56 protein-coding genes (2 of these 56 running past the window's edge) are annotated in these 55,870 nt (G+C 73.3%); 38 read left to right on the top strand and 18 right to left on the bottom strand.

Features of this window, described 5'->3' with window-relative positions; all coding sequences use genetic code 11:
* The 3 genes in view from ABZU69_RS16815 to ABZU69_RS16805 are tightly spaced (at most 28 nt apart) and all read left to right on the top strand, a layout consistent with a single transcriptional unit that may run on beyond the window.
* Positions 1-754 carry the 3' portion of a xanthine dehydrogenase family protein subunit M gene (locus ABZU69_RS16815; RefSeq protein WP_354965233.1) on the top strand. Its footprint begins 74 nt before the window's first position, so only the last 754 of its 828 coding nucleotides appear in the window; its start codon lies beyond the left edge, outside the window; the stop codon is at positions 752-754.
* The gene (locus ABZU69_RS16810) at positions 751-1,254 is read left to right on the top strand and encodes a (2Fe-2S)-binding protein (RefSeq protein ID WP_354965232.1); all 504 of its coding nucleotides are present in this window, start codon (positions 751-753) and stop codon (positions 1,252-1,254) included. Before ABZU69_RS16815 ends, ABZU69_RS16810 begins: the two co-directional genes overlap by 4 nt.
* Positions 1,255-1,282: 28 nt before the next feature.
* Positions 1,283-2,974: a carbamoyltransferase C-terminal domain-containing protein gene (locus ABZU69_RS16805; RefSeq protein ID WP_354965231.1), complete on the top strand. Its 1,692-nt coding sequence runs from the start codon at positions 1,283-1,285 to the stop codon at positions 2,972-2,974.
* A 163-nt stretch (positions 2,975-3,137) separates the two neighbouring features.
* Here ABZU69_RS16805 and ABZU69_RS16800 read toward each other — a convergent pair whose 3' ends face one another.
* From ABZU69_RS16800 to ABZU69_RS16785, 4 genes are all read right to left on the bottom strand, one after another.
* Complete coding sequence (locus ABZU69_RS16800; protein ID WP_354965230.1) at positions 3,138-3,764, bottom strand: DinB family protein; 627 nt, start codon at positions 3,762-3,764, stop codon at positions 3,138-3,140.
* Entirely contained in the window at positions 3,761-4,051 is a 291-nt protein-coding gene (locus tag ABZU69_RS16795) for a hypothetical protein (RefSeq protein WP_354965229.1), read from the bottom strand. Before ABZU69_RS16795 ends, ABZU69_RS16800 begins: the two co-directional genes overlap by 4 nt.
* Positions 4,052-4,271: 220 nt before the next feature.
* Complete coding sequence (locus ABZU69_RS16790; RefSeq protein WP_354965228.1) at positions 4,272-4,763, bottom strand: VOC family protein; 492 nt, start codon at positions 4,761-4,763, stop codon at positions 4,272-4,274.
* Between the two features lie 11 nt (positions 4,764-4,774).
* Positions 4,775-5,848: a methyltransferase gene (locus ABZU69_RS16785; RefSeq protein ID WP_354965227.1), complete on the bottom strand. Its 1,074-nt coding sequence runs from the start codon at positions 5,846-5,848 to the stop codon at positions 4,775-4,777.
* Positions 5,849-5,907: 59 nt separating this feature from the next.
* Here ABZU69_RS16785 and ABZU69_RS16780 point away from each other — a divergent pair, with 59 nt between their 5' ends.
* Positions 5,908-7,305 (top strand): LLM class flavin-dependent oxidoreductase, encoded by a 1,398-nt coding sequence (locus ABZU69_RS16780; protein ID WP_354965226.1) that lies wholly within the window; start codon positions 5,908-5,910, stop codon positions 7,303-7,305.
* Between the two features lie 73 nt (positions 7,306-7,378).
* Here the strand turns inward: ABZU69_RS16780 and ABZU69_RS16775 are convergent, their stop codons facing one another.
* Positions 7,379-8,530 carry an acyl-CoA dehydrogenase family protein gene (locus tag ABZU69_RS16775; protein ID WP_354965225.1) on the bottom strand — a complete coding sequence of 384 codons (1,152 nt, stop codon included), beginning with the start codon at positions 8,528-8,530 and terminating at the stop codon, positions 7,379-7,381.
* Between the two features lie 91 nt (positions 8,531-8,621).
* On the opposite strand from ABZU69_RS16775, the gene ABZU69_RS16770 reads away from it, so the two are divergent.
* Genes ABZU69_RS16770 through ABZU69_RS16760 form a run of 3 tightly spaced genes read left to right on the top strand, consistent with a single transcriptional unit; the run spans position 8,622 to position 11,812 of the window.
* Positions 8,622-10,322: an AMP-binding protein gene (locus tag ABZU69_RS16770; protein WP_354965224.1), complete on the top strand. Its 1,701-nt coding sequence runs from the start codon at positions 8,622-8,624 to the stop codon at positions 10,320-10,322.
* Positions 10,323-10,373: 51 nt separating this feature from the next.
* Positions 10,374-10,679: a phosphopantetheine-binding protein gene (locus ABZU69_RS16765; RefSeq protein ID WP_354965223.1), complete on the top strand. Its 306-nt coding sequence runs from the start codon at positions 10,374-10,376 to the stop codon at positions 10,677-10,679.
* Positions 10,676-11,812, top strand: a complete 1,137-nt coding sequence (locus ABZU69_RS16760) for a class I SAM-dependent methyltransferase (protein WP_354965222.1) — start codon at positions 10,676-10,678, stop codon at positions 11,810-11,812. The genes ABZU69_RS16765 and ABZU69_RS16760 overlap by 4 nt, the downstream gene beginning before the upstream one ends.
* Before the next feature lie 62 nt (positions 11,813-11,874).
* Here the strand turns inward: ABZU69_RS16760 and ABZU69_RS16755 are convergent, their stop codons facing one another.
* Entirely contained in the window at positions 11,875-12,807 is a 933-nt protein-coding gene (locus tag ABZU69_RS16755; protein ID WP_354965221.1) for a LysR family transcriptional regulator, read from the bottom strand.
* Positions 12,808-12,833: 26 nt separating this feature from the next.
* On the opposite strand from ABZU69_RS16755, the gene ABZU69_RS16750 reads away from it, so the two are divergent.
* The gene (locus ABZU69_RS16750) at positions 12,834-14,060 is read left to right on the top strand and encodes a nuclear transport factor 2 family protein (RefSeq protein WP_354965220.1); all 1,227 of its coding nucleotides are present in this window, start codon (positions 12,834-12,836) and stop codon (positions 14,058-14,060) included.
* Positions 14,061-14,120: 60 nt separating this feature from the next.
* On the opposite strand, the gene ABZU69_RS16745 is transcribed toward ABZU69_RS16750, so the two are convergent.
* On the bottom strand, positions 14,121-15,713 hold the full coding sequence (locus ABZU69_RS16745; RefSeq protein ID WP_354965219.1) for an AMP-binding protein: 1,593 nt from the start codon (positions 15,711-15,713) through the stop codon (positions 14,121-14,123).
* Between the two features lie 94 nt (positions 15,714-15,807).
* Between ABZU69_RS16745 and ABZU69_RS16740 the strand changes: the two genes are divergently transcribed.
* From ABZU69_RS16740 to ABZU69_RS16730, 3 genes are read left to right on the top strand one after another with little or no spacing between them, the layout of a single operon-like run.
* Positions 15,808-16,845 (top strand): methyltransferase, encoded by a 1,038-nt coding sequence (locus ABZU69_RS16740; protein ID WP_354965218.1) that lies wholly within the window; start codon positions 15,808-15,810, stop codon positions 16,843-16,845.
* A 9-nt stretch (positions 16,846-16,854) separates the two neighbouring features.
* Positions 16,855-17,880 (top strand): methyltransferase, encoded by a 1,026-nt coding sequence (locus ABZU69_RS16735; RefSeq protein ID WP_354965217.1) that lies wholly within the window; start codon positions 16,855-16,857, stop codon positions 17,878-17,880.
* A 3-nt stretch (positions 17,881-17,883) separates the two neighbouring features.
* Positions 17,884-18,078 (top strand): ferredoxin, encoded by a 195-nt coding sequence (locus ABZU69_RS16730; protein ID WP_354965216.1) that lies wholly within the window; start codon positions 17,884-17,886, stop codon positions 18,076-18,078.
* Positions 18,079-18,121: 43 nt separating this feature from the next.
* On the opposite strand, the gene ABZU69_RS16725 is transcribed toward ABZU69_RS16730, so the two are convergent.
* From ABZU69_RS16725 to ABZU69_RS16715, 3 genes are read right to left on the bottom strand one after another with little or no spacing between them, the layout of a single operon-like run.
* Positions 18,122-20,386, bottom strand: a complete 2,265-nt coding sequence (locus ABZU69_RS16725) for a xanthine dehydrogenase family protein molybdopterin-binding subunit (protein ID WP_354965215.1) — start codon at positions 20,384-20,386, stop codon at positions 18,122-18,124.
* Positions 20,387-20,415: 29 nt separating this feature from the next.
* Positions 20,416-21,624: a cytochrome P450 gene (locus ABZU69_RS16720; RefSeq protein ID WP_354965214.1), complete on the bottom strand. Its 1,209-nt coding sequence runs from the start codon at positions 21,622-21,624 to the stop codon at positions 20,416-20,418.
* Positions 21,621-22,832 (bottom strand): cytochrome P450, encoded by a 1,212-nt coding sequence (locus tag ABZU69_RS16715; RefSeq protein WP_354965213.1) that lies wholly within the window; start codon positions 22,830-22,832, stop codon positions 21,621-21,623. Before ABZU69_RS16715 ends, ABZU69_RS16720 begins: the two co-directional genes overlap by 4 nt.
* Positions 22,833-22,910: 78 nt before the next feature.
* Between ABZU69_RS16715 and ABZU69_RS16710 the strand changes: the two genes are divergently transcribed.
* Genes ABZU69_RS16710 through ABZU69_RS16625 form a run of 18 tightly spaced genes read left to right on the top strand, consistent with a single transcriptional unit; the run spans position 22,911 to position 40,595 of the window.
* On the top strand, positions 22,911-24,185 hold the full coding sequence (locus ABZU69_RS16710) for a cytochrome P450 (RefSeq protein WP_354965212.1): 1,275 nt from the start codon (positions 22,911-22,913) through the stop codon (positions 24,183-24,185).
* Positions 24,186-24,221: 36 nt separating this feature from the next.
* Positions 24,222-25,361, top strand: coding sequence for a steroid 3-ketoacyl-CoA thiolase (locus ABZU69_RS16705; protein WP_354965211.1), 1,140 nt, complete (start codon positions 24,222-24,224; stop codon positions 25,359-25,361).
* 18 nt (positions 25,362-25,379) lie between these two features.
* Complete coding sequence (locus tag ABZU69_RS16700; RefSeq protein ID WP_354965389.1) at positions 25,380-26,639, top strand: CoA transferase; 1,260 nt, start codon at positions 25,380-25,382, stop codon at positions 26,637-26,639.
* Between the two features lie 12 nt (positions 26,640-26,651).
* Positions 26,652-27,404, top strand: coding sequence for a 3-oxoacyl-[acyl-carrier-protein] reductase (gene fabG, locus ABZU69_RS16695; protein ID WP_354965210.1), 753 nt, complete (start codon positions 26,652-26,654; stop codon positions 27,402-27,404).
* The gene (locus ABZU69_RS16690) at positions 27,401-27,871 is read left to right on the top strand and encodes a hypothetical protein (RefSeq protein WP_354965209.1); all 471 of its coding nucleotides are present in this window, start codon (positions 27,401-27,403) and stop codon (positions 27,869-27,871) included. Before fabG ends, ABZU69_RS16690 begins: the two co-directional genes overlap by 4 nt.
* The gene (locus ABZU69_RS16685) at positions 27,871-28,341 is read left to right on the top strand and encodes a beta-hydroxyacyl-ACP dehydratase (protein ID WP_354965208.1); all 471 of its coding nucleotides are present in this window, start codon (positions 27,871-27,873) and stop codon (positions 28,339-28,341) included. Before ABZU69_RS16690 ends, ABZU69_RS16685 begins: the two co-directional genes overlap by 1 nt.
* 21 nt (positions 28,342-28,362) lie before the next feature.
* Positions 28,363-28,617: an acyl carrier protein gene (locus tag ABZU69_RS16680; protein WP_089020954.1), complete on the top strand. Its 255-nt coding sequence runs from the start codon at positions 28,363-28,365 to the stop codon at positions 28,615-28,617.
* 3 nt (positions 28,618-28,620) lie between these two features.
* Entirely contained in the window at positions 28,621-29,826 is a 1,206-nt protein-coding gene (locus ABZU69_RS16675; protein WP_354965207.1) for a beta-ketoacyl-[acyl-carrier-protein] synthase family protein, read from the top strand.
* Entirely contained in the window at positions 29,823-30,857 is a 1,035-nt protein-coding gene (locus ABZU69_RS16670; protein WP_354965206.1) for a beta-ketoacyl synthase N-terminal-like domain-containing protein, read from the top strand. Before ABZU69_RS16675 ends, ABZU69_RS16670 begins: the two co-directional genes overlap by 4 nt.
* A gap of 3 nt (positions 30,858-30,860) precedes the next feature.
* Positions 30,861-31,976, top strand: a complete 1,116-nt coding sequence (locus ABZU69_RS16665; protein ID WP_354965205.1) for a beta-ketoacyl synthase N-terminal-like domain-containing protein — start codon at positions 30,861-30,863, stop codon at positions 31,974-31,976.
* Positions 31,973-32,941 (top strand): beta-ketoacyl synthase N-terminal-like domain-containing protein, encoded by a 969-nt coding sequence (locus ABZU69_RS16660; protein ID WP_354965204.1) that lies wholly within the window; start codon positions 31,973-31,975, stop codon positions 32,939-32,941. The genes ABZU69_RS16665 and ABZU69_RS16660 overlap by 4 nt, the downstream gene beginning before the upstream one ends.
* Positions 32,938-33,747, top strand: a complete 810-nt coding sequence (locus tag ABZU69_RS16655) for an alpha/beta hydrolase (RefSeq protein WP_354965203.1) — start codon at positions 32,938-32,940, stop codon at positions 33,745-33,747. The genes ABZU69_RS16660 and ABZU69_RS16655 overlap by 4 nt, the downstream gene beginning before the upstream one ends.
* Positions 33,744-34,652, top strand: coding sequence for a thioesterase family protein (locus tag ABZU69_RS16650; protein ID WP_354965202.1), 909 nt, complete (start codon positions 33,744-33,746; stop codon positions 34,650-34,652). The genes ABZU69_RS16655 and ABZU69_RS16650 overlap by 4 nt, the downstream gene beginning before the upstream one ends.
* Positions 34,652-35,344, top strand: coding sequence for a DsbA family protein (locus ABZU69_RS16645; RefSeq protein ID WP_354965201.1), 693 nt, complete (start codon positions 34,652-34,654; stop codon positions 35,342-35,344). Before ABZU69_RS16650 ends, ABZU69_RS16645 begins: the two co-directional genes overlap by 1 nt.
* Positions 35,337-36,074, top strand: coding sequence for a class II aldolase/adducin family protein (locus ABZU69_RS16640; RefSeq protein WP_354965200.1), 738 nt, complete (start codon positions 35,337-35,339; stop codon positions 36,072-36,074). Before ABZU69_RS16645 ends, ABZU69_RS16640 begins: the two co-directional genes overlap by 8 nt.
* A gap of 24 nt (positions 36,075-36,098) precedes the next feature.
* The gene (locus tag ABZU69_RS16635) at positions 36,099-38,879 is read left to right on the top strand and encodes a cytochrome P450 (RefSeq protein ID WP_354965199.1); all 2,781 of its coding nucleotides are present in this window, start codon (positions 36,099-36,101) and stop codon (positions 38,877-38,879) included.
* 4 nt (positions 38,880-38,883) lie between these two features.
* Positions 38,884-40,014 (top strand): LLM class flavin-dependent oxidoreductase, encoded by a 1,131-nt coding sequence (locus ABZU69_RS16630; RefSeq protein ID WP_354965198.1) that lies wholly within the window; start codon positions 38,884-38,886, stop codon positions 40,012-40,014.
* Between the two features lie 23 nt (positions 40,015-40,037).
* Positions 40,038-40,595 carry an NAD(P)H-dependent oxidoreductase gene (locus ABZU69_RS16625; protein ID WP_354965197.1) on the top strand — a complete coding sequence of 186 codons (558 nt, stop codon included), beginning with the start codon at positions 40,038-40,040 and terminating at the stop codon, positions 40,593-40,595.
* Here the strand turns inward: ABZU69_RS16625 and ABZU69_RS16620 are convergent.
* Together ABZU69_RS16620 and ABZU69_RS16615 are read right to left on the bottom strand one after the other, a co-directional pair.
* Entirely contained in the window at positions 40,582-41,127 is a 546-nt protein-coding gene (locus ABZU69_RS16620) for a hypothetical protein (protein WP_354965196.1), read from the bottom strand. The genes ABZU69_RS16625 and ABZU69_RS16620 overlap by 14 nt on opposite strands.
* Before the next feature lie 177 nt (positions 41,128-41,304).
* Positions 41,305-44,082 carry a LuxR C-terminal-related transcriptional regulator gene (locus ABZU69_RS16615; RefSeq protein WP_354965195.1) on the bottom strand — a complete coding sequence of 926 codons (2,778 nt, stop codon included), beginning with the start codon at positions 44,080-44,082 and terminating at the stop codon, positions 41,305-41,307.
* Positions 44,083-44,599: 517 nt separating this feature from the next.
* Between ABZU69_RS16615 and ABZU69_RS16610 the strand changes: the two genes are divergently transcribed.
* Entirely contained in the window at positions 44,600-45,340 is a 741-nt protein-coding gene (locus ABZU69_RS16610) for a hypothetical protein (RefSeq protein ID WP_354965194.1), read from the top strand.
* Between the two features lie 87 nt (positions 45,341-45,427).
* Here ABZU69_RS16610 and ABZU69_RS16605 read toward each other — a convergent pair whose 3' ends face one another.
* On the bottom strand, positions 45,428-46,162 hold the full coding sequence (locus ABZU69_RS16605; protein WP_354965193.1) for an NAD(P)H-binding protein: 735 nt from the start codon (positions 46,160-46,162) through the stop codon (positions 45,428-45,430).
* A 140-nt stretch (positions 46,163-46,302) separates the two neighbouring features.
* Here ABZU69_RS16605 and ABZU69_RS16600 point away from each other — a divergent pair, with 140 nt between their 5' ends.
* Positions 46,303-46,788, top strand: a complete 486-nt coding sequence (locus ABZU69_RS16600; RefSeq protein ID WP_354965192.1) for an Rrf2 family transcriptional regulator — start codon at positions 46,303-46,305, stop codon at positions 46,786-46,788.
* A 7-nt stretch (positions 46,789-46,795) separates the two neighbouring features.
* Here ABZU69_RS16600 and ABZU69_RS16595 read toward each other — a convergent pair whose 3' ends face one another.
* From ABZU69_RS16595 to ABZU69_RS16585, 3 genes are all read right to left on the bottom strand, one after another.
* The gene (locus ABZU69_RS16595; protein ID WP_354965191.1) at positions 46,796-48,349 is read right to left on the bottom strand and encodes a glycosyltransferase family 39 protein; all 1,554 of its coding nucleotides are present in this window, start codon (positions 48,347-48,349) and stop codon (positions 46,796-46,798) included.
* Positions 48,350-48,408: 59 nt separating this feature from the next.
* Entirely contained in the window at positions 48,409-48,834 is a 426-nt protein-coding gene (locus ABZU69_RS16590) for a hypothetical protein (RefSeq protein WP_354965190.1), read from the bottom strand.
* 242 nt (positions 48,835-49,076) lie between these two features.
* Positions 49,077-49,742, bottom strand: coding sequence for a hypothetical protein (locus ABZU69_RS16585; protein WP_354965189.1), 666 nt, complete (start codon positions 49,740-49,742; stop codon positions 49,077-49,079).
* 506 nt (positions 49,743-50,248) lie between these two features.
* Here ABZU69_RS16585 and ABZU69_RS16580 point away from each other — a divergent pair.
* The gene (locus ABZU69_RS16580; RefSeq protein WP_354965188.1) at positions 50,249-51,277 is read left to right on the top strand and encodes an aldo/keto reductase; all 1,029 of its coding nucleotides are present in this window, start codon (positions 50,249-50,251) and stop codon (positions 51,275-51,277) included.
* A 21-nt stretch (positions 51,278-51,298) separates the two neighbouring features.
* Positions 51,299-51,808 carry a DUF664 domain-containing protein gene (locus tag ABZU69_RS16575; RefSeq protein ID WP_354965187.1) on the top strand — a complete coding sequence of 170 codons (510 nt, stop codon included), beginning with the start codon at positions 51,299-51,301 and terminating at the stop codon, positions 51,806-51,808.
* A 22-nt stretch (positions 51,809-51,830) separates the two neighbouring features.
* On the opposite strand, the gene ABZU69_RS16570 is transcribed toward ABZU69_RS16575, so the two are convergent.
* Positions 51,831-53,069, bottom strand: a complete 1,239-nt coding sequence (locus tag ABZU69_RS16570) for an MFS transporter (RefSeq protein ID WP_354965186.1) — start codon at positions 53,067-53,069, stop codon at positions 51,831-51,833.
* Positions 53,070-53,134: 65 nt separating this feature from the next.
* Here ABZU69_RS16570 and ABZU69_RS16565 point away from each other — a divergent pair, with 65 nt between their 5' ends.
* The 5 genes from ABZU69_RS16565 to ABZU69_RS16545 all read left to right on the top strand — a co-directional run bounded on the left by ABZU69_RS16565 (position 53,135) and on the right by ABZU69_RS16545 (position 55,832).
* Positions 53,135-53,632, top strand: coding sequence for a MarR family transcriptional regulator (locus tag ABZU69_RS16565; RefSeq protein ID WP_354965185.1), 498 nt, complete (start codon positions 53,135-53,137; stop codon positions 53,630-53,632).
* 62 nt (positions 53,633-53,694) lie between these two features.
* Positions 53,695-54,210: a DUF2087 domain-containing protein gene (locus ABZU69_RS16560; protein ID WP_354965184.1), complete on the top strand. Its 516-nt coding sequence runs from the start codon at positions 53,695-53,697 to the stop codon at positions 54,208-54,210.
* 52 nt (positions 54,211-54,262) lie between these two features.
* Positions 54,263-54,739: a MarR family winged helix-turn-helix transcriptional regulator gene (locus ABZU69_RS16555; protein WP_354965183.1), complete on the top strand. Its 477-nt coding sequence runs from the start codon at positions 54,263-54,265 to the stop codon at positions 54,737-54,739.
* Between the two features lie 75 nt (positions 54,740-54,814).
* Positions 54,815-55,240 carry a DUF6069 family protein gene (locus ABZU69_RS16550; protein ID WP_354965182.1) on the top strand — a complete coding sequence of 142 codons (426 nt, stop codon included), beginning with the start codon at positions 54,815-54,817 and terminating at the stop codon, positions 55,238-55,240.
* Between the two features lie 73 nt (positions 55,241-55,313).
* On the top strand, positions 55,314-55,832 hold the full coding sequence (locus ABZU69_RS16545) for a GNAT family N-acetyltransferase (RefSeq protein WP_354965181.1): 519 nt from the start codon (positions 55,314-55,316) through the stop codon (positions 55,830-55,832).
* Here ABZU69_RS16545 and ABZU69_RS16540 read toward each other — a convergent pair.
* A protein-coding gene (locus tag ABZU69_RS16540) for a YafY family protein (RefSeq protein WP_354965180.1) crosses the window boundary here: on the bottom strand, positions 55,739-55,870 show its final stretch. 924 nt of this gene lie beyond the right edge of the window; 132 of the gene's 1,056 nt are visible here — the last part of the coding sequence; its start codon lies beyond the right edge, outside the window — the gene reads right to left on this strand; the stop codon is at positions 55,739-55,741. The genes ABZU69_RS16545 and ABZU69_RS16540 overlap by 94 nt on opposite strands.

The following is a 55,870-nucleotide window of genomic DNA, read 5'->3' as shown; positions in this document are numbered from 1 at the left end:
CGACCAGCTGCGGCCGCTGGCCGGCGGGCAGTCGCTGCTGCCGGCGCTGAAGCTGCGCCACGACCGCGTCGACACCCTGCTGGACCTCGGCCGGGTCGGCGAGTTGTCGTACGTGGCCCACCGTGACGACCACCTGGCCGTGGGCGCGCTGACCCGCTACCGCCGGTTGCTCACCGACCCGCTGGTCGAGCGGTACGCCCCGATGCTGGCCGTCGCCGCCGCGGCGGTCGGTGACCCGCAGGTGCGGCATGTGGGGACCGTGGGCGGCGCGCTCGCCCAGGCCGACCCGGCCGCGGACCTGCCGCTGGCCCTGGTCGCGCTGGACGCCGTCGTGGTGCTGCGCAGCGTGGCCGGCGCCCGGCAGGTGCCCGCCGCCGAGTTGGCCGTGGCGCCCGGGGCGACGGTGTGCCGGCCCGACGAACTCGTCACCGAGGTACGGGTGCCGCTGCCCGGCCCGGCACGGTGGAGCTACCGGACCTTCGCCCGGCCGGCGTTGGAGTGGTCGCTGGTGGCCGTCGCCGTCGCCGACGGTCGGGTCGCGCTGGCCGGCATGGGGCCGACCATCCGGCGGGCGCACGGGGTCGAGGTGGCCCTCGCTGAGGGCGCCGGTGTCGCTGCGGCGGCGCGCGCCGATGAGGGGTGTGACCCGCCGGACGACGTACGCGCCTCGGCCGCCTACCGGCGGCACCTGAGCCGGGTGCTGGTGGCCCGCGCCCTGGCCGAGAACGGCACCATCCCGGAGGAGTCACGATGAGCATCGACGCCCGTCCCGGTACGACGACCGTCGCCGTCACCGCCACGGTCAACGGTCGCCCGGACAGCCGGCGGGTGCCGGCCCGTACCCTGCTGGTCCATCTGCTGCGCGAGGAGCTGGGGTTGACCGCGGCCACCGTGGGCTGCGACACCTCCTCCTGCGGGGCCTGCACGGTGCTGCTGGACGGGCGGTCGGTCAAGTCGTGCAGCCTGCTGGCCGCGCAGGCCAACGGCGCCGAGATCCGCACCGTGGAGGGGCTCGCCGACGGCGAGCGGCTGCACCCGGTGCAGGAGGCGTTCCACGAGCACCACGCCCTGCAGTGCGGCTTCTGCACTCCCGGCATGGTCCTCGCCGTGGTGAGCCTGCTCGAGGAGAACCCGGGGCCGCTCACCGAGCACGACGTGCGGCACGCCCTGAAGGGCAACCTGTGCCGCTGCACCGGCTACCACAACATCGTCCGTGCCGTGCTCGCCCTCGACGAGGCCCGCCAGGTCGGATGACCGCCAGACACCGGAAAGGAGGCCGACCATGTCGGCGCGCTACGTACTCGGGGTGAACATCGGCTTCCACGACTCCAGCGCCGCGCTGGTCCGCGACGGTGCGCTCTGCGGCCTCGTCGAGCAGGAGCGGGTCAGCCGGCGCAAGCACGCGGTGGGCCAACCGCCCGCCGACGCCGTCGCCGCCTGCCTGGCGATGGCCGGCATCGGCCCGCAGGAGGTGGACACCGTCGCCATCGGCTGGGACTTCCGGGACATCCCGCTCGGGCGCAACCGACGGTTCACCCCCGACGGGCTGCGGGCGATGCTCTTCCCCGGCCACGAGGACCTGACCATGCCGGCGATCCGCTGGGTGCCGCACCACGTCGCGCACGCGGCCAGCGCGGCGTTCAGCGTCGACTGTGACGAGGCGGCGGTCCTGGTCCTCGACGGCGCCGGCGAGACGCAGTCGACCTCGTTCGGGCGCTACGCCGACGGGGACATCGAGATCCTGCGGGAGTGGCCCGTCGAGCAGTCGTTGGGCTTCTACTACAACGCCGCCGCCGAGTGGGCGGGGCTGGGCTACTGGGGCACCGGCAAGCTGATGGGCCTCGCCGCGTACGGAAGGCCCGGCCCCGGCGCGCCAGTGCGGGCGGTTCCCGGCGGGTACGAGCTGGTCCGTGGCACGCCCACCGCTGACGTGCCCGCCCGAAGGGCCGCGACCCTCGGCCCGCTGATGGCGTACTACCCGGCCGTCGCCGAGTCCCTCAAACCCCAGTTCGGCAAGCTGTTCCCGTACGCGCCGCGCACCGGGGAGGAGCCGATCGCGTACGCGGACTTCGCGGCGACGATCCAGCAAGGGCTCGAGGAGACGGTGCTGTCGCTGGCCGCCGAGCTGCGTCGGCGGGTCGACACCCCGGTGCTGGCGCTCGCGGGCGGGGTGGCGATGAACTGCACCATGGTCGGCGTGCTGGTCCGCAGTGGCCTGTTCGAGCGGGTCTACGTGCCGCCGGTGCCGACCGACGCGGGGGTGTCCCTGGGGGCCGCGCTGGTCGCCGCGCGGGAGTGCGGTGAGTTCGCGCCCACCCGTCTCGACCACGCGTACTGGGGTCAGCCGATCACCACGGAGGCCGGTGAGGCGGCGGCGGCTCGGGCCGGCATGGTGCACCGCCGCCTGGGTGACGACGAGTTGGCCCGCGCCGTGGCCGGTGAACTCGCCGCTGGCCGGATCGTGGGCTGGGCACGCGGGCGGGCCGAGATCGGGCAGCGGGCGCTCGGCGCGCGCAGTCTGCTGGCCGACCCGCGTGGTCGGCGCAGCCTGGAACGCCTCAACGTGCTCAAGGGGCGGGAGATGTGGCGTCCGGTGGCGCCCAGTGTCCTGGCCGAGCACGTGTCCGAGCTGGTCGACGGTCCGGTCGGCGATCCGTCCCGGTTCATGTTGGCCGCCGCCTCGCTGCGCCCGGACGCGCGGCTGCGGGTCCCGGCGGTGACGCACGTGGACGGCTCGGCCCGCCCGCAGACCGTGTACCGCGACACCAACCCCGGCTACTGGTCGCTGATCGAGCAGTTCCGGCAGCTCACCGGAGTGCCGGCGGTGGTCAACACCTCGTTCAACCTCGCCGGCGACCCGATTGTGAACTCGGCCGCCGACGCGGTGGACACGTTCGTCCGGGCCAAGGAGATCGACCTGCTGGTGCTCGGGGACGCGGTGGTGGCGCGCAGCGAGGCCGACCTGCCGGCCTGACATGCGAAGGGGCCGCCCGACCGGGAGGCCCCTTCTTCGCGCGGTCCGCTGCTCAGGGGGTTGAGGAACATCGGAACGAAACCGGCGCCAAGCCGCTCGCGGGCCTGAGAGCGCTTTGACCTGGCGGCACACGGCCGCCGGGCAAGGTCGCCCACCGCCGAAATCAGACGCCTTCGCGCAGGTACAGGTCGCGCAGCAGGCCGATCTCGCCGCCGTGATGCGCGACCTCGACCAGAGCGTGCAGCGCGAGCTTCAGATAGGTCTCATCGGCCCAACCGCCGGGGCCCAGGCCTATCGGCGCCAACAGGCGCTTGTCGCCGAGGGCTGCGATACGGGAGATGAGGTGCTCCCAGTCCTCGGCGAGCGCCTCGACGCCCTCTTTCGCGGTGCCCGGCCACTCGTGGCGGTCGCCGAACTCGGGGACGTCCTCGAAGAAGTGGATCACATAGCCGCGCAGGCAGAGGCTGCCGATGTGCCAGATGCGCCAGGCGATCGTCGTGAGGGGGTCCGGCGCCTCCGGACTCGATTCCGGAAATAGCGTGGCGACGCGGAAGACGCCGTCGTCGCCGGGGCGGATGCTGATGCAGTCGCTGACCGGCTCCCAGTGGTACTCGGCGTCGGTCAGGTCCTCAAGGCGCTCGAACAGCCGGGATCGCGCGCGTTCGAAGATCGCGAGAATGTCCCGCGTGACGGGGTCGGGCACGATCATGTCAGCCATGTCAACTCCAGGGCTCGGTGGTTTCGGGTCGGTCGGGATGATCAGGATCGACGGGTCGGCCGACTCGGTCACTTGCCGCCGCCTCGGCGTGTGTCGCCGGGTGCGAGCAGGCTGGTGAGTTCGGCGATGGCGTCCGGCGACGGCTTGAAGTAGCGGCGCAGGTTCTCCGGCTTGCGGTGCCGGGACTTGGCCATCAGCATCAGCAGCGACGCGCCAGCCTCGCCCAGGTGCGTCAGCGCGGAGTGGCGGTATTTGTGCAGGTCCCAGCCCGTCCCCGGGCCCTGTGTGGCGGTGTGGATGTCCAGCAGGGCGCGGGCCTGGCCGTAGGACAGGCGCGCCGCCCCGGTGTCTGGGCACACGTCCCGAGGGCCAATGACCTTCCCCGGCCCCGCACGGCGGGCGGTGACGAACACCGGACCGCGGGTGCGGCCCTTGAGCAGCCAGGGCAGCAGCCGGGCGGTGCGGCGTTATCTGTGGGATGACTTCAAGATCGTCCCGCGCCCGACGTCCCGTCAGGCGCCCACCAGGGCCGACAGGTGCTTAGCGCCGGTTTTCGTTCCGATGTTCCTCAACCCCCGCTCAGGCCCGGGCCGTCCGACGGTCGCGTCGCCAGACCTGCCGTAGCCGGTCGACGAAGAAGTCCCGGTTCACCCAGTAGAACTCCAGCCAGATGTTGTCCGGGTCGCGCAGCCAGATCTGCGATCCGGCCTCGTGCTTGGAGGTGGTGATGCCGGAGTGCGGGACGTCGATGCCGTCCAGGTGGGCGACCCACTCGTCCAGGTCGCCGCGCTCGGGCACGTGGTAGGCCAGGTGGTGCAGCCCCGGGCGCCGCTCGTCGAAGCGCTGCGGGTCGACCTCGCCCACCTCGGCGTCGGCCGGGCCCTCGACGCAGCCCAGCACGACCGAGGCGAACGACGCCGTGTGCAGCAGGGTGCGGAAGCGGAAGCCGGACTCGGGCGGGGTGACGTCGTTGACCACCACCATCTCGAACACCGAACAGTAGAACGAGGTGCTGCGCTCCAGGTCGACGACGGTGAGGTTGACGTGGTTGCGACCGTCCAGGCGCGGCATGGCGGGCCTCGTCAGGCCGTCCGGCCGGCCGCCGCGACGGCCGGCCGGACGGCGACGGGTTCGCCGTCGGGCGCCGGCACGGCCTCGAGGACCGACATCGAGGAGGTCGGCGTGATCCGCGACAGGTGGAACCCGGATTCGGCGAGCAGCGCGCGGAACTCCGGCTCGGTCCGGGTCCGTCCGCCGAACAGGGCGAGCGCCTTGACGTCCATCACCTTGCCGGTGTCGTCGTGGTTCCCGTAGCGGCTGACCGACTCGATGATGACCAGCCGGCTGTCGGGCCGGGCGGCGGCGCGGACGTTGCGCAGGATCTCGGCGGCCTGCTCGTCCGGCCAGTCATGGATGATCGTCTTGAGCAGGTACACGTCGGCGTCGGCGGGCAGTGGGTCGAAGAAGCTTCCGCCGCGGATCTCGCACCGGTCGGCGACGCCGGCGCGGGCCAGCACGCCCGGCGCCTCGGCCACCACGTGCGGCAGGTCGAGCAGGATCGCGCGCAGTTCCCGGTGGCGGGCGAGCAGGCCACCGGCGAAGGTGCCGTGCCCGGCGCCCACGTCCACCAGCGTCCGGGCCCCGGCCAGGTCCAGCACCGGCAGTACGGTCCGCAGCACGAACGGGTTGACGCTCTCGGCCGACTTCTCGAACCGGACGCACTCGTACGGGTGGTCGGCGAAGTGGTCGTAGTACCGGGTGCCGCCGTGCACGTGCCCGAACGCCGTCGCACCGGTACGCAGGCTGTGCGTCAACCGGGCCCAGGAGTAGATGTCCGGCGGCATCAACGGGAAGCACTCGCGGACCGAGAACGGGTGGTCGCTGCGCAGCGGTTCGGCCAGCGGGGTGAGCCCGAAGACCTCGGGGGTGACCTCGGTGAAGATCCCCCGCCCGGCCAGCGCGCGCAGGCCTCGGGTCAACGCGCCGGGATGCGCGCCGACCCGCCGGGCCAGCACGTCCACCGGCAACGGGCCCTCGACCAGGTGGTCGGCGACCGCCAGGTCGCACATGACCCGGATGGTGAACGGAACGATGTAGTCGGCCAGTTCGGTGAGGCGGGTGACCGACGCGAGGTCGATGCGAGGCGTCACGGACATGTCCGTACCGTATCCGGTCGAGCGTTGCGATACCAGATAGCATACGAGACACTTGATACGTGCATCTCAATCTGTTCACCCAGTGCTCGCCGTCGCCGCAGTTCAAGGGGTTCTGGCGGCACCCCGCCGACCGCAGCGCCACCGGCTACCGCGACCTCGCCTACTGGGTCGAGCTGGGCCAGCGGCTGGAGGCAGCCTGCCTGGACGCGCTCTTCTTCGCCGACGTGCACGGCACCTACGACGTCTACCAGGGATCCTGGCGAGCGGCCGTGCGGCACGCGGTGCAGCTCCCGTCGATCGACCCGCTGCTCGTGCTGCCCGCGATCGCCGCCACCACCTCCCGGCTGGGCCTCGCCGTCACCTACTCGACGACCTACCACGCCCCGTACGAGTGCGCCCGGGTGTTCAGCTCCCTGGACCACCTCACCGGCGGACGGGTCGCCTGGAACATCGTCACCTCGTATCTGCGGTCCGCGTCCGCGAACGGGCTGGGTTCGTACCTGGACCACGACGAGCGCTACGACCGGGCCGACGAGTACGTCGAGGTGGCGCGCCGGCTGTGGGAGGAGAGCTGGGACGACGACGCGGTGGTCCGCGACGTCGCCGCGAACGTCTTCACCGACCCGGACCGGGTACGCGAGATCGGCCACGAGGGGCGCTGGTTCTCGGTGCGGGGCCCGCACCAGTGTGAACCGTCGCCGCAGCGCACCCCGGTGCTGTACCAGGCCGGCGCGTCCGGGCGGGGGATGACCTTCGCGGCCCGGCACGCCGAGGTCGTCTTCCTGACCATGGCGGACCCGGCCAGCGGCGCGGCGCAGGTGGCCCGGCTGCGGTCCCAGGTCGCCGCGCACGGGCGCGACCCGCGTTCGGTGAAGGCGCTGCAGGGCAGCATGGTGATGGTCGCACCGACCCGCGCCGAGGCCCGCCGGCGGGCCGAGGAGTACGTCGCGCTGTGGAGCGGGGAGGGGCAGCTGGCCAAGTGGTGCGGCTGGATGGACGTCGACCTCGCGGCGTATCCGGACGAGACGCCGGTGGCCGAGATCGCCGGGCAGGGCAGTCAGAGTTTCGTGGGCTTCCTGCGCCGGCTCGGGCCCGAGCGCACCTGGACGGTCGGTGACGTGCGCTACCTGGTGGCCACCGCCCGCCGGCCCCGCACCGGCGCCCCGGTGACCCTCTTCGGCACGGTCGAGCAGGTCGCCGACCGGATGGAGGAGTGGTGCGCGGTGGCCGACGTGGACGGCTTCAACCTGATCCCCTGCCCGACCACCCAGGGCATCGACGACATCTGCGACCTGCTGGTGCCGGAGTTGCAGCGCCGTGGCCTGTTCCGTTCCGCGTACGACCCGGCGGAGCGGACCCTGCGGGAGCGCTACTTCGGCGCCGGGGCGCCCGTGCCGGCCCGGGTGCCAGCGTTGGACCCGCGGGCAGCGGTCGAATCCGCCCCCGCCCGCGGCTGACCTGCCGGGTTCCCGGCGCCGACCGCGACCCGGCGCGGTGGGTGCGGGCCGGGCCGTGGTCAGAACGCCGTGGTCAGAACATCGTGGTGTCGACGTCCGCGCCGCTCAGCAGTGCACCGACCGTGCCGTAGCTGTCCCGGCTGTTCACGAAGTGCTGGGTCGCGGTGTTGATGTCGCGCAGTCGCCGTTGCAGCGGCGAGGAGTCGAACACGGTCGACGCGCCGACCAGCGCGTACGCCGTCTGGACGGCCTGCAGCGCGGCGGTGGTGACCTGCGTGGCGGTGGCCCGCAGGCAGGCCCGGTCCAGTGCGCTGAGCACCTCGCCCCGCCGGGCGGTCTCCCAGGCAGACTCCGCCTCGTGGTGCAGCAGCGCCCGGGCCGCGCGCAGGGCCACGTGGGCCTCGCCGAGGCGGTCGTGGAACACCGGCGAGTCGGCCAGCGACCGGGTGCTGAACGTACGGCGGCGGCCGGCGGCGGCGTGGGCCGCGGCGTCGCGGACGGCGCCCTGTGCCATGCCGAGGTCGACCGCGGCGATGAGCAGACCGGCCTGGGCGATCCGGAAGACCGTTCGGCGCACGTCGTCGCCGTCACCGACCAGGCTGAAGCCGCGGTGCTCGGGACAGGTCCGGTTGGCCGCCCGCACGTCCTGGCTGGCGGAGCCGCGCAGGCCGAGCACCTGCCAGGTGTCGATCTGCTCCAGCTCGCCGGCGGGGAAGAGCACCATCCGGGTCAGCGGCGCCCCGTTGGGCAGGGTCCGGGGTGTGCGGCCGTCGAGCACGATGCAGTTCAGGTAGATCCAGCTCGCCTGGGGGCTGCCGGTCACGAACGGCCACTGGCCGTTGACCCGCCAGCCGCCGGCGCCGTCCGGGGCTGCCCGGCCCTTGGGCGCGACCGCGCCGGCGCCCAACACGTCCGGACCGCCCGCGTAGATCTCGTCCCGGGCGGCCTCGGGGAAACAGGCGAACAGCAGGTGCGCCAGGCCCACCTGGCCGATCAGCCAGCCGGTGGAGCCATCCGCGGTGGACAGCTGCTCGATGACCCGCAGCGCCTCAACCAGCGGCAGGTCGGCGCCACCATGGGCGGACGGCACCAGCATCCGCAGGCAGCCCGCGGCGCTGAGGTCGGCGAGGACGTCGTCCGGGACCCGGCCTGCCCGGTCAATCTCCGGCGCCCGCTCGGCGAGCGCGGGGAGCAGTCCGTCGACCCGGGGAAGCGTACTGGTCACGGATACACCCTATCGCCTCACTCGTATCTTGTTTAGCCTTGTATCTGCTATCGATCTCGGATAGACGTACAGGGGAGGAGGTGACCGGCCGATGACCGTACGCGCCGTTTCGGGCTCGCCGCTGCTGAGCTGGCTGGAACGACCCAGGCAGGACCGGGGTGTGCACTTCGCGGCCGGCGGTGACGACTGGACCTTCCTGTCGTACGCCGAACTGGCCGACCGGACCCGGGTGATCCTCGCCGGCCTGCGGGCCGTCGGGGTGGTCCCGGGCGACGTGGTGTCCATCGTCGAGCCCGCCGGCCCCGACTTCGTCGCGACGCTGTTCGCCGCGATGGCCGCCGGAGCGGCGCCCTCACCGATCGCCCCACCGCTGGCCTTTCAGGACCGCGAGGTCTACGGCGAGCACGTGCTGGGCCTCCTGCGCGCCGCCGCGCCACGGGTGGTGGTCTGCGCGGCCACCCTCACCGCGGCCATCGAGCCGCTGGCCGCGACCGCCGGAGTCCGCCGGGTCCTCTGCGCCGACGAACTGGCCGACGCCGCCGGCGGAGCCCGGGGCGCGGTCGCGGCACCGGGCCCGCTCGCCCTGCTCCAGTTCACGTCCGGCTCCAGCGGCCGCGCCCGGGGCGTGCAGGTGCCGCACGCGGCCCTGGCCGCCAACGTCACGGCGATCCGGCGGTGGCTGGCCATGACCCCGGACGACCCGACCGCGTCCTGGCTGCCGGTGCACCACGACATGGGCCTCATCGGGTGCCTCGTCACCCCGGTGGTCAACACCAGCGACCTGTGGCTGATGCCGCCGGAGGAGTTCGTCCGCAACCCCGGGCGCTACCTGCGCTGCTTCGGGGCGCACGGCGCGCGACTGACCTCGATGCCGAACTTCGGGCTGGAGTACATCGCCCGCCGGGTACGCCCCGACGCGCTGACCGGGCTGGACCTCTCCGACTGGCGCGCGGTCATCGTCGGCGCCGAGCGCGTCGACGCCGAGGCGCTGCGCCGGTTCTGCGCGCTGCTCGTCCCGTACGGCTTCGACCCGCGCGCCCTGCTGCCCGCGTACGGGCTGGCGGAGGCGACCCTCGCGGTCACCGGGCTGCCATTGGACGAGCTGTACCACGCCGTCGAGCTGCGCCCCGACCGGCTACGGCTGGGCGCACGGGCGGTACCCGACCCCGCCGAGCCGGTCGACGACGCCGTCGACGCGTACCCGGTGGTGGGCTGCGGCCGGCCGCTGACCGGGGTGCGGGTGCGGATCGTGGACGAGTCCGGCACGCCGCTGCCGGACGGGGTGGTCGGCGAGATCGAGGTGCACGGCGCGTCCGTCGCGCAGGGGTACATCAACGAGGGCGACTCGGCGTCGCAGACCGCGCTCGGCGAAGGTGTGCTGCGCACCGCCGACGCCGGCTTCCTGCACGACGGGCAGTTGCACGTGCTCGGCCGGCTCGGCGACAGCATGAAGGTGCGGGGTCGGGCGGTGTTCGCCGAGGATCTCGAGTGGGCCATCTGCCGCCCCGGTGTGCCGGCCCAGCGGATGGCCGCGTTGCTGGGCCACCGTGCCGGCGCCGCGACCGTCGTGGCCGTGTTCGAGCAGGCCCAGCCCGAGTGGCTGGCGCAGGCGGAGCGGGAGCTGCGCCGCCGGGCAGAGGGTGCGCGGGTGGTCATCGTGGACGCGCCGCGCGGCACCATCGCCCGCACCTCCAGCGGTAAACCCAAACGGCGCCAGCTGTGGCAGGCGTTCGTCGATGACCGGCTGCCCGGCACCGTGGTCACCACGGCACCGGCCGGTCAGCGGGACTAGACCGAGCAGACGACGACGGCGTCCTGAGGGACGTTCGGACAGGAGGCGGGAATGACCGACGCGACCAGGTCGACGACAGCCGAGGTGCGTACCGAGGCGGAGGTGCGCGACTCGGTGACGGCGATCGTCACCGAACTGGCGCCCAACCCGGAGCAGATCGAGGGGGCGGGTGACTCGCGGCTGGTCGAGGACCTCGGCTTCCACTCGCTCGCGCTGCTGGAGCTGGCCTTCACCCTGGAGGACGAGTTCGAGCTGCCGCCGATCGACGAGACGACCGCACGGAAGATCGTCACGATCGACGCCGTGGCGGAGCACGTGAACGACATACTGCGGGCCCGCGGCGAGCTGGCCAGTTGACCGCGCGCTCCGGGCACCGGCCGGGCGCGGCGACACTGCGCCCGGCGACGCCCGGCGACGGGGACCAGCGGGCCAGGGCGCTGTCGCTGCGGCTGTTCCTGGCCATGCTGCACACCCAGGAGCTGCTGGCCGGCTACCTAGGCGCCCGGCTCGGGCTGTACGAGGCACTCGACCGTGGCCCGGCCGACGTGGCCGAGCTGTGCGCGCGTACCGGTATCGACGCTCGGTACGCGCGGGAGTGGCTGGAACAGCAGGCGGTCGCCGGGTTCGTCGAGGTGGACGACGTGGCGGCCGCACCCGAGCGGCGGGTCTACCGGCTGCCGGCGGGGCACGCCGAGGTGCTGCTCGCCTCGGACAGCCCGCTGTCGCTGGTCTCGCTGACCATGCTGCCGCTGGGCGGGGTGGCCGGGGCGCTGCCGGCGCTGCTCGACGCGTACCGCACCGGAGCCGGGGTGCCGGACGAGGTGTACGGCGACGACTGGCGGCACGGCCACTCGGGCGCCAACCGGGCGCTGTTCACGTACGCCCTGCCCGGTTGGCTCTCCTCGGCACTGCCGCGCATCCACCAGCGGCTCGGCGCCGCGCCGAGCCGGATCGCCGACATCGGCTGTGGCGCGGGCTGGGCGGCGATCGCGCTGGCCGGGGCGTACCCCCTGGCCGAGATCGACGGCTACGACCTGGACGCGCCGACGGTCGCCGCGGCGGACGCGAACGCCGCGGCCGCCGGCGTGGCCGACCGGGTCCGGTTCCACCGGCGCGACGCCGTCGACCCGGAGCTGGCCGGCCGGTACGACCTGGTCTGCGTCTTCGACGCGCTGCACGAGATGTGCCAGCCGGTGTCGGTGCTGCGGGCCTGCCGTCGGCTGCGCGGCGAGGGCGGCGCGGTGCTGGTGTTGGACGCGAAGGTGGCGCACCGGTTCGTCGCGCCCGGCGACGAGATCGAGCGTTTCCAGTACGCCACCAGCGTGCTGCACTGCCTGCCGGCCGGTCTGGCCGGACCCGACTCGACGGCCACCGGGACGGTCCTGCGTCCCGCCCAGGTCCGCCGGTTCGCCACCGAGGCCGGCTTCGCGGACGTGCAGATCGTGCCGGTGGACGACCGCTTCCACCGGCTGTACCACCTGACGGGCTGAGTTGGGGGTGGGGAAGGGGCCGTCAGCTCCTTCCCCACGCCGGCTCGGGCCGCCCGTAGCTTTCAGCGGGGGCCCGTTTCGGCCGGCCAAGGCGCGGATTGGGCAGGACGAACCGAGTCGAAGGCTAGCGTGAGCTGGTCGAACAGGGGTGCAGCGCTCGGGTGTGTGTCGCGACGTGGTGTGATCGTGTAGATGCCGCGGGTCGGGGGATCAGCGAGGGTCACTGTGGTGACGTCGGTCCGCAGCGCGCACGTCAGCGCCCCAGGTATGAGCGCGATGGCGTGGCCGGTGGCGACCAGGGCCACCTTGCCGGGCAGGTCGGCCGCGGTGAGGTCGATGCGGGCGGTGACTCCGGCGCGGGCGGCGTGCTGGTGCAGCAGCGCCGCCGAGCCGTCGTTGTCCTCGACCCAGGTCTGGTCGGCCAGCGCCTGAATGCGCACCGGACCGTGACCGGCCTGCGGGTGGTCGACGGGCAGCACGACGACCATCTCGTCCATCCCCAGGAATCGGCGTTCGAGACGTGAGTCGTTGGGTAGCCCTGGTGGCGCATCGGTGACGACAGCGACGTCGAGGTCGCCGGCGATCACGCGGTCGTGCAGTTGTGCGCTCAGCCCGGGCAGCAGACTCCACCGGATGGGTCCGGCCGTATCCATCAGGCGGCGGATCGCCGCGGGCACAATCCCGGCGGCCAGAGATGGCGTCGCGCCGACGGCCAGTGGCCGGTTGAGCGTCCCGTCACGAATGTCCCGTACGGCGCGAACGGCGCGGTCGGCCTCGTTGAGCGCGGCCAAGGCGTGGTGACGGAACACCTCGCCGGCAGGCGTCGGGCGCACACCGCGCGCGTGCCGCTGCAACAGCGGCACGCCGAGCTGGCGCTCCAGACCGGCGATCTGTCGGGAGACGGCCGACTGTGTGTGAGCGAGCTCGGCGGCCGCCGCCGACAGCGAACCGAGCCGGCACACCGTCACGAACGTCCGCCACACAAGCAACTCCATGGCACGAGTGTGCCTTGTCGGTATGCATGTCCCGCATGGCTGTCGTGCGAGATCTGCGCTTGTCGCAGCTATCGCGGTACATCACTCTGGGACGCATGACCGAACCGCGCACTATCGCTGTTCTTGGCTTGGGCCGCATGGGCGCTGCGATCGCGACAAGACTCGCCGGCTACGACTGGGACGTCGTCGGTTGGACACGCTCCGGGCGCGCGGCAGGCGTTGTCGAGACGACCGGCGACCCGAACGACGCCGTCGCGAAGGCCGACATCACGCTTCTCGCGTTGTTCGACGGCCGGGCCTGCCAGCAGGTCGTCGACCACGTCCGCGACTCGCTGAGAACGGACGCCATCGTGCTGAACACCAGCACGATCGCCCCCGCCGAGGCGTCGAGGCTGGCCCGGCAACTCGGCCCGTCCTACGTCCATGCGCCGGTGCTCGGCTCCGTGCCAGCTGCTGCCGCCGGCACCCTGCAGATTCTCGCCGCCGCCGACCAGGACGCGTTCGACCGGGTCCGACCGGTTCTGGAAGCGCTCGGCACCGTGCGGCGCGTCGACGATGCCTCCGCCGCCGCGGCGCTCAAGCTGGTCGCCAACAGCAGCCTCGCCGGCGCCGTCCTCGCGCTGCGCGACTCACTGCGGCAAGCCGACGCCTTGGGCCTGCCCCGTGCCCAGGTGCTGGACGTCCTCGAACTGGGCCAGCTCGGCGGGCTTGTCGCCCGCAAACGGCCCTTCCTCAGCGGCCAGCCAGCCGCTGCCACGGCCGACTTCACGATCGGCGCGCTGGCCAAGGACATGGCACTGCTGGCGGTCGCGTCAAACACCCCGCTGCGCAGCGCAGCCGACCTGGCCGACACCCCGGCCGACCCTGAGGCCGACATCGCCGTTGCCGCCACGGTCCCCGCCGTAGGTGACGCCGTGCTCGAACCGCTACGCGCCTACATCCGCGGACACGCCACCGGCGACCCCACCCACTTTCGCGACGCGTTCCTGCCCACCGCCCACATCGAGGGAATGCGGGACGGCGCATTCGCCTCGTGGCGCCTGGACGACTACTGCGCTCTCTTCCACGGCCACCCGGCCCCGAACGAACCGATTCGCTCCCGCCGCATCGATTCCATCGACGTCCACGGCACCGTCGCGACCGCAACCATGACGCTCTGGCACGGCACGGACACCTTCACCGACATCTTCCTGCTGGTCTACGTCGACAACAGCTGGCGCATCGCCAACAAGGCCTACCACCGGCACTCCTGAGTGGATGGTTCGGCAGCTTTTCGGCGTCGTTCTTCGCTGAAAAGCTACGGGTGGCCCTGCTCAGCCGGTCAGCTCGGCGCCCAGCGCCCGCTTGTCCACCTTGCCCACCCCGGTGTGCGGCAGCGCGCCGCGCAGCTCCAACCGGTCGGGCAGCTTGTACGCCGCCAGCCCCCGGTCGGTGAGGAAGTCCCGCAGCTGCCCCAGTGTGGGGGCGTCCGAGCGCGGCACCACCACCGCGCAGGTCTTCTCCCCGAGCACCCGGTCCGGCACGGCGACCACGGCGACCTCGCGGACCGCCGGGTGGGCGAGCAGGTGCTCCTCGACCTCGCCGGCCGGGACCTTCTCGCCGCCCCGGTTGACGACCTCCTTGATCCGGCCGACCACGACCAGCTCGCCGGTCGGGGTCCAGCGGACCAGGTCTCCGGTGCGCAGGAAGCCGTCCGGGGTGAAGGTGCGCGCGTTGTACTCCGGCACCCGGTAGTAGCCGCGCAGCGTGGTCGGGCCGCGCACGATCAGCTCGCCCACTTCGCCGGCGGCGACCTGCCGGCCGTCCTCGTCGATCACCTGGAACTCGTCGGCGGCCGACAGGGGACGGCCCTGGGTGTGGGCCGCGAGCTCCGGCGGGTCGTCGGGGCGGGTGCAGCAGATCGGGCCCTCGGCCATGCCGAAGAAGTGGGCCAGGCGGATGCCCAGCTCCCGGGTCACCCGGGCGGCCACCTCCGGGCTGAGGTTGGCGCCGCCGACCTCGACCACCAGGCCGGTCAGGTCGGCGCCGAGCATCGGCGCGAGGTCGGCCCACAACGGCAGGAAGGGCGGCATCAGCGTGGTCAGGGTGACCCGTTCGCGGGCGATCAGCCGGAACGCCTCGTCGGGGCTGGGACTGCCGGCGAGCACAGCGGTGGCGCCGACCCGCAGCGCGCCGAGCACGCCGGGGCAGCCCAGGGCCGCGTTGTGGGCGACCGGGAGCGCGGCGAGATAGACACCGTCGGGCCCGAAGTTCATCGCCGCCGCGGTCGCCCGCAGCTGGTACGCGTAGTCGTCGTGGGTGCGCGGGATCAGCTTCGGCAGGCCCGTCGAGCCGCCGGAGAGCAGAAAGAACGCGACGTCCGACGGGTCCGGGGAGGGCAGCGGCACCGGGTCGGCGTCCACCTCGGCCAGGGCGGTGAACTCGCCGGGGTCGCCGACCACGAACACCTGCCGCAGCGACGGCGTCTCGGCGCGGACATCGGCGGCGAGCTTGCGCAGGTCGTACCCCTGGACCTGGTCGACGGTCACGTAGGCGACCGCCTCGGTGTGCGCGCACAGGTGGCCGATCTCGGCCCGTCGGTGCGCCGGCAGGGCCAGCACGGGCAGGGCGCCCAGGCGGAACAGCGCCAGGCACACCACCACGAACTCGACGCCGTTGGGCAGCTGGACGACCACTCGGTCGTGCCGGCTGACACCGCGGGCCCGCAGCCCGGCGGCCATCCGGTCGGCCCGGCGGTCGAGGTCGCCGTAGCTCACCCGGTGCTCAGCGGTGACCAACGCGGTGCGCTCCGGGTCCGTCCGCGCCCATTCCCGGCCCAGGTCGGCGAGCGACTCGCCGCGCCAGTAGCCCTCCGTGCGGTAGCGCTCGGCCAGCTCGCTCGGCCAGCTCACCCATCCGTCCAGCATTCAGTGCCTCCCGCGACGACGGTGACAGCGACCCGGAACACAAGCTAGTGTGCAGATACGCGAGATACAAGACACGTGATAGTGGAGGCGGTTGATGCTGGCGGCGCGGCCCCGTACCGACCTCGGTGCGTTGACCCGGCTCACCGAACTCGCCGATTACATCGTGCCGTTCGCCATAAGGGTGATCGCCCACCTGGGCGTCGCCGACCAGCTCGTCGACGGGCCACGACCGGTGACCGAGCTGGCCGAGGCCACCGGCGCGCACGCGCCGTCGCTGCTGCGTGCCCTGCGGGCGCTGGCCGGCAAGGGCATCTTCACCGAGGTCGAGCCGGAGGTGTTCGGGCTGACCAAGCTCGCCGAGCCGCTGCGCACCGACCATCCACTGTCGCTGCGCGACGCGTACCCGCTGATGGCCGCGGACGTCCGCGCCTGGGCGGGGCTCGGCCGCTGCCTGCGCACCGGGGAGGCCGCCTTTCCCCGGATCCACGGCACCGACTACTGGTCCTACCTTGCCGGGAATCCGGCGGACAGCCTCGCCGTCGACCGGTGGATGTCCAGCCTGACCCGGCTGCACCTGCGTACCGTCCTGCCGGCGTGGCCGTGGGCGCGGGCCCGGGACGTCGTTGACGTCGGCGGCGGCGACGGCGCGTTCCTGGCCGGCCTGCTCACCCGCTGCCCGCAGCTGCGCGGCACCCTGCTCGACCTGCCCCACGTGGTGGCGGCCGCGCCGGCGCTGCTCGCCCGCGCCGCGGTGACCGATCGCTGCCGGATCATCCCGGGCAGCTTCTTCGACCCGGTGCCGGCGGGCGCCGACCTGTACGTGCTCAAGACGATCCTGCCGGGCTGGGACGACGCCGACGCCACGGTCATCCTGCGCCGGATCGCCGAGGCGATGCGGCCGGAGAGCCGGCTGCTGCTGCTGGAGGCGATCATCCCCACTGGCGACGTGTTCGACGTCGCGAAGCTCGTCGACCTGCACACCCTGGTGCTCACCGGCGGCCGGCACCGCACCCGGGACCAGCTCGTCGACCTGCTGGCCGGCGCCGGCCTGCGACTGGACCGCATCGCCGCCACCCCCACGCTCACCGTGATCGCCGCCGGTCCCGCCGGGCCGCAGCCGACGTCCCCCTAGGAGGTATCGATGGCCCCGACCCGACCCCGGATCGACATCGAATCGGTGTTCCGACTGACCGAGCTGGCCGACTACATCGTGCCGTTCACCGTGCGCGCCGTCGCCGAGCTGGGTGTCGCCGACCAGCTCGTGGACGGGCCACGACCGGTGACCGAACTGGCCGAGGCCACCGGCGCGCACGCGCCGTCGCTGCTGCGCGCCCTGCGGGCGCTGGCCGGCAAGGGCATCTTCACCGAGGTCGAGCCGGAGGTGTTCGGGCTGACCAAGCTCGCCGAGCCGCTGCGCACCGACCACCCGCTGTCGCTGCGCGACGCGTACCCGCTGCTCGAACCCGACATCGAGGCGTGGGCACACTTCGACCACAGCATCCGCACCGGGCAGGCGTCCTTCGACCAGGTCCACCCCGAGGGCTACTGGCCGTACATGGCCGCCCATCCGCACGACAGCGCCCGCTTCGACGCCTCCCAGCAGGCGGCCACCCGGCTGGAGCTGCGGGCCGCGCTGCCCGCGTACCCCTGGGGGGAGCTGGCCACGGTGGTCGACGTCGGCGGCGGCAACGGCGCCTTCCTCGGCGGCATCATGGCCCGCTTCCCGGCGTTGCGTGGCACCCTGTTCGACCTGCCGCACGTGGTCGCCGAGGCCGAGCCGGTGCTGCAGAAGCTCGGTGTGGCCCAGCGGTGCACGGTGACCGGCGGCAGCTTCTTCGAGACCGTCCCGGCCGGCGCGGACGCCTACCTGCTCAAGCGGATCCTCTACGGCTGGGACGACGACAACGCCGTACGCCTGCTGACGGCCGTGCGGGCAGCGATGCGCCTGGACAGCCGGCTGCTGGTGCTGGAGCCCGTGGTCGAGCCGGGTGACCGGTTCGACGTCGGGCGCCTCTACGACCTGCTCCTGCTGGCCATGGTCGGTGGCGGCGCCCGCTCCCGCGAGCACATCGAGCGGCTGCTGGACGTCGCCGACCTGCGGCTGGCCCGCAGCGTGCCCACCATGATGTTCCCGATCCTCGAGATCGTCCCGAAGACGGAGGCGTGAGCAGTGCGACTGGTCGTGGACTTCTCCCGATGCGAGAGCAACGCGGTCTGTGTGGGTCAGGCGCCGGAGGTGTTCGACGTCGCTGACGACGACCGGCTGCACATCACCGAACAGCCGCTCGAGGGCGCACTGGCCGCCCGGGTACGCGAAGCCGCGCGCCGCTGCCCGAAGCAGGCGCTGTCCGTGGTGGACGACTGACGCCAATGGGCCGCCCGGGTCACCGGGCGGCCCATTGGCGGCACTAGCTCGCGGCGCCCGCGGCCTGGATCGCCGTCCAGACCCGCTCGGCGGTCACCGGCATGTCGATGTGCCGCACGCCCAGGTGGCGGACGGCGTCGACCACGGCGTTCTGCACCGCCGGCGGAAGACCGACCGCCCCAGACTCGCCGAGCCCCTTGGCGCCCAGCGGGTTCACCGGGGTCGGGGTCTGCGTCGCGACCGTCTCGAAGGACGGCAGCTCGGCCGCGCCCACCATGGCGTACCGGTGCAGGTCACCGTGCAGCGGCGTGCCGTCGGCGGCGAAGCGGACCTCCTCGACCAGCGCCTGGCCGGCGCCCTGCGCCAACCCGCCGTGCACCTGCCCCTCGGCCAGCAGCGGGTTGAGCAGCACGCCCGCGTCGTCGACCGCCACCACGCGCAGCAGGGCCACCTGACCCGTCTCGGTGTCCACCTCCACCACGGCCAGGTGCGCGCCGTACGGGCAGGTCGCGGCGGACGGCTGGAACGTCGCCTCGGCGGACAGCCCGCCCCCGGGGCCGGCGTCGTCGGCGGCCAGCTCGGCCCAGTCGACGACGCGCCCGGCGGTCGACCGGAACCGTCCCGCGGCGAACTTCACCTCGTCGAGGGACACGCCCAGGCGGGCGGCCGCCACGTCCCGGCCCCGCTCCACCAGGGCCAGGGCCGCCTCGCGGACCGCCATCCCACCGGTCTGCAACGACCGGGACCCGCCGGTGCCGCCGCCCTCGGGGACCGTCGCGGTGTCGGAGTGGCGCACGTCCACGCGATCCAGCGGTACGCCGAGCACGTCGGCGGCGATCATCGCCCAGGCGGTGACGTGGCCCTGGCCGTGCGGGCAGGTTCCCGAGTGGACGGTGAACCGGCCGGTGTGGTCGACGCGCGCGGAGGCGTACTCGCTGCGGGTGTCCGCGCCGGTGATCTCCACGAAGGTGGACAGGCCGATGCCGAGTTGTTGGACGTCACCGCGTACGCGGCGGGCCGCCTGCTCGGCGCGCAGCGCCGGATAGCCGGCCTCGGCGAGCACCCGCTCCAGCGCCGCCGGGTAGTCGCCGGTGTCGTAGCGGGCGCGGGTCACCGTGGTCACCGGGAAGCTCTCCGGCGGCAACAGGTTGCGTCGCCGTACCTCGGCCGGATCCATGTCGATCTCCGCCGCGTACAGGTCGACCATCCGCTCCAGGGCGGCCACCGCCTCCGGCTGCCCGGCGCCCCGGTACGACACGACGGGGGTGGTCGTGGTGGTGACGCTGGACGAGCTGAACTTCGCCCGGCTGATGCCGTACGGGCCGGTCAGCATGGTCCGGGTCCAGAACGGCAGGATCGCCCCGATGCGCGGGTACGCCCCGGCGTCCTGCACGACCTCCAGCGCGTACGACACGATCCGCCCGTCGCGGGTGCCGCCCAGCTCGGCGCTCTGGTGCTGGGCCCGGCCGTGCCCGGCGGCGACCATGCTCTCGCTGCGGGTCTCCGCCCAGCGCACCGGACGGCCGAGCCGGCGGCCCGCCCAGGCGACGAGGATGTCCTCCCGGCTGGCGAACGCCTTGGAACCGAACGCCCCACCGACGTCGCCGTTGACCACCCGGACCCGCTCCTCCGGCTCGCCGAGGGCCGCCGCGAGCTGGCCGCGCCACAGGTGCACCGCCTGGCTGCCGGCCCGGTAGCGCAACCCGTCCGGCCCCCACTCGGCCTGCCCGGCGCGGGCCTCCAGCGGGCACGGCGCCACCCGCGGGTTGATCATCCGCTGCCGGACCACCACCTCGGCGCCCTCGTGCAGCTCGGCCCGCCCGGCCGGGCGACGGAAGCCGAGCTTGAGCACCATGTTCGTGCCGGCCTGCGGATGCAGCACCAACTCGTCGGCGAGCGCCCGGTCGACGTCGACCAGCGCCGGCAACGGCGCGATGTCCGCCTCGACGAGGGTGGCGGCGTCCACCGCCTCGGCGCGGCTGGTCGCCAGCACTGCGGCGACCGGTTCGCCGACGAACCGCACGACGCCGTCGGCGAGCACCGGGGTGGTCATCTTCTGGTTCAGCACGCCGGCCTCGGGCGGCAGCGGCGGCAGGTCCACGTCCACCGCGGTGAAGACCGCGACCACGCCGGGCGCCCGCCGGGCGGCCTCGGCGTCCACGCCGCGCAGCCGGCCGTGCGCCATGTGGGAGCGGACGAAGACCAGCTCCAGGCAGCCGGGCACGACGACGTCGTCGACGTACGTGCCGCCGGTGGTGAGCAGGGCCCGGTCCTCGGTACGCCGTACCGGTCGGCCGATCAATGACATCTGCGACTCCTGGTTCTGCCGACGCCGGCTCAGGCAGGGGTGACGGCGAGCGGGATCGACGCGTACGACCGGAAGAGGGCGCTGGGCTCGCGCACCGGCGGGGCGGCCAGGTCGATGCCGGCGAGCTGTCGGGCGAGCCGTTCGAAGACGACCGCTCCCTCGATCCGGGCCAGCGCGGCGCCGAGGCAGCCGCGTACGCCGCCGCCGAAGCCGACATGCGGGTTGGGGTGGCGGCCGATGTCGACGCGACCGGGGTCGGCGAACACGTCCTCGTCGTGGTTGGCGCAGCCGAGCAGGAGGAAGACCGACCGACCGGCCCGGATCACCCGGTCACCCACCGGGATCGGCTCCAACGCCAGCCGGGCGGTGTACTGGATCGGGGCGTCGAACCGGACGAACTCCTCGGCCGCGGTGGCGGCCAGCGACGGGTCGTCGCGCAGCCGACGCCACTCGTCGGGCCGCTCGGCCAGCGCGATGCTGCCGGTGCAGACCATGTTCATGGTCGTCTCGTAGCCGGTGAAGCAGAGGAAGACGATGTTGTCGACGACCTCCTCCGTTCCCTCGGCCGGGTCCGCCACGGCGAGCATCCGGTCGAGCAGGTCGCCGTCCGGGTCGGCGTGCCGGCTGGTGAGCAGGTCGCGGACGTACCCGCGCAGCCAGGCCAGCGCCTCGTCCGCCGCCGCGCGGTCGGTCTCGGGAAGGAACGGGGTGAAGGCGCGGCCGAGTGCCGCCGCGCGGGGCCAGACCTCGGCCCGGGTCCGCGCCGCCGGCAGTCCGATGAGTTCGCAGACCACGGTGGCGGCGACCGGGAAGGCCAGCTCGGCGACGGCGTCCAGACGCCCGGTGTCCAGGGCCGGCGCGAGCAGCTCGTCGACCAGCTCGCCGACGCGGCCGGCGGTGCGCCGGGCCACGCCGGGGCTGAACGCGCGGACCATCTGCTGGTGCAGCCGGCTGTGGTCGTCCGGGTCGCGGGTCGGGATGATCCGTCGGAACACCTCGCGGGAGAGGTCCTGCGCCATCCGGAACTGCGGGTCGTCCTCCGGGAAGGTGTTGCTCAGCCGACGGTCACGCAGCAGCGCGGCCACGTCCCGGTGCCGGGTCACACCCCAGCTCGCCGGGCCGAACCGGCACAGCGGGCCGGCCGCCCGCATCCGGGCGTACGTCGGGTACGGGTCGGCGACGACCTCGGGGGAGAGGGGGTCCATCCGCGCGGGCAGGACCCGCCCGGCGGGGCTCACCGCCGCACCGCCACGGGCACGCTGGCGTACGAGCGCAGCGTCCCGCCGGTCTGCCGGCGGGCCGGTCCGGCCGGGGCCAGCGTCGGGAAGGTGCGCAGCAGGGTCTCGAAGGCGACCTGCGCCTCCACCCGGGCCAGGTAGCCGCCGAGGCAGTGGTGGATGCCGCCGCCGAAGGACAGGTGCGGGTTGTCCTCGCGGGTGACGTCGAGGCGGTCCGGTGTGCCGAACCGCTCCGGGTCCCGGTTGGCGCTGCCGATCAGCAGGATCAGCACCCGCCCGGCGCGGATGGTGCGGTCGCCGACGTCGATGTCCTCCCGGACGAGCCGGGCGACGCCCTGGATCGGGGCGTCGTAGCGCAGGAACTCCTCCACCGCGCGGGGCGCCAGCGTCGGGTCCGCCCGCAGCAGGGCGAGCTGGTCGGGGTGGTCGAGCAGTGCCGCCACGCCGGTGGCGATCAGGTTGGTGGTGGTCTCGAAGCCGGCGAAGAAGGCGAAGACCGCGTTGTCCACGATCTCGTCGTGGTCGAGCACCGCGCCGTCGTCGTCCGTCGCGGCGAGCATCCGGGACAGCAGGTCGTCGCCGGGTTCGGCACGGCGCCGGTCGAGGATCTCGCCGAGGTAGTCGCGCAGCCACTCGACGGCCCGGTCGGCGGCCGGGCGGTCGTCGTCCGGCACGATCGCGGCGAACGCCTTGCTCAGGTCCAGCGCGTACGGGCGGATGCGTTCGTGGTCCGCCGGCGGGATGCCCATCAGGGCGCAGACCACCATGACCGGCAGCGGAAAGGCCAGATCCGAGACCGCGTCGAAACGTCCGGTGCGGGTCGCCGGGGCCAGCAGGTCGGTGACCATCGCCTCGATTCTCGGGCGCAGCCGGCGCACCAGTGCGGGGCTGAACGCCTTGGCCATCAGCCGCCGCAGGCGCCCGTGCTCGGGCGGGTCGCGGTAGAGGATGATGCTGCCGAAGAAGGAGCCGGCCGCGCCGTCGCCGGCCGACATCCGGTGGTAGGCCGCCGGGAACTCGCTGCCCAGGCGTGGGTCGCGGACCAGCCGGGCGACGTCGGCGTAGCGGGTGACGCCCCAGCTGCCCGGCCCCATCCGGCAGAGCGGGCCGGCCGCGCGCAGCGTCGCGTAGGTGGGGTAGGGGTCGGCCACCACGGCGGGGTCGCGGGCGTCGAATCTCGGCGGCATGCCGGTACGGGCCGAGGTCATGCCCGCCAGTATGCGCAATAAAAGATACGAGAAACAAGTACTTCCGAGATACGCGAAACGCTATTAGGCTTCCGAGCCATGACCGAGACCGTGGTGAGCGCTGATCCCCGGATCGTCGCGATGGAGTTGCTGATGAAGGCCCCGGCCACCGTCAGCAGCCCTTACCCGCATTACCACGCGCTGCGAACGGCAGCGCCGAAGTACCGGATGGAACAGCCCGGCCAGGGCGTGGGATGGGTGCTCACCACGTACGACGACTGCCGTGCCGCGCTGCGCAACCCGTCGCTGGACAAGTCGGCGCAACGCCCCCGGATGGGCGACTCCCGCGGCCGCGAGGGCGCCCGGACCCTGCTCTTCCTCGACGGGCCGGAGCACACCCGGCTGCGCGGGCTGGTGAGCCGGGTGTTCACCCCCCGCCGCACCGAGACCCTGCGCCCCCGGCTGACCTCGTTCGTCGACGGCCTGCTCGACGACATCAGCCGCCAGGTCGGCCCCGGCGGCGGCGAGGTCGACATCGTCGGCTCGTTCGGCTTCCCGCTTCCGGTGATGGTGATCGGCGAGCTGGTCGGCGTGCCGCCGGCGGACTGGCCGCTGCTGCGCCGGCTGACCCGCGCCGCGTCCGGCGGGCTGGAGATCTTCGCACCGGAAGAGGTCCTCAAGGCATCCGACCAGGCGCTCGGCGAGATGGAGGAATACTTCGCCGACCTGGTTCGCAAGCGGCGCGAGGATCCCCGCGACGACCTCGCCTCGGCCCTCGGCCAGGTCGAGATCGACGGTGACCGACTCTCGGTCGACGAGCTGATCCAGGTCATCGTGCTGCTCTTCGGCGCCGGCTTCCAGACCATGACCGACCTGATCGGCCTCGGCACGCACGCGCTGTGCCGCAACCCCGACCAGCTCCAACGGCTGCGCGCCGAGCCCGAGCTGACCCGGTCCGCCGTCGAGGAGCTGCTGCGCTTCGACTCCCCGGTGCACGTGCTGGGCCGCGCCGCGTTCGAGGACACCACCTTCGTCGACGGCACCCCGCTCGCCCGGGGTGAGCACGTGATCACCCTGATCGGCGCGGCCAACCGCGACCCGGCCCGCTACGCCGACCCGGACGTGCTCGACATCGCCCGCTTCGCCGGCGCCGAACCGCCGGAGACGCCGCTGTCGTTCGCCTGGGGGCCACACCACTGCCTCGGCGCGCAACTCGCCCGCGCCGAGGGGCAGATCGCCTTCCGCCGGCTGGTGGACCGGTTCGCGGTGATCGAGCTGGCCGACCCGGACGCCGACGAGATCGACCTCGAGTGGCGGCACAGCAGCACCTTCCGGGGCCTGGAGGAGCTGCGCGTACGGCTCGTCCCGGCCTGAGCACCCGAACCACGCGCCGACCAGGAAGGGAAGTCCATGCCGGAGGCGGTGATCGTCGAGGCGGTCCGGACGCCGATCGGCCGGCGCGAGGGTGTGCTGTCCGGCCTGAAGGCCGTGGAGCTGCTGCGGCACGTCCAAGTCGAAGTGATCCGCCGGGCCGGGATCGAACCGGGCGAGGTGGAGCAGATAATCGGCGGCTGCGTCACACAGGTGGGCGAGCAGAGCCTCAACGTCACGCGCAACGCCTGGCTCAACAGCGGCCTCGACTACGAGGTCGCGGCGAGCACGGTCGACGCCTCCTGCGGCTCCGCCCAGCAGGCCAACCACCTGATCGTGGCGCTCATCGCCGCCGGCGCCATCGACGTGGGCATCGCCTGCGGCGTGGAGTCGATGAGCCGGGTGCCCGTCGGCACCAACCTCTACCAGGGGCCCGGGCACTACAAGACCCCCGACTACCCGTACGACGACCCGCCTAAGGCGCAGTTCGGCGGCGCCGAGCGGATCGCGGCCCGGCAGGGGCTGACCCGCGCGGACGCCGACGCCTACGGGCTGCGCTCGCAGCAGCGGGCGACCCACGCCCGCGCCGAGGGCCGCTTCGACCGGGAGATCACCCCGGTGCCGCTGCCCGACGGCACCCTGGCCGACGCCGACGAGGGTATCCGGGAGACCACCGCCGAAGGGCTGGCCGCCCTGCGGCCGGTGATCCCCGACGGCATCCACACCGCCGGCACCATCTCCCAGATCTCCGACGGCGCGGCCGCCGTGCTCTGGATGTCCCGGGACCGCGCCGCCGCCCTCGGTCTGCGGCCCCGAGCCCGGCTGGCCCACCAGGTGGTCACCGGCGCCGACCCCTACTACCTGCTCGACGGCCCGACCGTGGCCACCCGCAAACTGCTCAAGCGGGCCGGGATGACCGTCGACGACGTCGACGTCGTCGAGGTCAACGAGGCGTTCGCGTCCGTCGTGCTCTCCTGGGCCGCGCACCACGACGCCGACCTGCACCGGGTCAACGTCAACGGTGGCGCCATCTCCCTCGGGCATCCGCTGGGCAGCAGCGGCAGCCGGCTGCTGGTGACCGCCCTGCACGAGCTGGAACGCGACGGTGGCGAGGTCGCCCTGGTCACCATGTGCTGCGGCGGCTCGCTCGGCACGGCGTCGCTGCTGGTGCGGGAGTAGGCGGGCATGGACACCGACATGCGCGCCGCGCCGACGCCGCCCGCCCCCGAGACCCGCGACGCCGCGGCCTTCTACGCCGACGCCCGCCACGACCTGACCGGGCCGCTGCAGGGCGTACGGGTCCTGGACGTCACCAAGGTGTGGTCCGGCCCGGTGGCGAGCTGCGTCCTGGCCGACCTCGGCGCCGACGTGCTGCGGGTGGAGATGCCCGGCAACCGGGAGGGCCTGATGCCCCCGGACATCCCCGGCACCGGGCTGTCCTGGTTCCGGCAGAGCGTGCACCGCAACAAGCGCAGCATCGGTCTGGACCTGCGCCGCCCCGGCGCGGCCGAGGTGTTCCTGCGGCTCGTCGCCACCGCCGACGTGGTGGTGGAGAACTACAAGCCCGGGACGCTGGACGCCTGGGGCGTCGGCTACCAGGCCTGTCGGGCGGTCCGACCGGACGTCGTGCTGGTCTCCGTCTCCGGCTACGGACAGTTCGGCCCGGACGCGGGACGGCCCGGCTACGACCCGACCACCCAGGCCGCCGCCGGCTGGATGGCGCTCAACGGCGAACCCGACGGCGCACCGCTGAAAGCGCCCACCTTCCTCGCCGACGACCTCGCCGGCCTGCACGCGGTGATCGGCGCGCTGGCCGCGCTGCGCCACCGCGACCGCACCGGCGAGGGCCAGCACGTCGACGTGAGCATGCTCGACTCGCTGCTCTTCTCCAGCAACGGCTACCTCACCCTCGGCGCCACCGGCGTGCCGCTGCGCCGCTGGGGCGACCAGGCCGACTTCGTGGTGCCGGCCGGCTGTTTCCGGTGCGCCGACGGCCACGTCTACGTGGCGGTCGCCCTGGACCGCTCCTGGCGTCGGCTGGCCGAGGTGGTCGGCCGCCCCGAACTGGCCCGGGCACCCGGGTACGCGACCAACCAGGAACGCCGCGACAACCGCGCCACGGTCAACGCGGTCGTCGCCGACTGGTGCGCCGGGCGGGGCTGCGCCGAGGTGGTCTCCACCCTCGACGCGAACGGGATCACCGCCGAGCGGGTCCGCACCTTCGCCGAGGCCGCGGCCGACCCGCAGGTCCACGCCCGGGCGATGGTCCAGGAGACGGTGCTGTCCAACGGCAGCACCGCGCCACTGACCGGGCCGGCGGTCAAGTTCTCCCGGACGCCGACGGCGGTCCGCTCCGGCGCACCGGAACCCGGCGCCGACACCGAACGGGTCCTCGACGAGATCGGCGTCGACGCGGCCACCCGGGAACGGCTGCGCGCGCAACGGGCGATCGGATGAGGAGGAGGTGACATGGCAACGGCAGGCGCCGCGCCGCGCTGCGCGCTGGTGACCGGGGTGTCCCGGGGGATCGGCCGGGCGGTCGCGCTGCGGCTGGCCACCGAGGGGTACGCGGTGGCGGGCTGCTACAGCGCGCCGAGCGAGGCCGCGGAGAAGACCCGCGCGGAGGTCGAGGCGTACGGGGTCGGGACCTGGTTCGGGCCGTGCGACGTGACCGACCCGGCCGCGGTCGACGAGTTCGTCTCGACCGCCGAGCGGCACCTCGGGCCGCTCACCGCGCTGGTCAACAACGCCGGCATCACCCGGGACCGGCCGTTGGTGCTGATGGCGCCCGACGAGTGGCACGACGTGCTCGGCACCAACCTGACCGGCACCTGGAACACCTGCCGGACCGTCGCCTTCCGCTTCCTCAAGCGACGCCGCGGGGCCATCGTCAACCTCTCCTCCGTGGCGGGTGTCAGCGGCAACACCGGGCAGGCCAACTACGCCGCCAGCAAGGCCGGCATCATCGGGCTCAGCCTGTCCCTGGCCAAGGAGGTCGCCGGGTACGGCGTACGGGTCAACGTGGTGGCGCCCGGCTTCATCGAGACCGACATGACCGCCGCGCTGCCGGGCAAGCTGCGCGACGCGGCCCTGGGGCGGATCCCGTTGGGCCGTTTCGGCGCACCCGCCGACGTCGCCGAGCTGGTCGAGTTCCTGCTCTCGGAGCGGGCCGGCTACGTCACCGGCCAGGTGATCCGGGTGGACGGGGGGATCGTGCTGTGACCGCCGCACCCACGTTCAGCGTCGGAACCCGCCCCGCCGAGACGTACCGGGCCGCGGCGGCGCCCCTGCCGGCGATCCGCTGGGTCGAGGTGTCCGCCGGGCCCCGGGGCGGGATCAGCCTGCGCGCCGGCACCACGGTCGACCCGGCCGACGTCTACCTGGGCGGGCACTTCCCGGAGCTGACCGTCTACCCGGGCGTGTTCACCCTGGAGACGATCGGGCAGGCGGTGACCGCGGCCGTCGGCTACTGCGCGGGCCGGCTGCCCCAGCTGCACCGGTTGCGCTCCGCCCGGTTCCTCGCCCCACTGCTCGCCGGGGACACGCTCACCGTCGAGGCGTCGGTCGGCCCGGTCGCCGAGGACCAGTCGTTCGAGGTCGCCGCCCGGTGCGTACGCGGCGACGGGGTCCGCGCGGCGACGGTGCGGGCGGTGTACCGCTGGCCGGCCCCGGACGGGGAGGGCACCTGATGAGACTGGACCACGGCGAGCTGCGTGCCCTGCTGCCGCACCGGTACCCGATGCTGCTGCTCGACCGGGTCGACAGCGTCGAGCCGGGAGCGAGCCTGGAGGCGGTCAAGGCGGTCACCGGCTGCGAACCTTGCTACCGGGGGATCGCCGAGGGGCAGGCCCCCGACCGGTACGCGTACCCCGCCTCGCTGCTGATCGAGTCGTTCGGTCAGGGCGCGGCGGTGCTCTGGCTGCTGTCCCGCGGGCCGGGCACGGCCGGGCTGCCGATGTTCACCGCGGCCCGCGACTGCGTTCTGCTGCGCCCGGTCTACCCGGGCGACGTGATCCGGCACCGGGTCCGGCTGGAACAGGTCGTGCACGGGGCCGCGTTCGCCTCCGGATCCAGCTGGGTCGGGACCGACCAGGTGGCGGAGTTCGGCTCGATGATGGCGGTCGTCCGACCGGCCGACGCCATCTCCGGAGCCCGATGATGAGAGGAAGAGGGAATCCCGATGAGTGAACGCGAACAGCACATGGCGGAGCTGCGGGAGATCGTGGCCGAGGTGCTCGAGTTGGAACCGGAGGAGGTCGCCGACACCGCCGACTTCGTCGAGGAGTACGAGGCGGACTCGTTGCGGGCGATCGAGATCCTGGCCCGGATCGAGAAGAGGTACCGGGTGGAGATCCCGCAGGCCGAGCTGAACGAGATGCGCAGCCTCAAGGCCGTCCACGAGGTCGTGGCGCGACACGCCGGCTGGCAGGACTGACCCGTGCACCGCGTGGTCGTCACCGGGCTCGGTCCGGTGTCCGGCATCGGCATCGGCGTCGACGAGTTCACCGCCGGGCTGCGCTCCGGCCGGTCGGCCGCCGCGCCCATCACCAGCTTTGATGCGAGCGGGTTCCCGCACCACTGGGCCGGCGAGGTGCCCGCGTTCCGACCGGAGGCGCTGCTGCGACGCCTGCGGATCGCCGACTGGGGCCGCTCGGCGCTGTTCGCCGCCGCGGCCGCCCGGCTGGCCGTGACGGACGCCGGTCTGCCGCTGCCCGCCCTCGATCCGGGGCGCGTCGGCGCGGTCGTCGGCACCACCAGCGGCGAGTCCACGGTGGTGGAGCAGCTCACCGCGGAGCTCGTCGAGGGCGGCTACCCGGCCATGTCCGTCGAGGCGCTACGGCAGGCGCCGGCCGAGCGGTTGTCCTACGCGGTGAGTGCGGAGCTGGGGCTGGCCGGTGAGTCGGTCACCCTCACCACCGCCTGCTCGGCCAGCAACTACGCCATCGGGTACGCGTACGACCTGCTCTGCTGCGATGAGGCGGACGTGATGGTGGCCGGCGGCGCCGACTCGGTGTGCCGTTGGGCGCACGCCGGCTTCTTCCGGCTCGGCGCGCTGACCGAGCGGGCGTGCCGACCGTTCGACCGGGACCGCTCCGGCATCCTCACCGGCGAGGGCGGCGCGGCCCTGGTGCTGGAGACCCTGGACCACGCGCGGGCCCGGGGCGCCCGGATCTACGCCGAGGTGCTCGGTTACGGCGTCAACTGCGACGCCCACCACATGGTCGCGCCCAACGAGGAGAGCGTCGCGGCGTGCATGCGCCTGGCCCAGGACAACGCCGGGGTCAAGCCGGAGGACGTCGACTACATCAGCACGCACGGCACCGGCACGCCCGCCAACGACCTGTGTGAGGCGCGGGCGATCCGGGCGGTGTTCGGCGACCGGGTGCCCCCGGTCAGCTCGATCAAGTCGATGCTCGGTCACACCATGGGCGCGGCGAGCGGGTTCGGCGCCATCGCCACCACGCTGGGCATACGGCACGGGTTCCTGCCCCCGACCATCAACTGGGTCAACCCCGACCCGGAGCTGTCCTGGATCGACCCGGTGCCGAACACGGCCCGATCGGCCACCGTACGGGTGGCGCAGAACAACGGGTTCGCCTTCGGCGGCAACAACGCCATCACGATCTTCGGGGCGATCCGGTGACCGGCCTGGTGACCGGCTGGGGTGTGCTCTCCGCCGCCGGGGACTCCGTCACGGAACTGCTCGCCGCCGTGCGGGCCGACGCCGTCGTCCGCGCCGACGTCCGCGACCGCTTCGAGGAGCCGCTGCCCACGGCCGAGGCGCCGGCGATCGCCGACTTCGACGTACGCCGACTGCTCGGCCGCAAGGGCACCAGCTTCCTGGACCGGGCGACCGCGCTGGCCATGGTGGCCTGCGGACGGGCGCTGGCCGACGGGGAGCTCACCCCGGACGACGACAACCGGCACCGCGTCGGTGTGGTGCTCGGCACCACCACCGGCAGCCTGAAGTCCACCATGGACTTCTCCCGCGAGACGCTGCTGCAGGACAAGCCGTACCTGGTCAACCCGGTGCTGTTCCCGAACACGGTGATGAACTGCGCGAGCGGCCAGGCGGCGATCCGCTACGGGCTGCGCGGCGTCAACGCCACCGTGGCCGGCGGCCCGCTCGCCTTCCTGTACGCGCTGCGCTACGCGCTCAACGCCCTGCGCCGGGGGTACGCCGACGCCCTGCTGGTCGGCGGGGTGGAGGAGTACACGCCGAACACGGCGTGGGCGGCGGAGCTCACCGGCGCCGGCCCGGCCGGCGAGGCCGCGGCCGTCTATCTGCTGCGCCGCCCGACGCCCGGCGTCACCATGCCATCGCGCGCGGAGGTGCTCGCGGTGGCCACCGGCTTCCAACCGGAGGGGACCGGCGACGCACTCGCCGGCTGCGTCCGCCGTGCGCTGGCCGCCGCGAAGGTCCGCCCGGCCGACGTCTGGGCGGTCGCCAGCGGTGACCTCGACGCGGACAGCCTGTCCGACGTGGTGCCGGCCACCGCGCAGCGGCTGTCGGTGCGCCCGGCGCTCGGTGACTGCCAGGCCGCCACCGGCGCGCTGGCGCTGGGCGTGCTGCTGGCCCGGTACGCCGAAGAACCCGCCACCCGCGGACGACCCGCGCTGATCACCGGCCAGTCCCGCGACGGCGCGGTTGCCGCGGCCGTGGTGCGGGGGTAGCACATGCCGGCGACCATCACCGCCAGCGCGGTCCGTACCTGCTTCGGCGACGGCCCGGCCACCTTCGCGGCGCTGCTGCGGGGTGACTGCGGTACCGCCCCGCTGCGGCGGACGGACCCCGCTCGGGTGGGCGTCGGGCACGGCTACCCGATCGCCGACGACCGGCCGTTCGGCCCGAGCCGCTGGCTGACCGAGTGCGTGGCGGAGGCCCTCGCCGCTGCCGGCCTCGACCCGCGTCGACGGCGGGTGGTCAGCCTCATCGGCAGTGGGCTGCGCGAGTCGGCGGAGGTGGAGCGCGCGGCCCTGAGCGGGACGGTCGACTTTCCCGCCGAGCGGCTGCACTTCGCTGGCGCGGTCACCACGGCGGCACCCGGCGTGCGGCGGGTGGTGACCCTGGCCAACGCGTGCAGCGCCGGCGGGCACGCCCTCGCTCTGGCGCAGGATCTGGTGGAGACTGGTGAGGCGGACGCCGTGCTGGTCGGCGGCACCGACGGCAGCACCGCCTCCATGCTCGCGATGATCGGTCGGGTGGCCAGCCGGCCGGCACACCGGGTGCGGCCCTTCGACGCCGATCGGGCCGGCGTGCTGCTCGGCGACGGCGCGGCGGTCCTGGTGGTCGAGCCGGAACGTTCCGGCGCCGGCCTGGCCCGGTTGCTCGCCACCGGGCTGTCCTGCGACGCCGGGCACGAGACGGCACCCGACCCGGCCGGCATCCTGCGGGCCGTCCACGACGCTCACCGCCGTGCCGACCGCCGGCCCGACCAGGTCGATCTCGTGCTGGCGCACGGCACCGGCACCGCGCTGAACGACGAGACCGAGGCGCGCGTCGTCGCGGAGGTGTTCGCCGGCTGCGAGCCCGGGCCCCTGGTCACCGCCGTGAAGGGCGCCGTGGGCCACACGTCCGGCGGATCGGCGCTGCTCAGCGTCGCCGTCGCCATCGAGATCCTGCGTACCGGCCGGGTTCCGCCGGTGGTCGGGCTGACCCGACCGGCATCCGAGGCGGCCGGGCTGCGGCTGGTCCGCGACGCGGCCGTCCGGGCCGACCCGCGAGTGGCGCAGGTCGACGCGTTCGGCTTCGGCGGTCTCAACGCCGTCACCCTCCTGGAGGCGCTGCGATGACCGGCCGCGCCGACGCCGCGCACCTCGCGCCGACCTCGGACCGCTCCGTGCAGATGCCGCCGGACGGGTCGCCCGCCACCGACTCGGCCGGGACCGGGAACGGTCCGGATCGGCCGATCGCCGCCGTCCTCGCCGCCTCCCTGCACCTGCCCGGGGTCGGCCTGCCGGACGGTGTCGCCGACGACGAGCCGGCCTGTCCTTCCGAGCGGGCCGCCGACCTGCTCGGCCGTAAAGGCCTGCTGGCCAAGGAGCCGGCCACCCGGCTCGCCCTCTGCGCCGTGCACCGGGCGTTGGGCCTGCCGCCGAAGGCGCCCCGCCGGACCGGGCCGGCGGACCCGGGTATGGCCGTGGTGGTCAGTTCCAACCTGGGCAACGTCGCGACCGTCGGCGACATCGCCTGCCGGCTGCGCGACGGCGGCCCACGCGAGGTCGGGCCCCTCGAAGCGCCGAACGCCTCCAGCAACGTCATCGCCGGGGCAATCGCCATCTGGTTCCGGTTCGGAGGGCCCAACCTCACCGTCTGCTCCGGGGCCACCGCGGGCCTGGACGCGATCTGGCTGGCAGGGCTGCTGCTGCGTACCGGGCGCGCCGACCGGGTGGTCGTGGTCGGCACGGAACCGGACGACCCGCAGGCCCAGGCCCTGCACGCCGCCCGGGAGGGTGCTGTCGCCGGGCGGCCCCTGCGGGCCGGGGCGGCCTGCCTGCTGCTCAGCCCGGTCGGCGCGCCACAGCGACCGCTGGCCCTGTTGGGGCCGGTCCGGGCGGGTGCCCCCACCGACGGCTCACCGCACGCGCCCCTGGTCGACTCGACCGTCCTGGCCGGCGACCACTACGGCGCCGCGGGCGTCGTGCACACCGCGCTGGCTGTACGGCTGGGCGGCGGCGAGGCGACGAGCGTCACGGTCCGCTGCGGCGACCCCGTCGACGGTGTCCGCGAGCTGAGTGTCCTGGTGGGACCGCGATGAGCGGCACGCCACCCCCGGTCGCCGTGCACCGGCTCGCCGGCCCCGGATCCGGGGCGCCGACCGTGCTCCTCGCGCACGGCATGTCCGACACCTGGCGGAGTTGGCGGCCCTTGGCGGCGCGGCTACCCAGCGGCTGGCGGCTGCTCGCGGCCGAACTGCCGTGGAAGGCCGGCACCGACCACCGCTGGCGGCGTCGGGGCACCCCGGGGTCCTGGCTGGCCGCCGCCGTACGCGCCATGGCCACGCCACCCGACGTCGTGATCGGGCACTCGCTCGGCGCGAACGCGGTGCTGGAGATGGTGGCCACCGAACCGGACGTCGCACCCCGCGGCGCGATGCTCATCGCGCCGTTCTACTGCCCGCCCGACCTGCCGATCACCTGGGCGGTGCACGAGCGGGCGCAGGCCAACTTCGTGCAGATCATCGACGAGGGGCTGCGCAACCGCCTCGGCCCTCGGCTGGCCGATCTGGACGCGGAGACGCTGGCCGCCATGCGGGACATCATGGTGGAGCGGATCGGGCCGGTCGGCTTCACGACGCTGTTCGACCACTTCACCGCGACCGCCCACCTGCCGCTGCACGCGGTGACCGTGCCGACCATGGTGCTCACCGGCGGCCGGGACCCCGGCCTCGACGGCCCGCGCGTCGGCGCACTGCGGGCCCAACTGCCCGACGCGCACGTCGTCGTCGAGTCCGACTTTCACCACTTCTGTCATCTCGACCGGGCGGCCGAGGTGGCCCGACACGTCGCGGGCTTCGTCGAGAAGGTCTGCCCCGACCCCGCGATCCGAGGAGGTACGCCGTGACCACGGCGGTTGAGAACGCATCCGTGACACTGTCCGCCCGGCCCGGTTTCGAGGGCGCGAACATCCGCACCTGGATCGGGTTCAAACACTTCGCGTACCTGGTGGAGCAGGGCGTCCTGCAGTGGTTCCGGGAACACGGGCACGGCCCGGGCCGGCTCTACCACGAACACGGGGTGGGGTTGTCGATCCGGGACTGCTCGCTGCTGCTGCCCGCCGTGCTCGATGTCGACGACGAGGCGACGGTGGTGACGACCCCCGGCGCCAACGGCCGGTTCGCGGTCCGGATGAACGTCCGCCGCGACGCCGACGTCACCGTGTGCCGGGCCCGGGTGCGGGTCGCCCTGGTCCGGGAGGCGGACGTACCGCAGGCGGCGCCCCTGCCGGCGGAACTGGCCGGCCTCGCGGAGGAGCCGGCCGCCGGTGAGCCGGGCGTCCCCGCCGGCGCGGACCCGGCCGCGACCCTGCGCGCCGCCGGCGCGGGATTCGTGTGGCCCTGGCGGGTGCCCTACTTCTACTGCCAGTACTCCCAGCGCGTGCAGCACTCCGGGTACGTCCGGCTGCTCGAGGAGGTGGTCGACCGCTACCTCGCCGACCGGGGCGTGTCGGTGGGTCGGATGCTGCGCGAGCGGGGCTGGATCCCGGTGGTCTCCCGGGCACGGATCGAGGTGCTCGGCGACGCCCACCTCGACGAGCCCATGTGGATCACCTTCACCGTCACCGACGTGCTCAAGGACGTCACGTACGACGCGCGGATGGACTGTCACGTCCGGCGCGAGGGACGCCTGGTCCGGGTGGCGACCGCCAGCATCCTGCACGGGTACGCCGTCAGCCGGGGGCCGGAGGCGGGCCGGCTGGCCACCCTCGACCCGGACACCGTCGCGGCCCTCACCGACGGAGGTCGGTGATGGCCGTCAAGCGCCCCCGCCTGTACTTCTCCTTCCGCAGCCCGTACAGCTGGCTGGCGGTGGAGCGGCTGACCCGGACACTGGGCCGACCGCAGGAGGTGCTGGAGTTCATCCCCTACTGGGACCCGGACGAGCGCACCGAGGCGGCGCTCAGAGCCCGCGGCGGCGCCTTCCACTACGTGCAGATGAGCAAGCCGAAGCACCTGTACCTGCTCCAGGACGCCAAGCGGCAGGCCCAGCGGCTGGACCTGCCGATGCGCTGGCCGATCGACATCGACCCCTGGTGGGAGGTGCCGCACCTGGGCTGGCTGGCCGCGCGGGAGCGGGGAGCGGGGGAGGCGTTCTACCGGGAGGTCATCGCCGCCCGCTGGCAACGGGGCGAGGACGTGTGCACACCAGAGGTGATCTCCCGGGTCGCCGAGCGGGCCGGGGTGGACCCGGCGGTGGTGCTCAGCGCGGTCGAGGACTCCACGGTCCGGTCCGCCGGGGTGGACTGCCTGCTGCGGGCCTACGAGGAGGACATCTTCGGCATTCCCTACCTGCGGCTGGGCCCGCACCGGTTCTGGGGAGTGGACCGGGTGGACGACTTCCTCACCGCGTACGCCCAGCGGACCGGCACACCGGTCACGCCGCCGGCGGTGACGGCGGGAGTGGGCGGCTACGACACCGACACCGGAGGCGGCTGTGGCTGAGCGAAGAGATCCGGAGCGGGAGCGGGCCCACTGCCGCCGGCAGTTGATCCTGACGTTGCGTGCCTTCGCCCTGGCCGGGTTCGACGAGGGCGCCGGTGGCCACGTCACCGCCCGGGACCCGATCGAGCCGGACACCTTCTGGATCAACCCGTTCGGCCGGCACTTCGGGCACGTCCGCGACGACGACCTGCTGCGGGTCGACCACACGGGGGACGTGGTCGACGGCACGGGCCGGATCAACCCCGCCGGGTACGCCATCCACTCGGCCATCCACAAGGCACGCCCGGACGCGGTGGCCGCCGCCCACACCCACTCGATCCACGGTCGGGCGTTCTCGGCGCTGGGTCGGCCGCTCGCCCCGATCACCCAGGACGCCTGCGCCTTCTTCGAGGACCACGAGGTCCACGACGAGTACGGCGGGGTGGTCCTCGACGGCGCGGAGGGCGACCGGATCGCGGCGACGCTGGGCACCGGCAAGGCGGTCATCCTGCGCAACCACGGCCTGCTCACGGTCGGCGGTTCGGTGGCCGAGGCCGCCTGGTGGTTCCTGGCGATGGACCGCTGCTGCCAGGTGCAGCTGCTCGCCCAGGCGGCCGGTGAGCTGGTGGTGATTCCCGCCGATGCGGCCCGAGCCGCCCGGGCGGACATCGGCACCCCGCAGATCGCCCGACTGAACTTCCGGCCGGTCGCGGAGCACGTCCTGGCCCTCAGCTCCGACCTCACGGACTGAATCACGCGCAGACAGGAGTGACCAGTGGCCGAGCTGCTGAAGAACATGGTCCGGGACCGGGCCGGCGACGTAGCGCTGACCGACGAGCGGACCACGCGGACGTGGGCGGAGCTGGACCGGTCGGTGGACCGGTGGATCGGCGTGCTGCGCGGGGCCGGCCTGGACGTGGGGGACCGGGTGGCGTTTGTGCTCGGCAACCGGCACGAGACCTTCGAGGCGCTGCTGGCCTGCGTGCACGCGGGGCTGGTGGCGGTGCCGGTCAACTGGCACCTCACCGCACCGGAGATCGCCCACATCCTGACCGACTGCAACGCCAGGGCGGTGCTCACCGAGGCGACGTACGCCGCGACCGTACGCGAGGCGGTGGCCCGCACACCGGTGGCGCCCGAGCTGTTGATGACAGTCGACGGCGGGGAGGGTTTCACGCTGGTGGACGACCTGCCTGAGGGCCCGGCGGTCCCGACGGTCTCCGGTGGTGTGCTGCTCTACACCTCGGGCACCAGCGGACGCCCCAAGGGGGTGGTCAATCCGCTGCTGAAGGTCGGCGCTCCGGTCGACCGGGTGGCCGCCACCACCGAGATGCTGGGCGGCGGGCTGGGCATCCCGACCGAGGGCCAGGCGCTGCTGGTCGGTCCCTGGTACCACTCGGCGCAGCTGTTCTTCGCCCAGTTTCCGCTGCTGCGCGGGTGCGGGCTGGTGATGCGCCGCGGGTTCGACCCGGTCGAGGTGCTGCGACTGATCGACGAAGAGAAGATCACGATCAGTCATCTGGTGCCGACCCAGTTCATCCGCCTGCTCCGGGTCGACGCCGCCACCCGGGCGGCGTTCTCCGGCGCCAGCCTGACCCGGATCTGGCACGGCGGCGGCCCCTGTCCACCGGAGACCAAGCGGGCGATGATCGACTGGTGGGGGCCGGTGTTCGTGGAGTACTACGCCGCGACCGAGGCCGGCATCGTCACCCTCGCCGACTCGCACACCTGGCTGGCCCGGCCGGGCACGGTGGGCCGGCCGGCACCGCCCACCGAGGTGGTGGTCATCGACGACGAGGGCCGACCGGTGCCCGCCGGGCAGGAGGGCCGGGTGGCCGTCCGGCGGCCTCCGGGCCGGGGATTCCACTACCACAACGCCCCGGAGCAGACCGAGCAGGCGCACGTCGCCCCGCACACCTTCACCGTCGGCGACCTCGGCCGCCTGGACGAGGACGGCTACCTGTTCCTCACCGGCCGCTCGGCGGAGCTGATCGTCACCGGCGGGGTGAACGTCTACCCGGCCGAGGTGGAGGCGGTGCTGCTGACCCACCCCGCCGTGCAGGACGGCGTGGTCATCGGGGTGCCGGACCAGGAGTTCGGCGAGCAGGTCCGGGCGGTGGTGCAGCTCGACCCGGCGTGGCCGGCCGAGGACATCGACCGGGTCCTGGACGCGCACTGCCGGGCCAGCCTGGCCGGTTTCAAGGTGCCACGCTCGTACGAGGTGATCGACCGGATCCCCCGCGAGCCCACCGGCAAGCTGCCCCGGCGGGCGTTGCGGGACCGTTACCGGCAGGCTCCGGTGTCGCCGAGTCTGCTCGCGGACCCGGCCAGCTACCTGACCGGCGTGCCGCACGACGAGTTCGCCCGCCGCCGGCGGGACACGCCGGTGGCCTGGGTCGACGAGGTCGAGCTGACCCGTACCGACCAGGACCGGTCGGTGCGCTCCCAGGGCCGGGGCTTCTGGGCCGTCACCCGGTACGCCGCGGTGTCCGAGGTGTCCCGCGACCCGGCGACGTTCTCGTCCGCGGCCAGCGGGGCGTTCCTCGCCGACCCCCGGACCCTGCAGGACCTGCACCGCAACCGGCAGCTTCTGATCAACATGGACGCTCCGGAGCACGCCTGGGTGCGTCGGCTGGTGGCGGGGGCGTTCACCCCGCGCGCGGTGGGTCGCCTGGGTGAGCTGGTCACCCGACACGCCGAGGAGGTGGTCTCGCGGGCGGTGGCCGCCCGGGAGATCGACGTGGTGACGGACCTCGCGGCGGAGTTGCCGCTGCTCGTCCTCACCGACCTGCTGGGCATGCCGCAGGCGGACCGCACGCTGCTGTTCGAGTGGAGCAACAACCTGGTCGGGTTCGACGATCCGCGGTACGGCGGTGGCAGCGTGGACCGGTACCGGGACACCTTCGCCGCCGCCTTCGCGTACGTCCGGCAGTTGGCCGCGGAGCGGCGCGCCCGGCCGACCGACGACCTGCTCAGTTTGCTGGTGCACGCCGAGGCCGACGGCCGGGGCCTGACCGACGCGCAACTGTGCCAGCTCTGGCTGCTGCTCGTCATCGCCGGCAACGAGACCACCCGGCACCTGATCTCCAACGGGGTGCAGGCGCTGCTGGAGCGCCCCGAGCAGCGGGATCGGCTGATCGCCGACCCCGACCTGACCGGGACCGCGGTGGAGGAGCTGCTGCGCTGGGTCACGCCGATCATGCAGTTCCGGCGGACCGCCACCCGCGACACGGTCCTCGACGGCACCCGGATCGCCGCCGGGGACAAGGTGGTCATCTACTACGCCTCGGCCAACCGGGACCCGGCCGCCTTCGCGGACCCGGACCGGCTGGACCTCGGTCGTGATCCCAACCCGCACCTGGCGTTCGGCATCGGGCCGCACTTCTGCCTGGGCGCGCACCTGGCCCGGCTGGAGATGGCGGCCTTCCTCACCGCGATCCGCCCGCATCTGGCCCGGCTTCGACCGACCGGGCCGGTGCGCCGGATGCGGACCAACTTCATGAACGCCATCACCGCGATGCCCGCGCGCTTCGACGCCGCGCCGGAAGGGGAGTGACCCCATGCCACTGGACCTGCACTGGTTCCTGCCGTCGCATGGAGACGGCCGTGACCTGGCCGAGCCGGCCCGGGGCGGCGCCAGGCCGACCCGCGTCACCCGCCGGCCGCCGGACATCGGCTATCTGGCCCAGGTGGCCCGCGCCGCCGACCGGCTGGGGTTCACCAGCGTGCTCACCCCGGCCGGACTGTTCTGTGAGGACCCGTGGGTGGTGGCGTCCGCGTTGGCCGCGCAGACCGAGCGGCTGAAGTTCATGATCGCGCTGCGGCCGGGGCTGGCCTCACCCACGCTGGTGGCCCAGATGGCCGCGACCCTGCAACGCGTCTCCGCCGGCCGGGTGCTGCTCAACATCGTGGCCGGCAGCGACCCGGACGAGCAGCGCCGCTACGGCGACTGGCTGGACCACGACGCCCGCTACGCCCGCGCGGAGGAGTTCCTCACCGTGCTGGGCGGCCTCTGGGGCGGCCAGCCGGTCGACCACACCGGCGAGCACTACCGGATGAAGGCCGCGCTGCTGGCCCGGCCTCCGGCCACCGCGCCGGCCGTGTTCCTGGGCGGGTCCTCGCCGGCGGCACAGCGGGCGGCGGCCCAGCACGCGGACGTCTACCTGGCCTGGGGTGAGACACCCACCCAGCTCGGGGAGCTGCTGGGCCGGGCACGCGACCTGGCGGCGGAGGCCGGGCGGACGCTGCGCACCGGGAGTCGACTGCACGTGATCACCAGGGACACCGCCCGGGAGGCGTGGGCTGAGGCGGACCGGCTGCTCGCCGGCGTCGACTCGGCGCGCATCACCGCCGCCCGCCAGCGGTTCGCCCGTACCGACTCGGAGGGGCAGCGGCGGGCGGCGGCGCTGCACGCGGGCGGCAACGCCCGGATGGAGGTGTACCCGAACGTCTGGGCGGGCTACTCCCTGATCCGGCCGGGCGCCGGCGCGGCGCTGGTCGGCAGCCACGAGGAGGTCGCGGAGCGGATCGCCGAATACCACGCCGCGGGGGTCGAGCATCTGATCCTGTCCGGGCAGCCGCACCTGGAGGAGGCGTACTGGTTCGGTGAGGGGGTGCTGCCGCTGCTGCGGCACGACGGTCTCCTCGACGCCGGCGCCGCGCGGACCCCGGAGCTGGCGGTGGGCCGATGACGTCGTCCGGCACGGAACTGCCGATGACCACACTGATCGGCAACCCGAAGCCGCACTCGCGGACGCGGACCGTCGCGCTGGCCACCGCGGCGGCGCTGCGGGCCCGGCTGACCCACTGCCCGACCCCGGTCGCAACGCCGACCGTGATCGACCTGTCCGAGCTGACGGCCGAGCTGGTCGGTCAGGGCAGCCGGCCGGAGACCCTCGACGAGGTGCTGGAAGCGGTACGCCGACCGGGGCTGCTCTTGGTGGCCAGTCCCACGTTCAAGGCGGCGTACAGCGGTTTGTTGAAGCTCTTCGTCGACGTGCTGCCCCGGGGCGCGCTGGCCGGGGTGGTGGCGGTGCCGCTGATGACCGCGGCCCGATCCGGTCATCGGCACGTCGTCGACACCTACCTGGGTGCCCTCCTGGCCGAGGTGGGCGCGTGCGTACCCACCTCGGGTTTGTGCGTGCTCGAACGGGACTTCGACACGGCGGAGGTCGGCATCGGGCTCTGGCTGGACCGGGCGGCGCCAGCGGTGGCGGACGCGCTGGCCGACGTGCCCGACCCGGCAGCCGAGCCCGGAGTCAGCCGGCGTTGACCTCGGTATCGTGCTTGCGGCGCATCCGGCTGATCCAGCCCTGCGCCGTGTGCACCGGGACGTCGAAGTGCTCGGCCACCCGGCTGATCGTGCCGACCTGCTCGTAGACCGCCTCCAGGTCCGCGGGGTCGGGTGCCCGGCGGTAGGCGCGCCCGGCCTTGAGCCGGCTGAGCCGCTCGGCTTCAGCGGCCCGGTGGGCGGGGCGGGGCGTCTGCGGGCGGGGGGCCGCGGCGGTGGTTGCGGGGACCGGCCCGACCGTCACGGCCGGACGGGAGGCGGCCGGCGGGATGTCGCCGACCGGGCGGCTCCGGTCTCGGTCCTGCGGCGGGATGAAGGCGCGCAGCAGGGCGTCGAAGTCGACGTACGGCAGCTCGCCGGTCAGGCCGGCGCTCTGTGGCGCGCGGACGGTGAGCTCCCGCACGACCGGGTGGCCGTTCCCGGTCTCCAGACGGACGACGGTCTGCGCCACGGGGCCGGTGATCTCCTCACCGTCGTCCTCGACGGGCACGATGGTGATGATGTATTGACTCACGACGATGCCTTTCTTGCGCATCTCCGGGAGAGCCAGTGCGGCTTCCGGCCCGCCGGTCAACCCTGTCGGGTTTGGCCGTTGGTGGGAGACAAGATATCAGATTCTGGCAGGCAGAAGGCGAGATATCCGACACTCCCCACGGGACGCCTATCCCTCATCTCCGTTTGATAGTGGGCATCACTGATCAAATCGGGTTCTCCGTGCGGACCCGCGATCCTCGCCAGACCCTCGATGGTTGACCCCTCCGGAGACCAGCAGCGCCGCCAGCCCGGCCCGCGACGACACCCCGGTCTTGCGGAAGATGCGGGTCAGGTGAGCCTCCACCGTCTTGACCGTCACGTACACCTGGTCCGCGGCTTCGGCGTTGCTCGCACCCGCCGCCACCAGCCGGGCGATGTCCCACTCCCGGCGCGTCAGGGTCAGCTCCCCGCCGGGGACCGCATCCGGCAGGCGCCCGGCCGCGCCCGCGGCACGACTCTGCTCGCCGGCCACGGCTCTCCGCAGCGGCGGGGAGTCGACCAGCTCCGCGATGCGCCGCGTCTCGGCGAGCTCGACCTCGGCTGCGGCCCACTCCCGCGCCTCACACAGGGCCCGTGCCCGCACCAGCCGTGCCGATGCCTCCTCCAGTCGCCAACCGAGGGTCGCGAAGGTGTCCGCCGCGGCGGCGGCCAGCTCTGCCGCGCGCCGCGGATCGGCCTCCAGGGTCAGCCGGGCCCGGGCGGTCCGGGTCAGCGCGCTCTGCCCCCGTAGCCCCAGCCGTTCGGCGTACCGCTCGGCCACGGTCAACCAGCGCGCCGCCGTGTCCCGACGACCGGCCTTGTGGGCCATCTCGGCCAGCGCCGAGGCCCAGCACGCCCGATTGGTCAGCTCGACGTGGTCGAGACCGTCTCCGCCGCAGGCCCGCAGCAACGTCGACGTCGAGCCGGCCCGGTCACCGGCCAGGAACCGCAGGCGCACCGCCACCCGCTGGCTCGCCCCGTCGTACCAGTTCTCCCGCCGGGTGCCGGCGTCCAACACGGCGGCGTCGGCCAGCTGACGGCCCGCCGTCGGGCCGCTGCGCCACGCCACGGCGATCGCCCGGTACGCGCGCGCCAGCGCCACCAAGGGGTCGACGCCCATGGCGACGGCCACCTCCTCGGCGTCCTCGCCCTCGAATCGGGCGCGGTCCAGGTTGCCCAACCGGGCGGTCACCGCGCACCGGCCGACCAGCAGCCAGGGGGTCAGCGCCACCAGACCGGAGCGGCAACAGATGTCCAGCGCGCGGTCGAAGTGGTGCAGGGCCGAGCGTTCCCGTTCGTGGAAGTACTCCGCCCAACCGAGCAGGGCCAGCAGGTCCGGGTGTTGGGCGAGATCGGTGTCGGCGAGTGCGTCCACCTCGGACGATGCCCGGTCCAGTGTCTCCGGCACGTGAATCCCGCAGTCGCTGTACGCCGCCACGAACGCCTGCACCACCGCCGCCGTCGTGGCGCAGACCGGCTCACCGGTCTGCGCGGCCAGCAGATCCAGACCCCGTGCGTCCTCCACCGCGTTCACGGATCCACTGAGGACTCCGGCGATCGCCGTCTCGGTGGTCAGCAGGAAACGGGTGCGCGGCGCGACCCGCTCGTCGCGGTGCGGCAGCAGCAGCGCGTACGCGTCGAACGGCCGGCCCAGCAGTCGTTCCACGCGCGCCCGCGCGGCCAGCGCCCGCAGCCGCTGGTCGCAGTCGGCGAGCGGACGGCGGGTGAGCTCCTGCAACAGGGTGCGGGCCTGGCGCAGGTGGCCCGCACCGACCAGCGCGTCGGCCATGGCGAACTCCAGCCGGGTGCGGCGCGGCTCGGTGACCTCGGCGGCGGGCAGCAGCCGTTGCACGTTGGTCAACCAGCGGATCGCGTCGAGTCGGGGCGCCAGCGCGCTCTCCGCGGCCTCGATGAGCGCGTCGGCCGTCGCTGGTTCGGCGCACTGCCCGCTGGCCGACAGGTGCTCGGCGTACCGGCTCACCGGATGTCCGGCATCGCGCAGGACGCTGGCCGCCGTGGCGTGCAGTCGTCGTCGCCGGCCGGGGGAGAGCGAGCGGTACACCACGGTGCGGTCCACCTCGTGGCGGAACGACAGGGTCGACGCCTCGGTGGGGTCGGTGCGCAACAGGTCGGCGGCCACCAGCGCGTCCAGCAGATCGCTGGTGACCTCCGGGCCGCGGCCGGCCAACGCCGCGGCCAGTGCCGGCTCGAACCCGCACGGGCACACCGAGACGACCTCCAGCATCTGCCGTTGCTCGTCGGTCAGCCCGTCGAGGTCGAGCTGGACCGCGCCGGTGACGTCGACGGGCAGCTCGGTGGGTAGGCCACGCAGGGCGGCGACCGGACCGTCCAAGGCGCCCGGCCGGTAGGCCAGCACGTAGCGGGGCACACCGCCGGAGAGCACGTGCACCCGCTGGGCGGCGCGCCCTTCCGGCAGCCCGAGCAGCGCGGCGACGCTGGCCGGATCGAGCGGGCTCAGGGTGACCGCCCGGCGGCTCAGGTAGATCCCGGCGGCGAGCGCCGCCGTCGCGCAGGAGGGCATCTGCCGCGGCCGGTACGCGGTGACCCACAGCAGACCTGGGGACGGCACCTGCGCGAGTCGGCCCAGCAGGGCCGCCGTCGCGGGCGAGACGGTGTGCAGGTCGTCCACGAGGAACAGCAGCGGGGTCGCCGGCGCGTCCAGCAGACTGGCGAGGGCCGCCTCGACCTGGTCACCGTCGCGCCCGGCGGCGGCCAGCACCGGTACGCCGGCCCGTCGGGCCCGCGCGGCGACCTCGCGCAGCAGCCGCGTCTTGCCCGTGCCGGGGTCGCCCACGAACTCGATCATCGTTGGCTGGCCGTCGCGGACACTCGCCAGTGCCCGGTCGAACAGGTCGAGCGCGCAGTTGCGGCCGACCAGGGGCTCGAGAGGGTCGCCCGACACTGTCGGGGCGAGGTCCTCCTCGCTGGTGTTCATCGGTGGTCCGCGACGAACGCTCGTGCGGCGCCGCCCGCAGAGGTGCGCCGCCGCGTGGGCGCGGTCGGACGCGCGTCGTGCGGTGCGACGACGGCCGGGCGGCCTGGTTGTCCGCGACGATGCGGCGAGCTTCGGTCCAGTTTCAACTGCCACCCCCAGGATGTGTCCCGTTCGGGCCTCTCGGCGTGCCCGATGCCGGCGGTGCCAATTGCCGGCGCTCGGGCGAGCGGCAGATGCAACTCTAGGGTGGCAAGCCAAGAACGGCGATCACGCGACCGGTTGGTCCTATTGCCGAAGAGAGCAAATGTTGATACCCAAAAACCGAAATAGTGGACTTCGTTCTTTACCCAGCGCGTACCGACGGTTGCGTTGGGTACACGACAATGTGGGGTTTCCCCTACTGTCGCATCGTTCTGCGTCGCTTAATGTCGACTCCGGCGGTGCGACGCCTTGGGGGGGACTTCGGATGACCGTTCATTACCGATCCTATCTGGACAATTCGGTAAATGTGGAGGGGATGCTGAACGAGTCGGAGCGATGGCACGCATTCCAGTGCCTATTGCCGCCCCGCGCCGCAGTGGCCGACGCGTTCCTCACCCGCGGTGTCAGTCCACTGCTGCGCGACCTCCAGGCCGCCGACGAACTGTCCGGCTGGTCATTCACCCGACAGTCGCCCCGGGTGGTCAACCTCCACCTGTTGGGCCGCGCGCCGCGACTGCTGGCGGCCCGACTGGCCGGGCTGTGTGCGGCGGTCGGTGCGGAGGGGCCCGTGCACGCCCCGGACCTCGGCGCTCCGTCGGCCCGCGATCCACGACTGGTCGGCGTGGCGGTCGATCTGATCGGAATGACCCCTGGTCGCCAGGCCCGGCTCGCCGCCGCCGCCGACCTTGCGATGGTGGCGGCCGTGCGCAGTTGTCCCGCCGTGCGGAGCGGGGCCGAGCCCACCACGTCCGAGGGCGTGACCGTCCTGCCGGGCGCTCGCTGGCAGCGGATCTCCGCCGCGCTGGCCACCGAACGTCATCCGCTGACCTGCTGGTCGCGCCTGTTGGAGGCGTGCCGCCGCGCCCCCGGGTACGACGGCGCGATGACGTTCGACCTGGTCCACCTGCTGCACAATCAGCTCGGGCTCAGCCCTCGTGACGAGCAGCGCGTGCACGCCGACCTGATCCGTACGCTGTCGCGGCGCCGGACCCCGCGCCACTCGACGCGGTCACACCTGAGTGTCCTGCATGCCGGGGCGGTCCGCCCGAATAGCTGAGTGGGCACCCGGGGTCGCTCGTCCGCGGCCCTCCGGCGTCGGGGCGACCGATGGTCCCGACGCCGGACACCACCCTGCTTGCCAGGGTCAGCGGGCGAGCCAGTCCCGGTAGGAGGTGGGCGCGATCACGGCGTCCTGGGTGGCGATCAGCACGCCGCTGGGCGTCGCCGCGAACATCCCGGCGCTGTCGTCGGTGGTGACGGTGCGCTGGTCGCCCTTGGCGGCGAGGGTGATTCGGCCCAGCTCGTCGAGCGGGAAGACGTCGGGACCGGCGACGTTGCGGGTGCCCTGCAGGGGAGCGCCCATGCTGACGTCGGCGACGGCCTGGGCGACGTCGGCCGCCGCCATGGGCTGCAGCGGGCGGCTGGGCAGGCGGACGGTGTTCTCGTCGGCGGTCCAGGACATGACCGCGTCGACGAACTCGAAGAACTGGGTGACGCGGACGATTGAGTACGGAACGGGACCGGCCTTGAGGATGTCCTCCTGGAGGGCCTTGGCGCGGTAGTAGGCCAGGTCGGGGACCAGGTCGACGCCCACGATGGAGAGGACCACCGCGTGCCCGACGCCGGCCCGCTCGGCGGCGGTCAGGAGGTTGTCCATGGTCGTCTGGAAGAAGGCGGGGGAGGCGTCGTCGAAGGTCGGCGAGTTCGTCAGGTTGACGACGACGTCGGTGTCCTTGAGCGCCTCGGCCAGACCCTGCCCGGTGAGGAGGTCGACCCCGGTCGACTGGGAGTGCGGCACCGCGTCGTGCCCGGCCGCCTGCAGGATCTTGACGACCTGGGACCCGATCAGGCCGGTCCCGCCCATCACGGCGATCTTCATGTTCGTTCCACCTTCCCTGTGGTGATTGCAGCCCGTTTGTCCGGCGACGTCTCTGCCGGGCCGGATACTCGGACTTCTTATGTCCGGGAACTGTACTCGGATAGGATGAGTCCGAGTATCGGGGTGGCTAGGGTGAAGCGATGAAGATGTCCGGCGGGGTCGAGTGGGCGCTGCACTGCTGCGTCGTCCTCACGGTCAGCAGCAGGCCCGTCCCGGCGGCCAAGCTCGCGGAACTGCACGACGTCTCCAGCAGCTACCTCGCCAAGCAGCTCCAGTCGCTCGCCCGCGCCGGCCTCATCCACTCCGTGCAGGGCAAGTCCGGTGGCTACGCGCTGACCCGCGCACCGGGAAGCATCACGTTGCTCGACGTGGTGCGGGCCGTCGACGGCCCCGGGCCCGCCTTCGTCTGCACCGAGATCCGACAACGCGGCCCGATGGCGACCCCGGCCAACGCCTGCACCCGGGCGTGCCCGGTCGCCCGCGCCATGTGGACCGCCGAGGAGGCGTGGCGCGAGGCGCTCGCCGCGGTCACGATCGCCGATCTCGCCCGCGACGTCGGCACCGACTCCGGCCCGGAGGCACTGCCCGCGGTGGGCACCTGGCTGACCGGCGCCAACGACCACTGACCCGCCGTCAGCCGGCGTGGCGTACCTCGGTGTCCCAGATCTGCGCCCACGGACGCCGCAGCCCCCGGCACACGAAGATCGGGCCGCCGTTCTCGTCGTTGTCCACCTCGACCCGCTGGTCCACCCGCCCGGCGAGTGCGCACTCGTCGAACCAGGCGTTCAGCGGGGCGGAGCGTTCCCACCCGACGACGATCACCACGTCGGCGTCGGCGGGTGGTCGGCCGAAGTCGACCATGCTGTTGTGCCCGGAATACGCGCGGGGCAGATCATGGGCCGGGCCGTAGCGGGCCAGCGCGCCGGCCTCGCCGTAGTTGCCGGTCAGGATGACCGTCCGCGAGCGCTCCTGAAGTGGCAGGCCACGGTGGACGGTGGCGACCGAGTCGGCGAACGCCGGCCAGCCGATGGTTTCACCGGCGTCGTAGTTGACGTCCACCACGAAGCCGGGCAACCGGTCGGCCGGCAGCACCGGCAGCAGCAGCACGATGTTGGGTAGCAACAGCGGCACCGCGCCCAGCGCGAGCAGACTCCGGCGCGGCCCGACCGCACCGCGCGACGCCCAGGCGGCGATGACCGTTGCCCCGGCGGCGGTCAGGACCAGCAGCAGCGGCGCGTCGTAGTAGCCCTTCCCGCCGGCGATCAGCACGATGCCGACCACGACCAGCCACGACCAGCCCACCGCCCGGTACGCCCGCCACGCCGACCGGCGCAGCAACGCGACGAGCCCGGCGATCCAGATCGGCACCGCGTACGGGCTGATGATGACGAACTGGAGGGTCAGCGCGTCGAGGCGGCCACTGTAGGAGCTGTCGCCACCGGAGATCGAGGCGGCCACCGACAGCTGCGGAAACCCGTGCGCGGCCTGCCAGATCAGGTTCGGCGCGGCCAGCAGCGCCGCGATCCCGGCGGCGGCGAGCACCCACCGGTCGCGCAGCAGCCGGCGCGGCCCGGCGATGCCCACCCCGGCGATCAGGCCCACGGCCAGCAGCGCGGGCAGCAGCTTGTTGAGCATGCCCACGCCGAGTGCCAGCCCGATGCCGAGCGCCCACCGGCTGTCGCCGGTGCGCAGCAGCCGCACCGCGCACAGCACGGCGGCCAGCCAGGCCAGCGGGTCGACGGTGGTGGTGCTGAGCAGATGCCCGCCCGCGAGCACGATGCCGGACAGCCCGGCGAGCAGCGCCGCGAAGCTCTGCCCGCCCCGGCCGGCGCCCAGCTCCCGGGCGATGGCGGCGACCAGCAGGACCGCACCACCGGCCAGCAGTGCCGACGGGGTGCGCAGCACGACCAGGTTGCCGGGCGCGATCGTGTCGAGCAGCCGGGCCAGCGCCGGGACCAGCGGACCCTGGTCGACGTAGCCCCAGTCGAGGTGCCGGCCGCAGAGCAGGAAGTACAACTCGTCGCGGTGATAGCCGTAGCGGCCGGCGAGCACCAGCAGCGTCACGCTGACCGCCGCGGCCACCAGCCACGGCCCGAGCGTGCGGGGGCCGGGCGTCGATGGCCCCGGCGGCGGGGACGTTGGGGCCGGCTGGTGGGGGCGGTCGGTGGCGGTGCCGGGTTCGCTCACGCACCCATCATCACCGATCCACCGCGCTGCTCACGCCCTCCATCTGGCTGCTTCGGGCGTCAGCGCCCGGTCCGGCAGTGGGGGACCGATACGGCGAGAGTTCCACCAGCCCGCTTGTTCTTGCCCAATGCGACGTCAACGAATGCCCCGACGCCGACCTGCGCGGCGTCCGCCAGCTGGGCGATGAGCAGTAGTCGATGCCGCGTGTGCTCCGGTTCGCCGGGTAGGTCGGTGACCGGCGGTCGGTGACCGCCAGGGAGCAGTACGGCCAGCAGCGACCACCGATCCCACCCGTCCGGGTCCAGCTTCTCGGCGAGCAGCCCTGCGGTGTCCCTGAGGACCTGGTGCGCCCACGCGTGGGGCAGCCGCAGAAGGCGGTCGATGGAAGTCTGGAACTGCGCGTGGTCCTTCTGGTTGGCCGCTCGCACCCCGGCCACCACGGCGTTCCACAGCTCCTGCTCTGCCGGTGTGGGCAGCTGCCACATCACCGTCTCCTCTCCGTTAACCGGGCTGGCAGAAGCCTGCTGGCCCGGACCTCGCCGGCACCTCGCCGTCGCGGTCGCTTCACTGTGCCTTCTGTTGGGTGGCCGGCACGGGCCCGTAGGAGGCGAGGCCCGTGCCGGCCGACGGTGATCACCCCCATCACCGTCTCCCGCCGGCGGCGGCTCAGCCGGGCCGTGTCGTTTCCGGCCATGCCGTCGCGGCGTGCTTTCGCGTGGAACAACGCTCACGTCAGTACTGATCGAGCGTGTTCGTGGCGCACTTCTGGAACGTCCTGTTCATCGGCCACGGCGGCCCCCGAAGCCGGCTGTACTGCCCGATCCCGCCCTGTTGTTCGCTGCGGCCGGGGCCAGGGCAGCAAACGAGGGGACCGCCGGGCGCTGAGGTCCTCGATCCAACCGAGGGCCAGAACCAGGCCGGTGAGAAGCACCAGGGCCACCACCAGGTAGCCCAGCTTGCCGAGGCGCCAGACCCCGAGCAGGTCGCCGACGGCGAAGCAGACCGCGATGGCGGCGTTGTGCCAGAGGTAGATGGTCAGGGCCCGGCTGTTCAACCCGGTGACCAGCCGGTCGAGTGGCCGGATCCGGGCCAGCCAGGTCATCGGTGGGGACACCCGCAACAGCAGCAGCACGATTCCGAGCGACCAGAATGCCTGCGCCACCGGGATGTCGTTGAGGTCGAGCCCGCCGCCCGGGTGGGTGACGAGCCAGCCGACGGCGAGTCCCGGGCACAGTGCCGCCAGGGCCAGCAGGGACCGAAGTGGGAGCCGTTGCAGCTGACCGTCGCGGTGTGCGAAGCCCAGGAGCCAGCAGGCGCCGAACGTGGCCAGGTCGGTCAGTACCGAATCCACCGGCCCGCCCAGTGCCGGCGCCGCGGTCTGCAGCAGGACCACGCCGCCCAGTGGCGTCCACGAACACCGGTTCGATGGGTCGGGACAGGACAGCGGGCAGAACGTGCTGAGGGCGACCTGGCAACCCATCGAAAGACATGTGAACAGCCACCGGTCGAGGTTATGGGGAGCTTGTTGGCGTATGTCCTGATTCGCGACACAGGCTTCGACGGATGTTTTGGCATTCGCATATCCCGAAATATGGGCTGTTAGCGGTCGAAAGGAACGATCGCCCGCTGAGTGATGAGACAGGATTTAGCCGGCAAACAGCACTGTACAGCCCATCCGTGTACTGAGGGGCAAGACAGGACGAAAGACGCAAAAGCCACCAAACACCCCAACAGGTTTCCTGAGTGATGAAACAGGACGAACGGTCCCAAGGTTCTTTGCGGACGGACGAGTCACCTTCCTCTCGCCTCGGGGTCCGGGTCCCGCAAGCGACCGCCCCCGCGGTCGAGGCCAGGGCGGCGGTGGCAAGATCGGCAAGGTCGCTCGACTGAGAGGAAGACATGCGCTATCGCACTCTGGGCGCCACCGGCACGGTGGTGTCGACCCTGTGTCTGGGCACGATGACCTTCGGCGCGGAGACCGACGAGGCGGGCAGCTTCGCCCAGCTGGACCGGTTCGTGGAGGCCGGCGGCACGTTCATCGACACCGCCGACGTCTATTCCGCCGGGGTCTCCGAGGAGATCGTCGGCCGCTGGTTGGCCGCGCGGCCCGGCGTGCGCGACCGGTTGGTCATCGCCACCAAGGGGCGGTTCCCGATGGGCCCGGGGGCGAACGACGCCGGCCTGTCCCGGGTGCACCTCACCCGTGCCCTGGACGCCAGCCTCCGGCGACTCGGCGTCGAGGCCGTCGACCTCTACCAGGCGCACGCCTGGGACCCGCTGACCCCGCTGCCGGAGACGCTGCGGTTCTTCGACGACGCGGTCCGCGCGGGCAAGATCCGCTACGCGGGGGTCAGCAACTTCACCGGTTGGCAGTTGCAGAAGGCCGCCCTGCTCAGCCAGCACCTCAACCTCGCCCCGATCGTAACCCTGCAGCCGCAGTACAACCTGCTGGCCCGGGAGATCGAGTTCGAGTTGGTGCCGGTCTGTGAGAACGAGGGCATCGGCATCCTGCCGTGGTCGCCGCTGGGCGGTGGCTGGCTGAGCGGCAAGTACCGGCGGGACAGCACGCCCACCGGGGCCACCCGACTCGGCGAGAATCCGCAGCGCGGCGTCGAGGCGTACGCGGGCCGCAACGCCCAGGACCGCACCTGGCGGGTGATCGACGCGGTCGGCCAGGTTGCCGGCGAGCGGGGCGTGTCCATGTCCGCGGTGTCGCTCGCCTGGCTGGCGGCCCGTCCGGCGGTCACCTCGGTGATCCTCGGGGCGCGCACCACGGCGCAGCTCGACGACAACCTGACCGCCGCGGACCTGGTCCTCGACGCCGAGCAGACCCGGCTGCTGGACGAGGCGAGCGCCCCACCGGTGGGTGACTATCCGTATGGCGCCGCCGGTGTTCAGCAGCGTGGGCGCGACCTGCCCGCCGGCTGACCCGCCCCGCACAATGGGCCGATGACCACGCCCTTCCCCGAGCCCACGAGCCCCGCCGGCAGCCGCACCGAGGTCTTCCTGCGCTACCTGGACTACTTCCGGGAGTCCGTGTTGACCAAGGTGTCGGCGCTGGCCGAGTCGGACCTGCGGCGCAGCGGCCTGCCGTCGGGTTGGACCCCGCTGGAGCTGCTCAAGCACCTGCGGTACGTCGAGCTGCGCTGGATCGAGTGGGGTTTCCAGGGCCGGGACGTCCCCGAGCCGTGGGGTGACCGCCGGGGGGATCGCTGGTACGTCGCCCCGGAGGAGACCCGCTCGGAGCTGGTGGCGGCGCTGCGGGCGCAGGGTGCGCACACCAGCGCGGTGGTGACGGCCCACGACCTGGCGGAGATCGGCGCGCCAGGCCCGCGATGGGACGGCGCCGAACCCGCGTCGCTGGAGCGGGTGCTGTTCCACCTGCTCCAGGAGTACGCCCGCCACCTCGGCCACCTCGACGTCGTGACCGAGCTTGCGGGTGGGCCGACCGGAGAATGACCCGGCGACCGGTCGAACCCGCTCACCGCGCGTCGGCGACGGCGGGTTCGACCGGTCGCGGTGCCGTGGTCGCCGGCCAAGTGAGCTGGCGCACGCCGGGGACCAGCGCGGTGCCGGCGCAGGCGGCCAGGACCAGCAGGCCGGCGACGGCCAGCGGTACGGGTGCCCCGAAGGTGTCCGCGGCCAGGGGCGCCAGGGCGTAACCCAGCGGCACGGCGCCCAGCGACGCCAGCCAGTCGTACGAGGTGACCCGGGCCAGCACCTCGGGCGGGAACTGGTGCTGCACGACGGTCTCCCAGACCGGGTTGAGATAGCCGAGGGCGGTCAAGGCGACCCCGTAGGCGACGATCACCGCCGGGGCAGGCGCGGCGACGGCGAGCAGCAGCAGTGGCGCGGCGTAGCTGGCCAGCCCGAGGTTGGCCAGCAGGACCGGCCGGTGGAGTCGGATCCGCCCGGCCAGCAGCGACCCGGTGAGCATGCCGATCGCGCCGGCCTGCAACAGCAGCACCCAGGTGGCCTCGCCGCCGAGGCGGTCGATGGCGATGGCCGGCCCGAGGGTCATCAGGACGGCGGCGGCGCCGTTCCACACGCCATGCCCGATCAGGCTGGTCCAGAACCAGTCGCGGGCTCGCACCTCGCCGAAGCCGTGCCGCAGGTCGGCGACGACGGAGCGGCGGGGCACCGGCACGTGCCGGATCCGGACCAGCGCGAGCAGCGTGGCGCTGAGCGCGAACGACGCGCTGTCGATGATGAACGCCCAGCCGGGTCCGGCGGCCCAGATGAGTGCGCCGGCCAGCGCCGGGCCGGCGAGCCGGCTGGTGTTGGCGGTGATCCCCATCAGGGCGTTGGCCCGCTGCCGGGCGGCCGGTTCGACGGTGCCGGCCACCAGCGGGGAGGCGGTCGGCATGGCGAACGCCGAGGCGGTGCCGCCGAGCGCCGAGGCCACCACGACGGTGGTCAGCGACGGCTCGCCGCCGAGCAGCTCCACGCCGACCGCGAGCTGGGTCGCGCAGCGGACCAGGTCGGCCAGCAGAGCCACCCGGCGGGCGTCGAACCGGTCGGCAACGACGCCGCCGAGTGGCAGCAGGAGCAGCCGGGGAACCATCGCCGCGGCGAGGACGACGGCGAGCGCGCCGGTCGAACCGGTGGCCCGCAGTACGGCCAGGGCCAGGGCGGCGGGCACCACGGCGTCGCCGACCGCGGAGACGGTCCGGCCCAGGAACAGCAGCCGGAAGGAGCGGGTGCGCAGAGGAGAGGTCACCGATCCAAGGTACTTCGGCATCGAATATTTCGGCAATGAATATTTTGGTGCGGTAAGCTCTGGCGATGAGCACCCACGACTCCGTCGACGGGCACGTCGAGCGCTGGCTGCCCGTCCTGCCCGACCTCGACCCGGACGTCGAAGGGGCGGTGACCCGGATGGGCGTCCTGACCCGTCACCTGCGCACCGTGAAGGAGCGGGTCCTGGTGGATTTCGACCTGCCAGCACACGAGTACGACACGCTGCACGCGCTCGCCGGCCGGCAGGGACGTGCCGCGCCCTCGGAACTCGCCGCGGATCTGGCGATGGCGCCCGCCTCGATCACCGCGCGGGTCGACAGCCTGGTCGAGCGCGGCTTCGTGCGGCGGACCCCGTCCACAGTCGACCGGCGCAGGGTCGATGTGGAGTTCACCGACGCCGGCCGGGCGGCGTGGCACGGGGCGATGGACGTCCGGGGCGCCGAGGAGCACCGGCTGCTCGACGCGCTCACCCCTGCGGAGCGGCGGCTGCTCTCCGACCTGCTGCGCCGGGTGCTGCTCGTCGCCGAGCAACCGGCCGCCTGAGCCCGGCACGCACCGGAAAATCGCCTGGCGGTCGGCGTACCGTCGATGAAAGGGTGACCGGCATGACAGCGGACGCTCTGGCCGGGGCCCTGGCCGACGACGGACGCCGGCGGGTCTTCGCGGCCATCGTGCTGGGTGCGGCCGGCGCGGCCCAGATCGCCGAGCGGACCGGCCTGCCGCCGCGGGCGGTGCTCACCGGCGTCCGCCGGCTCACCGACGCGGGCCTGGTGACGGGCCTTGACGGAGCGTTGGTGGCCGACGAGGTGTCGCTGCTGGCGTCGGCGCGCGAGCGTCGTCAGGCGGACGACGCCGAGCCGGCCGACGACCCGGTGCTGCGGACGTTCCTGCGCTCCGGTGTGCTGGTGGGCCTGCCGGCGCAACGCGGTCGGCGGCGGGTCCTGCTGGCGCACATTGCGGAACGGTCGTTCGAGCCGGGAACGCGCTACCCGGAGCGGGCCGTGGACGAGGCGCTCAAGCCGTGGTGCGCCGCCGGCGGGTCGGACCACGCCACGTTGCGCCGCTACCTCATCGACGAGCAGCTCCTCATCCGCGAGCACGGCATCTACCAACGATCCTGATCGTCCGGCCCGCGAACCGTCCCGTCGCGGAGCATGTTGTTAGCCTCCCTGCATGACCTCCTGCTCGCCCGCCGACGGCCCGCCGGACCTGCTGTTCCTGCTCTCCTGGGCAAGTCACGCGCTCCAGACCGAGCACGCCGCCGGCCTGGCCGAGCTGGGCATCTCACCACGGGCGCACTACGTGCTGGCGCAGGCCCGTACCGGGGACCTGACCCAGCGGCAGATCGGCGAACGGTGCGGGGTGGACAAGACCACCATGGTCGTCACCCTCGACCAGTTGGAGCGGGCCGGGCTCGCCGAACGTCGCCCAGCGCCGTCGGATCGACGGGCCCGGCTGGTCGCGGTGACGCCGGCAGGCGAGCAGGTCCTCGAGCGGGCGCAGGATGTCGTGCGGCGCATCCAGGACGAGCTCCTCGCCACGCTGCCCCAGCAGGATCGGGAGGCCTTCCTGCGTGCGCTCACCGCGCTGGTGAACGGTCCGCTGGCCCGCTCCTCCCCGTACGCGCCCGGCGGTCGCTCCGGTTGCTAATCCCGAAGAAGATAGTCTCGTCCGGGACTATCTGATACGGTCGCACTCGTTCGTCCCCTTGACCGAGGAGCCCGTATGAGCGCGACCGCCGAACCATCCGTCACCACCACTGCCACCACGTCGGCACTGCGCCGCCGCACCCTCGGCGTCGCCGCAGCCGTCGTGGCCTGCCTGGCCATCTGGGGAATCGGCGAGGCTGCCGGGGTCGACTACACCGTCGAGAGCCCGGGGCAACCCGCCCTGGTCATCGGGCTTGGCGAGATCTTCGGGATCGCCCTCGGCGCGGCCCTGTTGGGCTGGGCGACGCTGGCCCTGCTGGAGCGGTTCTTCCCCCGCACCGCCCGCCTCATCTGGATCTCGTTGGCCGTCCTGGTGACCCTGCTGTCCTTCGGCCCATTGCTCGGCACCGAGGCCACCGCTGGTGCCAAGCTGGCCCTCGGCGCGATGCACGTGGCCGTGGCTGTCGTGCTGATCGCCCTGTTTCCAGGTCGCCGTCGGTAGCGTCCGGGCCGCAGACGCCGGTCCGGTCCGGACGGTGGACAAAACGCGTTGACCGGGTGCTGATGATCGACAGGTGACCAGCACACTCCAACCCACCTGGGTGACCACCGCAGTCCAGCCCGACCAGCCCGACGCGACACTGCTGCTCCGCGAGTACATGACCGAGATGGTGGTCCGCTACCACCGCCGCCCCGCGCTGCCCGGCGAGGTTGATCTGGCGCTGGCCGAACTGCCCGACGACGACCTGGCGGGTTCGTCCGGCCTGCTCCTGCTCGCCCACCGCGGTGGGGACCTGGCCGGCTGCGCCGGGCTGCGGTGGCAGCCGGGCTGGGCCGAGCTGACCCGGGTGTTCATCCGCCCCGCACATCGCGGCGCCGGTGGGGGCGCCGCGCTGCTGGCCGCCGTCGAGCAGCGGGCTCAGGCGGCCGGGGTGGACCGGATCCGGCTGGACACCCGCAACGACCTGGTCGAGGCCCGCGCCCTGTACGCCCGGCACGGCTACGTCGAGATCCCGGCGTTCTCGCACGGCCCGTACGCCGAGCACTGGTTCGAGAAGCAGCTCGGCTCTCCCGTGCCGGGGGTCGGTGGATAGAGCGCGGCGAGCGCGTGCGCGGTGCCGGCGACAAGCTC

This window comes from Micromonospora sp. NPDC005206, assembly GCF_040608175.1.
Lineage (GTDB): Bacteria > Actinomycetota > Actinomycetes > Mycobacteriales > Micromonosporaceae > Micromonospora.
This window is presented reverse-complemented; position numbering and strand designations above follow the sequence as displayed.

Coding starts and splice junctions, on each gene's coding strand:
- ABZU69_RS16810 (WP_354965232.1), top strand. CDS start 751: ATGAGCATCGACGCCCGTCCCGGTACGACGACCGTCGCCGTCACCGCC.
- ABZU69_RS16805 (WP_354965231.1), top strand. CDS start 1,283: ATGTCGGCGCGCTACGTACTCGGGGTGAACATCGGCTTCCACGACTCC.
- ABZU69_RS16790 (WP_354965228.1), bottom strand. CDS start 4,763: ATGCCGCGCCTGGACGGTCGCAACCACGTCAACCTCACCGTCGTCGAC.
- ABZU69_RS16785 (WP_354965227.1), bottom strand. CDS start 5,848: ATGTCCGTGACGCCTCGCATCGACCTCGCGTCGGTCACCCGCCTCACC.
- ABZU69_RS16770 (WP_354965224.1), top strand. CDS start 8,622: ATGACCGTACGCGCCGTTTCGGGCTCGCCGCTGCTGAGCTGGCTGGAA.
- ABZU69_RS16765 (WP_354965223.1), top strand. CDS start 10,374: ATGACCGACGCGACCAGGTCGACGACAGCCGAGGTGCGTACCGAGGCG.
- ABZU69_RS16755 (WP_354965221.1), bottom strand. CDS start 12,807: ATGGAGTTGCTTGTGTGGCGGACGTTCGTGACGGTGTGCCGGCTCGGT.
- ABZU69_RS16750 (WP_354965220.1), top strand. CDS start 12,834: ATGTCCCGCATGGCTGTCGTGCGAGATCTGCGCTTGTCGCAGCTATCG.
- ABZU69_RS16745 (WP_354965219.1), bottom strand. CDS start 15,713: ATGCTGGACGGATGGGTGAGCTGGCCGAGCGAGCTGGCCGAGCGCTAC.
- ABZU69_RS16740 (WP_354965218.1), top strand. CDS start 15,808: ATGCTGGCGGCGCGGCCCCGTACCGACCTCGGTGCGTTGACCCGGCTC.
- ABZU69_RS16735 (WP_354965217.1), top strand. CDS start 16,855: ATGGCCCCGACCCGACCCCGGATCGACATCGAATCGGTGTTCCGACTG.
- ABZU69_RS16725 (WP_354965215.1), bottom strand. CDS start 20,386: ATGTCATTGATCGGCCGACCGGTACGGCGTACCGAGGACCGGGCCCTG.
- ABZU69_RS16715 (WP_354965213.1), bottom strand. CDS start 22,832: ATGACCTCGGCCCGTACCGGCATGCCGCCGAGATTCGACGCCCGCGAC.
- ABZU69_RS16710 (WP_354965212.1), top strand. CDS start 22,911: ATGACCGAGACCGTGGTGAGCGCTGATCCCCGGATCGTCGCGATGGAG.
- ABZU69_RS16705 (WP_354965211.1), top strand. CDS start 24,222: ATGCCGGAGGCGGTGATCGTCGAGGCGGTCCGGACGCCGATCGGCCGG.
- ABZU69_RS16700 (WP_354965389.1), top strand. CDS start 25,380: ATGCGCGCCGCGCCGACGCCGCCCGCCCCCGAGACCCGCGACGCCGCG.
- fabG (WP_354965210.1), top strand. CDS start 26,652: ATGGCAACGGCAGGCGCCGCGCCGCGCTGCGCGCTGGTGACCGGGGTG.
- ABZU69_RS16685 (WP_354965208.1), top strand. CDS start 27,871: ATGAGACTGGACCACGGCGAGCTGCGTGCCCTGCTGCCGCACCGGTAC.
- ABZU69_RS16680 (WP_089020954.1), top strand. CDS start 28,363: ATGAGTGAACGCGAACAGCACATGGCGGAGCTGCGGGAGATCGTGGCC.
- ABZU69_RS16665 (WP_354965205.1), top strand. CDS start 30,861: ATGCCGGCGACCATCACCGCCAGCGCGGTCCGTACCTGCTTCGGCGAC.
- ABZU69_RS16660 (WP_354965204.1), top strand. CDS start 31,973: ATGACCGGCCGCGCCGACGCCGCGCACCTCGCGCCGACCTCGGACCGC.
- ABZU69_RS16655 (WP_354965203.1), top strand. CDS start 32,938: ATGAGCGGCACGCCACCCCCGGTCGCCGTGCACCGGCTCGCCGGCCCC.
- ABZU69_RS16645 (WP_354965201.1), top strand. CDS start 34,652: ATGGCCGTCAAGCGCCCCCGCCTGTACTTCTCCTTCCGCAGCCCGTAC.
- ABZU69_RS16630 (WP_354965198.1), top strand. CDS start 38,884: ATGCCACTGGACCTGCACTGGTTCCTGCCGTCGCATGGAGACGGCCGT.
- ABZU69_RS16625 (WP_354965197.1), top strand. CDS start 40,038: ATGACCACACTGATCGGCAACCCGAAGCCGCACTCGCGGACGCGGACC.
- ABZU69_RS16615 (WP_354965195.1), bottom strand. CDS start 44,082: ATGAACACCAGCGAGGAGGACCTCGCCCCGACAGTGTCGGGCGACCCT.
- ABZU69_RS16610 (WP_354965194.1), top strand. CDS start 44,600: ATGCTGAACGAGTCGGAGCGATGGCACGCATTCCAGTGCCTATTGCCG.
- ABZU69_RS16605 (WP_354965193.1), bottom strand. CDS start 46,162: ATGAAGATCGCCGTGATGGGCGGGACCGGCCTGATCGGGTCCCAGGTC.
- ABZU69_RS16600 (WP_354965192.1), top strand. CDS start 46,303: ATGAAGATGTCCGGCGGGGTCGAGTGGGCGCTGCACTGCTGCGTCGTC.
- ABZU69_RS16590 (WP_354965190.1), bottom strand. CDS start 48,834: ATGTGGCAGCTGCCCACACCGGCAGAGCAGGAGCTGTGGAACGCCGTG.
- ABZU69_RS16580 (WP_354965188.1), top strand. CDS start 50,249: ATGCGCTATCGCACTCTGGGCGCCACCGGCACGGTGGTGTCGACCCTG.
- ABZU69_RS16575 (WP_354965187.1), top strand. CDS start 51,299: ATGACCACGCCCTTCCCCGAGCCCACGAGCCCCGCCGGCAGCCGCACC.
- ABZU69_RS16565 (WP_354965185.1), top strand. CDS start 53,135: ATGAGCACCCACGACTCCGTCGACGGGCACGTCGAGCGCTGGCTGCCC.
- ABZU69_RS16560 (WP_354965184.1), top strand. CDS start 53,695: ATGACAGCGGACGCTCTGGCCGGGGCCCTGGCCGACGACGGACGCCGG.
- ABZU69_RS16555 (WP_354965183.1), top strand. CDS start 54,263: ATGACCTCCTGCTCGCCCGCCGACGGCCCGCCGGACCTGCTGTTCCTG.
- ABZU69_RS16550 (WP_354965182.1), top strand. CDS start 54,815: ATGAGCGCGACCGCCGAACCATCCGTCACCACCACTGCCACCACGTCG.